Below are 55,192 nucleotides of genomic sequence, written 5' to 3' on the forward strand. Positions count from 1 at the left end.
GGTAGTGTTCAGATAAGCTGATTCCATGCGAAGGCAAACGATCTAAGCCAGTCGTCAGCTGTGTCTGCTTGTGCGTTGCTGAAACAGTTTGAAAAGCTAGTGGTTCGACGTTTTACTTCTCGAAAGACACGTTCGACGCTGTTGCGATTTCCATTGCGTTCGTATCTGAAATCGAGGCCATGTCGTGAACAGGCGTCTTTCAGTGAATGCGAGCCATCGATGAGAAACACCGCATCGTCAACGTTGTGTTTCTCGCGAAGTTCAGCAAAGAATGCATGAGCGATTACCTTGTTTGTTGTCGGTTCAAGCTCTGTATGGAGTAATTCGTTTGTTTCGGGATCGACAGCAGCGTACAGCCAGTATTGCTCGTCATTGAGTTGGATCACAGTCTCGTCAACCGCAACGTGATCCGGGTTTTGCCCATCTTCGGGCTGTAGATCTGCCTTATGAACCCAGTTATGAACAGTCGAACGCGCACGATCGACACCGAATATTTCAAGAACAGAAACAGTATTCGAAAGCGATAGTCCTGCAAGATGCAACTGAATACTGAGCTTCATCAGAAATCGCGGTGTCGCTTCTCGTTCAATAAACTCTAAGTTGATCTGGTCGATACTACCGCTGAGGCTAGCGTTTTCGGGCATGATCACTCAGAAAACGCTACGCCTCACTCTTCAATCCTTATCTGAACACCACCGTTCAGATGTCTACCCATGGATAACCGATATCCAGATGATTGGTCGTCACGTAGCCGAGAAATCAAAAAGCGAGACGACTATACTTGTCAGAACTGTGGTGCAAAAGGGGGACCAAAGGGAAATAATGAGTTACATGCCCACCACGTTGTCCCAATCAGTGACGGGGGTTCTCATAAGAAAACAAATCTAAAGACATTATGTAAAGACTGCCATGATTCAATCCATCATAATGATAAAGTAGCACCGACCGGGAAAGTTGGATCGAATAATAGCACGTCTGATATTAGTGGTGACGCCGTTGCACGTCTTTTTATCAGGTTCTTTGCTGGTTTATTTTTATTTGGTGGTGTTCTTTTGGCATATACTTGGCCATTAATAACTCTTGTCGGTCTTGGTGCCTCGTTCTATGATTTATTATATATCACTGATATTGTGTCAAACAGTAGTTTTCTATTTGTGACAGAAGATCCAGAAAGGCCTGTGATGGATTTCCTTCCAAGTATTATCGGGAAAGAGTGGACACTATTATTGGAGAATATCATTACGTCTCTATTTATAATTCTGGGGGGTCTCATCTATTCCATCATGGGAATCGGTATGTACAATCTAAGTCATATGGGAAAGTCTGATGAAGAAAAAATGAGATACTCGAAAGATAGTTTCCCGCTTAAACATTATATGTGGTGGTTCGAGAAATATTACGAAATAAAAGGCAATACGGAAAACCAGCCAACAGGTAAGATAAGACAAGATTAACTGTAATCTATGTATAATGGCATCCGTCTTTAGCAAATTGCAGAACCGCGTGACACCGATGTCTCTTCGGGGCTATTTTGCGAAGGGAGTGAGGAGGCAACGCTGTGCACACGGACGCCACCTCAGACATCACGGATGAAAAAGCGCACGACAGCACGGAGTTTGACACAGGATCGTGGCTGGAAGGCCGGTTAGCGTTGCTTGATCTTTGCTGCGTTATTGTCACTGGTGGTGAGTCTGGAGCTCCTCTCGATGATAATTGAACACGCAGACGATGCTGCTGTGTTCCCACCTGAACGCTGGGCGGCGACCCGGTCGCACGCCCAGCTCATCCTTGACCGTCTCCGTCAGTTTCTCGGCTACTCACCGCCACCCCTGTTAGATCGGCTGATCGAAGATGCCCGAAAAATCCATCAGCAGCGTCTCGTTCTTCAAGAACGACTGGCTACCAGTATCCAGCCAAGAACCGCAGAGGTGGCTTAGCTAAAGACGGATGCATGCAGATCTAGATCCAGAACGATCAGAACGCATCAGGCAGTCCATCGAAAGTGCTGATGAAGACATCCTTGCAGAGTTACCTGGGCTGACGCCGGGGCAAACAGTTGTGGCAGGCGACGCAATGAATACGCCAGTGCTCGTGCGAATCCGTGAGCGACACATTCCTCATGATACTGAGAGCCCCGCAGCGCGCAGGACTGGTGCGACACCTGGGACGATGAACGGGATGACACTGGCGAGGTTGTCGATCCCTTCGATGGTGAGAAATAAGTTGACGACACGCCGCTGTAGACTTCTAGTTATGAGACTCGGATAAAGCAGGGCAATCAGGATAGTTCATCACCGTCAATGTCAGCACGGTCGTGACAGATTCTCAGGTTTGTCCTCGCGTTCGCGTCTTTCACCTTCTTCCACGTACCACTGTCGAAGGACAGATTCTCAGGTTTGTCCTCGCGTTCGGGTTCAACCCATGTACTGGGAAGTTGGACTCTCTTAGTCACATTCTTCAGGGAATTCTGGGTAGCGGAAAGCGTCGATGAGTTCGTCGATCCAGATAGCTTGAGTAACGTTGACTTGGGTTCCACAATCTGGGCTACTCGGCGTGCGCCGTCGGGGTGCCCTCCAGTGGTACGCAATTCGTTCTCTTCAGAAATTGTTTGGTATGAAAAAGTGGGGGGTCGTGTGAAACTACGAATCATGCACTGGTAGGAAACTCCAAGACCCTGTGATGTCCCTTTCTGGGCACTGAGTCTGCCGATTTGGTATGAAAAAGTGGGGTGGTATGGACGGGATGAAACAGTGGGGTACCGTGGCATGATATCCTAGCTGTGGAGTGGTGGGTGCATTGTCGTTAAGTAGTGGTGGGGTGAATACAGTGCTCCATGTCGGAGTGAAAATCCGTATTCTAGAGATAATTCCTAAAAATTACGTGTTGGTGAGTGTGAATTCGGAGTTATGTCGATGGACGAGGATCCAGACGGGTTTGACGAGACAGTGCAAACGTATCTCCAGGGGCTTCGGGAGAATGTTGCTGATCGTGAGCGCGTGAACCGGCACGTGGGAGTTGTAGAGGAGTTCGCGGAATGGTGCAGGCCGTTCGCCTCGTCACGAAACGATATTACTGCGCAGGCGGCGGCGTTCTTTCTTGAGCGGTTTTCTCAAGATGAGGTGGATCCACACGGTGAGTTGGACGAAGAAGACTACATCAAGCCTGCTCTCGGATTCGTGAGTTATGCTCAACGGATGGATCGTGAGCTGGTTGGGGTGTATTTTTCAGAAGAGCGATTATGGAGTCAGTGGGCAGAAGCGAATGTGAATGATCCACCGATTCCACCGATTTCGCACTCGAAAATTCACGTCAGTTCCCAAGAGGACCTGCAAGCGTATCTTGATCGACTAGAAACACACGCATTTGGAACGCGCGATCATGCGTATGTGCTGTTAGTACTGGAAACGGGGGGAATGGTGTCGGTGCTTGATTTGACGCTGGAGCAGGTGGACCTCGAAGACACCGTTATTAGGATTCCAGTTTCGGATTCATTCATTGCGACCGACGCAGGACTCCTCGACGAGTACGTGTTCCGGTTGAGTGAGCGCACAGAGCCAGCGGTACAAGAATACGTCCGTGAAAATCGCGTACCAACGGATGAAGATAACGCGATGGGAGGTGATTCATCGCCGCTTCTCACATCGCAACGCGGGGACACACTTACCGTGGAGGGAGTGCGGTCATCGCTTCAGAGGAGAGCGCGGTCTATCATCGAAGAAAGCGAAGAGTTCGCTACGCCCGAAGAATCGTTGTCCACACCTGAATTACGGGAGAAAGGTGTGTATTTCACGCCGAGTAAACTGGAAAACACAGCGTCTGCCCCGCCAGCGGTCTCGTATCCACGTCAAGGATACTTCCAGCTTGATTCAGCGTGATCTGGACTAGTCCTCACCTAGTCTGAAGAAGTGGGAGGTTGTGTCAGTGTGTGGGACATACAGTGGTTCAACGCAGTAATTCTCTACTACACTGTCGGGCTCGAAGAAGCTGTCCGAGTCGTCGAGATTTTCGACGATATCGATAATACGGTAGAGGACGTCTCCTCTCCAGCCACACTCACAAACTGCGGGCGCAGTGGCGCCATTGCTGGTGTCTGGTTCGACGCGCCGCAGGCGAAGTTGCTTGTTGCATTCTGGGCATCGATCTTTAATTTGCGAATACACATCGCCACCGTGTACCTCGATTGTTTCCGGGAACGTTTGGTGTTCATTGAGTACCGATTCGAGTGCTGAAGAGATGTCGTCCATTCATTCGTTCTAGTTTAGGCGGTGAACCAGCAGACGAAGCTACGGAAATCGCTGAAGCTACGTGAGTAAGGAACCCGGTGGGAGATATGACCTACTCACCACCGGATTCGGTAGTAGTTGAGCGAATTCAAAGAGCGTTTCCCTCTGATGAATTGCGCGACCGCGGTCGCGCAATGATAGAACGTGAGCGGAAATTCGACTTTGTCGCACTGTTCTACACGCTCTCGTTTGGATTTGCTGCCGGGTCAGATCGGTCTCTTCAGGCGTTTCTTGAACGCTACGTGGAAATGGCTGACTGCGATTCCCTTTCGTATCCTTCCTTCTACGAGTGGTTCTCACCAGCGTTCGTTGCAGTTCTTCGAGAGATCCTCGATGACGCTATCGAGGATCTCGATCCCGGTAGAAACGACTTGAGAGGGCGTCTCGAACACTTTCGAGACGTTCTCATCGTTGACGCAACATTCATCTCACTCTACCAAGACGCTAAGGATGTCTACAGAGCAACTGGTGACGACCAAGCTGGGCTGAAGGTACACCTAACCGAGTCGCTTTCGACTGGCCTTCCAACGCGGTTTCGAACCACCGATGGAGCGACCCATGAACGGGGTCAACTACCCACCGGCGAGTGGGTAGCTGACGCCCTCATCCTGTTCGATCTCGGGTTCTACGATTTCTGGCTGTTCGACCGTATAGACGCCAATGACGGGTGGTTTGTCTCCCGCGTCAAGTCCAATGCTAACCCGAAGGTCGTCGACGAATTACGCACGTGGCGGGGCAACAGTATTTCGCTCGAAGGGAAGTCGCTGAAGGCCGTCCTCGACGACCGTCAGCGACAGGAGATCGACGTTCTCGTCGAATTGGAGTTCGACCGCAAACGTGGTTCTTCAGCCACTGCAACACGTCAGTTCAGATTGGTTGGGCTGCTCAACGAAGACGAAGACGAGTACCATCTCTACTTCACGAATCTGCCGCGTAGCGAGTACTCTGCGCCCGATATCGCGCAACTCTATCGGGCGCGGTGGGAAGTAGAGCTACTGTTCAAAGAGCTGAAATCGCAGTTCGGGCTTGACGAGATCAACACGACTAAACCGTTATCGAGGCATTGGTGATCATGGCGGCGATCTCGCTGATGATCAGCCGCGAGATTGTGGATGAACTCCACAAGCTGGACGCGAAACGACGTGAGAGCGCGGACGCCGACGAGTCGGCGTCGCGGCTGCCTCGCCGTCGTAGTTCACCTGCGGTTGAGCGACATTCACATCTGATCCAATTGTACCTGATGCTGGAGTTGGGCTACGAACTGCCGGATTTAGATGAGTTGCTGCTGTGGGCGTCGCAGAATCCAAATCCACACAGGGAACGGTTACGCAGAGAGGTTGAATCGGGTGAGTTCGCCTTTGACCGTGATTAAACTAGAACGAATGGTCGTCCATTAATTGCTCTCGTTTCTCATCAACTTCGGGGACGATACAGCCGTCTGCGATTACGATGAGTCTGTCACCTGGCATAGTAACACAATTTCAATCTTCGGTCACATATAAGGGTTAGTGCGTAGACAGGTGTGGTTCTGAGTTTGTTACGATAAACCAGTCAAACGGCGTGTTTTGGGGTGAAACGGTGTTGTTGAACGGAGGTTTTCGGAGATTATGATAACTGAGATTAAGTGGTAGTGAGTGGGAGTTCTGCACCGAGAGTAGATAGAAAATCATATTCTAATCATGAGTCTGTCATAGAAATCTTCGCGCGCTCTGCCCGTCTAAGTCTTGTCAAGACCCGCGTGCAAGATACAGGGCGCGAGTCTTGTACATCTGCCAGACGTGGGGTCAATGGACTTGCTGAACTCGTCTCCGAACATCGGGAGCGACGGCTGTGGTCAGTCTCGGCGACCGGTTTCTCGCTCAGAGAACCGCCCAGCGTATTTTAGATTGTGGGCAGACACGTAGTCGATATGGACTGGCGTTCACAGCTTCCGAATCGTGACGTGCTCTGGGGACTGCTACTGATTGTAGTGGTGGTACTGTTGCTCTGGTTTTTCGGGATTGTTGAGTTCGATATCGGAGGCAGAGGCAGAGGGGGTTAGCGCCTGCTCACAGACTGGCCAGTTCATCCGCGTTATTGCCAGCATATCCAGCGGGACTGCCCGCAACACTGCATACATCCTCTGTATGTTGCATAGCAGATTGAGTACAATTTGAGACTGATAGATTAGGGGCTGACGTGGGAATGCACTGTTCGGCTGTGAAAGAGTCTATGACACGCTGATCATTTTAACTGAGTGATTATTTCGGCGTCATTGCGACTAATACGTTCCCGAACTGGGCAAGAGAATTAATTCGCAGTATCTTGCGGTACACAACCAGTCACTTGAATGGTTGTAGGGGTTGTCAATGTGTCGTGTGGTTCTTTGTTTTTCGTATGGACAGCAGTGGCTTCATCGCTTACGGAATTTCGTGTATTGGGTGGCGGCGTAAGTGGGCTTGATATCTGAGGGTTCATGCAAGAATTCAGTTGAAGGAAGTGAATTCTAGGTGCAGTAGCTGGGTTGGTCTTCGAATCAACGAGTGTTTTGTTTCGGAAACTTTCAGAACAGTTCGTCAAGTGTCCGATTGCCTTCGCCGTCTTCATTCAACACGTCCGGATCAGCAGGTGCGGCGTCGGCGTACAACGTCTGTTCTCGTAGCTCGCTGAGTGAAGTTGAGTCCATTGCTTCCTCCGGTTGGGTTGGTTCATCATATTTCAGTACTGTTGCGACTGAGTCCGGTAGGACTGGTCGAGGTGCGTCTTCGTGTCGTTTCACCGTTTCTGTTTTGTGGGTTGCGTCGTGGGCAGCACGCATGATCGGCAGCCCTCGCAGGTAGTTGTACTCTTCGAGCAGAGTGACGCCGAATGCTGTGAGACCCCAGAAATCAGCCGGGATGTCTCTGACGTCGGCGTTTGGCTCGTGGTGGTATTGCGTGAGTAGTTCGTGACTGGCCAGAACTCCTCTCACCGGCAACGATTCGCGTCTGCTGGTACCTCGATGAACCCCGCCGCATCACGGCAATCGCTGACCGACTAGGAATCACACGACAAGCCGTCCACAACTCCCTGGCACCACTCAAGAACCGGGCGATGTTAGTTCCATCGGGCCCAGATTACGCCCTTGCTGACGATCTCCAGTCGTTACTCGCCTTCAGTCACGAAGTCGTGACACATGAACACCGAACACGAGTTCGAGATCTCGCTTCAAGTGCGACCATCGAGTGGTGCGACCCGAACCGTGCACTCGGCCAGGTGCAGACCGCAGAAGATACAGATGCACTCCAACACGCTTCCGAGTGGGATATGACCGGGTTGGCGCGGTTCCACGAGTATGGCCTGCAATTCTTTCTCGCAGGCGAACCGGCGTTCTGGTACGCACCAGATGATCCACTCACGCCTGCGGACGTTGTCTGCCACACACTCGTGCTTGAGGCGGGTTCACGGCGAGTGAGTTACGCGATGCTTCTCATTGAACAGGAGCAAATCAGCGCAGACGAATTGATTGAGACCGCAGAGTGGTACAGCATTGAGTCACTTATTGAACACCTCTACCAGTTCATCGCGGGTGACTTCGGTACCGCTGACGATGCTGGAATCGGTTTTCCGAGTGCCCGGGAATACGCCGCGTTGAAAGCACAGTACGGGGGCGCCTAATATGACCGTGTTCACTGGCGGGGACGCAATCAAGGAGTTTCTCGCTGCGTTTGACGGGTGGCTTTCAGAATTGGTTGACTTGTTTTGATTGTGTACTCAATCCGCCATATCTTGGCGTGGGGTATGCAAGCCTGATAAACTATTCTCGGTTATATATAAATTATATAAGTCCTGGCGAACTAGTACTCCGTATGGGTACTCCAAGTTCAACAAATGAGGCGACAGAAGATTCTTCGTCAGACGAGTCCCGGGCACTCAGTCTTCCATTGCCTGTTCGGGAAGCAGACTTATTCAAACACGAAGCCACACCGCACATTCTCAACTTTCTCAGTGATAACCCCGAAATCAACCTCTCACTCCGGCAATTAACACAGGTGACACCGGTGAGCGAACGCGCGACTCGGGAAGCCGTCAACGTCCTCGTCGCAAACGGGCTGGTCGAGTCATTTCACGAGGGAAACGCACGGCGAGTACACATCAACAGGAACCGCCTCACGGACACAACCGATCCGCTTCTTGCTGTCCCTCAACCGCAATTCCAGGTGCCTGTCCGCGTTGCACGCCGATACATCGAGGAGGAACTGGACGATGTCAAGGGGATAATTCTCTTTGGCAGTGTCGCGCAGGGGAACGCTGACCGCCGGTCGGATATCGACCTGTGGGTACTTGTTGCAGAGGATCATCTGGAACAACGACATCGGGCAAACAAGCTAGCAAAACACCTAGGGGAGCTCAAAATCCCTCGGACGGTTTCTGTTCCAGATGTAGAAGCTGCGGATTTTGAGACTGATTGGGCAGAAATCAAGGACATACTGGAAAACAAGGACTCCCCGGCAGGCACGGCAGAACGATACTCGTTCCAGATTCTCGTCGAAACACCTCAGTCGATTATTGGGCAGGCAGACCGCGTTGAGGCTGAGAAGTTGTTCGGATACGGAATAACGTTGCTATCGACGGAGTTACTCGACCGGGTCAAGATGGAGGTGTTCAATAATGAGTGATCCTACCGAGTTACGAAAAGCGATTGAGGCAGCCGAAGATGCGTTCAGTCACGCTCATGGACAACCTGTATTTGAACCTGGACTGAATGCAGCCGCGGATGCCAGCGATGGGGAAGTACAGATACAGAAAGCCTGCCGATTACTCGAACTCGCACACAGAATCGATGACCTAGGTGAGTACTATGGTGCAATCTTTGAACACTCACTGATTGCAATTGAACACACCTTTCAGGGGTATTTACTGGCGATGACCGGAGTAGACGAAGTAGAGCTTCGCAACCATTCGTCACCGTATGCGTTTGCCAAGGGACAAGTGCCACTTGATGATGAGACAGTTGATGACCTGAAAAACCTCTATGATGCCCGTCGCACCGAGCACTATTATGGGACGACAGTAACGACGAAAACTCAGGCAGAGCAAATCCGTACTGTTGCAGCGATTGTCCACGAATACATTGTAACGTTCGACCAGCAAACCGAGCAGTTCTGTCAGTGTGACTAATATGTAACCCCTTCGCTATAGAGTGGTTTACAACAGCCGCGTGTGTCCTCACAAGAACTCGTCGTGTTCCGTCTGGAAGTCCCGAACGATACGTCCAAGACTTGACTGAAGTGTGTGCGTTGCGTGTTCTTTCACTTCGAGGAGATGCTCGCGTTTCTTCCCGGACGCGTCTGCAGCCATGCGTTCCAGTTCCTGTGCGAGTGCCTGAATGGTCTCCTCGTCTTCGAGTGAGTCGTACGTCCGAAACACGTCTTGGAGTGCACGGATTGCTGACTGTCGCACACGCCCGTCGTCGTCTGTCATGGTTTCAAGCAGAAATCCACAAAGCGTGTCAGTCTGCGTTCGAACCTCGTCAACGTTCGCGTCCAGCGAAGGTTCCCCAGCGTCGAGTGCAACGACAGCAGGAATGCCGGGCACGAGTTGTTCAGTGACACGGACGACTGCCTGCCGAACGTAGCCGTCATCGTGTTCGCGATAAATAGCGACGAGGTCGTCGAAGTGGGTATTGAACAACACCATCCGCTCGTTCAGGTCCATGTCTTTGATGTCGTCGATTACGCCGTTTACCTGATCGGAGTCACTCGATTGAAGTGCGTCAGCGAACTCTTCCCACTGCTGGTCCAGAGGAGGGTTTTGGTCAGTCATTGTCCTGATGTAGTACTGGAGCGATATCATCAATAAGGTACGTATCGAGGGACTGGCGGACAGTTTCAAGTGGCGGTACATCCGCGACGAGTTCAGGTAGTGTTGTGTTCCAGTCTTCAGAGATAGCGGTGTCATTTAGCATGTGTTGCTGGCAACTCCTCGTCAGAGACATTAATATACAACCGATACCTGCCGTCGTAACTTCCGTCTCCAGAGCGAGTCGGATCCAGTGGAGAGGCTCCCGACGTGAACTTCGCTGTCACCTCCTCTCGCTCCGGGACAGTAACTCCGTAATGATCCATGAGGTAGACAAGTCGTTTGAGCGCGGCACCGTTTTCGATTCGCAGCGCGTGCTCGATGAGTGTCGAAGGATCGTATCCGTCGGTTCCTTCCTGTATCCCCTTGGCGAGTTCGCGGATCCCGCCGCAGTGATTTGGTTGGTCTGCACAATCTGCAAGTGTCTTTTCCGGCGTAGCGATGGGGACGGCCTGTCCGGCGACGGCATGATTTTGATGACCGAAGAGTTTCCGTTCTGCGAGCGTGACGAAGTGATATTCGACATCATGGACCGTTCGGTCAGGGAGGCGTTTGGTCGTTGCAACGTAGACTGACCGGGGGACCTGCTCGGTGAAGCCGTGGAAATTTAGTGCGCTCCAGTATCCGATGTACATCGGTTCGACGAGGTGGCTGGCGATGTGGTACTCGTGGGCAGTGTACTGTGAATCCTCACCGGCAGCTAATGGGACGACAAGGTAGAGCCCTGGCTTCAGTCGCGTGAGCCACCCGTTGTTGGCGAGTCGGGAGGCTGTCGTTTTCGCGGATTCGTACGTTGTGTCCAGGGCCTCGGCCAAGTCGTCTATTGTGAATATCTCGTTATTCTGGCTCGCCAGTAGCGAAAGCGCGCGACTCTCTCGTTCCGAGAGTCCACGTCGTATATTTTGATTGCTATCTGTCGGAGTCACGTTTACACACAATGAATGAAGTGTAGACGGAGCATATGCGTTGTGCCGATAGATAATTCATTGGGTGTAGCCTTACTGTTTACACTTATTGAATGAAGTAGATAGTTATGGAGATATCAATTCCACAGCTGGGATGGACCCCGAACTGAACGTCTGTACTATCCACTCCCGCCACCTCCTTCTAGAGAAAGGATTGTAATATAGGGTGATAGGTGTGTCAAGGTGAGAGTGCTGTCGCATCGTGGGGGTGGCGAAGGCTGTGCGGACAGAGCGGTGGTCTCTCATATGATTTCCTGGTCTTCTGACTCTCTTCGACGATAGAGTCGGTAGAGGGTTTAAATACCCTGGGGCGACTACTTTCTTTCAATGGCTACACAGGAGTATCGTATCGTCTCTGGAGAGGAATCGGAGATACACAAAGAACCACATATCGAGGGAAGTCGAGTGACGGTACGAGACGTGTATGTCCGGGTGGAGCACCGAGGACTTAGTCCCGACCGAGTGGCAGAGCGGTACAATCTAGATATCGCTGACGTCTACGAGGCACTCGCGTACTATCACAACAATCCCGAAGAGATGCAACAGGTCGAGAAACGACACGAACGTGCTGGTGAGGAAGCGAAGCGGCGATCATCGCTAACGCCTCCTGAAAACTGACCGATGGTGTATCGGCTTATTTTAGACGAGAACGTGGAGCATGAGGTCTTTCATCGGCTCGAAAACTACGGGCACGATGTCGAACACGTAGACTTCGTCCCCGAACTCGGGAAAGGAACGGACGATTATCCGATTGCCCAGTATTCCCTGGACACCGACCGAGTGATCGTCACGTACGACGATGACTTCGTACTGGAGGTTGACGAAGCGGACTATCGCGCAGTATTGTATCTTCACGACGCTAGACTTCCCGTCAAGGAGGTTGCGGATATTGTCCACGCAGTCTCCCAACACTATCCACAAGAGGAGATACAGGGGCTCGAATATATCGGCGACGAGTGGCTCTGAGCAGTTATTCGGCCAGTAAGCGTTGTGCTGATAGCCAGTTTTGCGTCTGCAACAACCCCCGTAATCAAATAATTGAATATTGCGAAATTATTTGCATCGACAGCCCGTAGCCGTTAATACAGATGACAGACAGCCCTCCGCAACCGTGGACGGACGACATGAGTGGGCGCGAGCGTGTTCGTGCTGTCGTTGAGACGCTGGAGGGGCCAGCCACAGTTCAGGAAATCGCTGAGCAGGCGGACACCTCTCGGAACACTGCCGCCGACGAGTTGGAACGCCTCGAACGGGACAAATGGGTGCAGGAAACAACGGTTGACGGGAAACAAGCCTACGATTTGTATCCGGTGCGGCTGTTCATGGACGAAGTCATCACGATGGCTGAAGACCACGACAAAGATGAATTGGAACGGCAACTCATCGAGTTGACCGAAGAACAAGAGACGTTGTGCGATGAATGGGACGTTGACGGATTGGACGAGTTTCGGGAGGAGCTGGCGGAGGAAGACTTCACCGCAGCGGAATTGCGTGAGCGACGAAACGTGATTGACACGTGGAAGGCCACCGACACCGAGATTGATCTTGTTCGCCAGGCGCTCCAGTTGTATGACAAGGTCGAGGAGTTGCAGCCGACCGGTGACGGGACGCTTCCCCAGCACGCTTGAGGTATCTATGGTTATCTTTTTCGCCAATCGGTCAAATCTGCAGGTCAGACGGCTTCACGCAGGGATCAAGAAGCGATGGAGAAAACATCTCTCGGAAGTACGTGTCACACGGGCCTCCGCTCGCGACCCGGGAATGTATCGAGTGATTGGTGAAGTCGATCCACGGTCGTTTCTCGACGACGAGTCGTATCCAGCCAGCGAGACACGAATCGAAATCGGGTTCAAATTGCAAACACCCGACCCGTACGAGTATTACTGGTTCAACTGGATCGACCCAGAACGGGAACTGATGGTCGGATGGCATCAAGACGATGACCATAACGATCTCGGCCCGGTTCACCTCCAAGTGAACGATGGTACATCGGCAGTCGATCACCAACCAGCACATTTCCTTGATGCCCACCCGTACAGCGTTGTCGAACAACGGTTCGGGGAATTGTCAGCAGCCATTGCTGCTATCGAATGGGATGACTCGGGACGACCGAGCGGGTTCGATGTGTCGTCACCAGTAATCGACACGACGTGATACCGATTGTTCTCACCATCTCAAGTAGATGACAATCATAATGGAGAGTAGAGTCTAGTTTTCAATTGGTACTGTCTGTAATTATACCACTGATATAACCCCTCATTTCTTTATATAGCTTGCCTGTGATTCCGAAACTCAAACGAACGATTTCCCCGAATCACCCCGGATCTGTAATAAATGATCGCTATATCGGCACCCCCAATTCGATGCCTCAGAAATCGCCGGTGGGCAATCATCCGGGAGAACCCCCGACAGTTATATAGAACCCTTGCTGAGTCGGATTGTCGGCTTGGGCAATTAAGTGCTGTCCTTAAGTTTCTCGAGTCCCAACAACCGCTCACATGGTCGAAAACGGCCGTTTCAGGATCACGGGTGAAAACTCCTATAAAGAGTTTTCCCCGAGGGTGGGGGGCGCCCTCTCGAGGCAATGACCGGGGTTCAAATCCCCGCCGGAGCACTCTTTTCGACGGTGACGTACTGTTCTAGACGGTATCTCATCAGATGTCGCCCACAGCCTTATCGACACAGAAACCTAAGTCGGGATACGATGACACTCACGCCGACTGTTCTCCGAGAGTACGACAATCGGGCACCCACAGCGACCGAGACAGCTACGTTCGGGCTCGGTTGTTTCTGGGGACCGGACGCGCGCTTCGGTGCAATCGAGGGTGTCATTCGGACGCGGGCCGGTTACGCGGGCGGAACGAAGCCGGACCCGTCGTATCGGACCCTCGGTGACCACACCGAAGTGGTCCAGGTCGATTACGACCCCGAGACGGTGTCGTTCCAAAAGCTGCTTACGGTGGCCTTCGAAGAACACAGTCCACGCAATCAGACAGAGAAACGCCAGTACCAGAATATCGTCTTCACCGAGAGTGAGACACAGCGTGAGGCAGTTGGGACGTTTCTCGACACAAGCAATTACAGGGCCGACGAACTCGGCACCCGTTTTGAATCCCTGGAGACCTTTCATATCGCCGAACCGTACCACCAGAAGTTCAACCTCAGCGACAAGCACTGGATTACCGGCCCGTTCGAGAAGGCGGGCTACGCCGAGGCCGACATCAGAGAGTCACCCGCAGCCGCGAAGCTGAACGCCCACGTCGCCGGCCACGATGTCTCTGTGCCCTTTCTCTCTGACCGTGGTCCGCTGGCGTCTCGCTCCGAGTGAGCGGCCGCTTGAGGGTGCTGTGGCTACCAAGTGTCGACTCCGAAAATCAAGTGCCGGTGCAAGTACAGACGAGACAGCGGGTAGCAGGGCGTCCGCTCTTACATCATGCCGCCCATGCCGCCGCCCATACCGCCCATGCCGCCGCCCATACCGCCGGCAGGGCCGCCGTCTTCGTCAGAGTCGCCAGCCTGGATGATATCGTCGATTTTGAGGACGAGGTTGGCTGCCTCGCTGGCAGAGGTCAGCGCCTGCTTTTTGGCGCTTGGCGTCTCGACGACGCCAGCCTCGAAGGTGTCTTCGATGTCGCCCGTGAAGACGTTCAGTCCAGCGTACTCGTCACCGTCGCTGTGGGCAGCGCGCAGACCAACGAGCGTGTCGATGCTGTCGAGACCAGCGTTCTCGGCGAGGACGCGGGGCACGACATCGAGTGCATCGGCGAACGCCTCGACGGCGAGCTGTTCGCGGCCGCTGACACTGTCAGCGTACTCGCGAAGGCGTGCAGCGACCTCGACCTCGGGTGCGCCGCCACCGGGCAGCGCCTCGCCGCGGCTCATCGCGGTGCCGACCACGTCGAGCGCGTCTTCGACGCCGCGTTCGAGTTCGTCGACGACGTGCTCGGTCGAGCCGCGGAGAAGCAGCGTCACACCGTGGGAGGTCTCGTCGGTGCCCTCGATGTAGAACAGCTCTTCACTCTCGTCACGGCGGACGTTGCCGGTGCCGAGGAACTCTGCGGTCGCGGTGTCGAGATTGGAGACGACATCTGCACCGATAATCTCGCGGAGGAACTCCACGTCAGAGCGCTTGACGCGTTTGAGTGCGAGGATGCCCTCTTTGGCGAGGTAGTGCTGGACCATGTCGTCGATGCCCTTCTGACAGACCACGACGTCTGCACCGAGGTCGACAATCTGGTCGACCTTCTCGCGGAGTGCCTGTTCTTCCTGCTCGATGAAGTCCTGAAGCTGGCTCGGGTCGGTGATGCTTGCTTGCGTGTCAGCTTCGGCCTCGTCGAGTTCGAGTGGCTCGTCGATGACGAGGATGTTCGCGTCCTCTGCCTCGGACGGCATCTCCTCGTGAACAGGGTCCTTGTCGATGACAGCCCCTTCGAGCAGTTCCGACTCGCCGGCACCGCGGCCGGTCTGGGTCTCGACTTTCAGGAAGGCGAGGTCGACGATCGTCGAGCCGTCGTCGGCTTCGACGGTGACGGCCTCGGCACCGTCGACGATGAGGTCCGAGAGGTTCTCCTTGTACTGCTCGGCGCCTTTGCCCGTCATCGAGGTCTGGGCGATTTTCCGGAACGTCTCGCGGTCGTCACGGTCGACATCGATGGTGACGTCGTCGAGTTCTTCGCGGGCTTGGTCGGCGGCCATGTTGAAGCCCTTGATGATGGCCGTGGGGTGGATGTCCTGGTCGAGGAGTTCCTCGGCGTTTTTGAGGAGCTCGCCCGCGATGGCGACCGCCGTCGTCGTCCCGTCGCCGGCCTCGTCTTCCTGGGTTTCGGCGACTTCGACAATCATCTCGGCAGTCGGGTTGTCGATGTCCATCTCCTCGAGGATGGTGACGCCGTCGTTCGTGACGACGATGTCACCCAGCGAGGTGACGAGCATCTTGTCCATCCCCTTCGGCCCGAGTGTCGACCGTACCGACTCGGCGACGGCCCGTGCGGCCGCGATGTTGTGTTCCTGCGCGCTCTTGTCTTTCATTCTCTCCGCGTCGTCACCCATAATAATCATGGGCTGACCCTGCATCTGCTGACTCATAATCAATTGAAAGTTTGCATGTGGTTCTATATAAATGTATGTGTTCGCGGCCGAGCTCAAAATAGGTTTGAAAACGGTTATTCGTCGGAATCGCAGTACGTGAGGCTATGAGAAAGACAGTCATGATGGTATATAGCATACGCCAATCCACGCGTCTGTCTCGTTTTTATAATATAGATATCGCGGGAATCGGGCGACGCTGCGGTCGGAATAAAAGCAGTTGCTGTGGGGCGCAGGAATCAGTTGTTCGAAGTCCACTCCGAGCAGGCGTCCATATCGTCCATCACGTCTTCGTGGAGCCCGCAGTAGGGAACGTACTCGTCGTCGACACTGACGTATCTGAAGTGGTCGCAGTTACCGCAGTAGGTGTCTGGTCGCCGGCGGGTCTTTGCCGATTCGAGGACGTCGTCTTCGATAGCGGGGTCGCCGGTGGTCGCAGCGCCGCCGTCGCTCGTCGGTTCGGCCATGACGACCGAGTCGTCTGTCGCGGCCGGGGCGGCCTGTGAGCCGTCGTTTGTCTGTGTCGGAACCGCCCCGTCGGGGTCGTTGCCGAACAGTCCGACGCTCCCAAAGCCAGGGATTCCGGGTGTCCCCGACTCGGTCGGCCTGATGACACGGACTTTTCCTTCTTCGGTGATTTCGACACGCGCGGTCCCGCCAGGGTCGTCGCGTGTCTTGAACGTCGCGACCGCGACGAACAGACACCAGAACGTGACGAGCGTGCCCGCCAGATAGAGCGCGATGGTGCCGAGGGCAAACTGCGGGTCGTTCGAGAGCCACTGGTCGGGATAGGCATAGCTGAACAACGCGACGCCGAAGACAGTGAGGCTCGCACCGATGGCGGCAGCAGCACGCGTCGTGTCACTCGCCGGGAGAACAACGAAGATGCCGACAAAGACCGCCGGGACACCAAGCCCCGCTAACACGCCGGCAGCCTGGCGCGCCTCGTAGAGGTCGAGCCCAAGCCACGACGACAGGTCTGTCGTCGCTATCGGAATCGCCCCCACGACGAGCACCGCACCGACAGCGAATACAGCCATCCCCAGCAGCCGCTGTTGCGGGTCCACGACCGTCCGTCCACCCTCGTACACGTCGGACAGGTCAGTCATGCATCTACGTTGGACGACAACTCACAAAACTACCCGTCAGACGGCCGTCAGACGGTCGCGCTCCGGCGAGAGTTACTCGTTGGTCTTCGAGCCGTGTCACAACAGTCAAATTGGCGGCGGGTAAACGTCCAGCTATGTCAGACGAGGACGACTCCGGTATCGAGCTTGGCGAAGGAGAGCCAGTCGAGGGTGCGCCACTTGCCCGTGTCTCGGCACGGCTGATGTGGGGTATCGAGAAGAGTACTATCGTGGACAGAGAGGGTGAGACACAGATTCGGACGCCAGACGGCCCTCGGCCGCTCGCGGATATCCTCGACGAGGTCGACCGGACCTACTTCGACACACAGCAGACGTTCCACGACGCTGTCGAACCAGTCATCGGACACGGTGCGGTGCCAACAGCAGACAGCGACGAGACCGAACCGAGCGAGTAGTCTGTCACTCGAGGTCGGGAAGCAGAATGTTTACCCGCGTCCCGTCTCCGGACTGGTCGAAAGACAACTCACCGTCAAGACGAGTGAGACACCACTTGACAATCCAGAGCCCGATGCCGTTTCCGTGCAGGAGTTTTGTCTCACTGTTTTCGGTAATCGGTTTGAGTACCTCGCTGGGAATCTCGGAACCGTTGTCCTCGACAGAGAGTGCGCAGGCGTGTCGAGACTGTTCTGGCGTCTGAACGGCGACGGTGACCTCCGGCTCGGCGCCGTCGGTGTAGACAACCGCATTCTCGAGCAACTCGTTGAGTGCGTTCCAGAGGAGTTTCTTGTCGGTCGTGACGGTCGGAATCTCGTCGGGATAACTGGCCGAACATGACACATCCGTTCGCTCGTTGTACGCCTCAAGGATTGGCTCGACAAGCGAGTCAAGCGAGAACGTCGTCGGCTCCAGTGGCGTATCGATAGCGAGCTGTTCGAGCGCGCGCGCTTTGTCGGTCGTCTGTAGCAGTTCGTCGACGACAGACCGAATCTTCACGCCCGCCACCTCCGAGTCCTCGACATCGCCGTCGGCAAGCGAGTCAGCCGTCAGCCGTATCACGTTGAGTCTGTTCCGCAGGTCGTGTCGGAGTACCCGATTTAACACCTGATAGTACTGGTCTTGGAGTTGCTCTTTTGTCGGGTCTTCCGAAAGCAAGCCGAGCTGGCGAAACTTCGAGATTTCGTCAACCACGATAGCCAACTCGACAATCTCTCCGTCGACGATGCGATGAAACACTGCATACGGCTGTTCAATCGCGTCATCTGTCGGTTCGACACCGTATGCCGAGTCAATCTGGTCGAGGGTTGCGGTGGCACGAATAGCAACCTGGTCGCCTTGGACGACAGTCTGTTCGACTGTCATCTGTTCGGGGACGAACGTGCGGTCACTCTCCTCGATGAGCGCGATATATTCAGACCGTGACAGCCGCTCGCCGTTGATGATGACCGTTGCGTCCTCGGACAGGAACTGCGTTGCTGCGGCTACCCGTGACGACTCGTTTGCCACGTTGATATACTCGTGAACGATTCGAACTTTCTCAGACACCACCATCGTTAATACAGCCGATTCCCGTCTGACCCCTCACCGACTCAGTCAACGTTTGACACAGGCAATCTTAACTGTTTTGCCTGTCGTCCCGTCGGTAGGCCGGCATGAGCGAACATACGCGTTTAGCAGTGGTTTATGACGGAGCGGAATCAATAGCCAGTATGTCACTCCCAATCGACCCGACAGAGCTGAGCGAAGAAGACATCGGCGAACACCGTGTCACGCTGGCGATGGACCACGAGGAGGCAGTCGAGTTCGTCCGCAAGTGCTGTGAAGAGACCGGCTTTGGCATCCCCGTCGAGTTCTCGCCCGCCGAGTTGCTCAACGAGAAAGTCGCCGCCGACCGAGACCCATACTACGTACTGGGTGCGTGCAATCCAAACGTTGCCGACAAGGCACTCGACGCCTCGGAGAAACAGATTGGTGGGCTATTCCCGTGTAACATGATCATCTGGGAACAAGAGCCGGGCCGCCAGCAGGTCTATCACGTCTCGATAATGCGGATTGCTCGACTCGTTGGGATGGCCCCCGACGACGAGGAGTGGGAGGATATCGTCGCGGAGACCGGGGAACTCGTCGGGGAGTGTTTCGAGCGCCTGCGCGCGAAAGCAGTCTGACACGGGCCAGCGAAGACAGGTTTTTATCACTCCCCTGCGAGTCCACTAGCAATGGCGCGCTGGAAGTGTGCAATCGAGGGCGACGACGCCACGTTCGACCGCGTCGAGGACCTGATGGTCCATCAGGCGGCCGAACACGAACGCATCAAATGCAACGTCTGCGGTGCGGTCATCCCGGACGGCTATTTCGCTATCCGACACGCGTTCGACGAGCACTCGCGCGCGGAGTACGTTCGCGCTTACGATGCCTCTGCGGCCGAGGTCCGACGGCGAGAGAAGGTCAAAGAAGCCATCGAGGAGGTGGCCGACCTCCGTGAAGTCGTCGACCGACTCGACGAGTAACGACGCGATGCACTTTTGCTGGCACGGTGACTACACTCGCGCGATGACGACTGCGCCGAGTCGATTCCATATCGGGCTGTACCTCGTCAGCGTCACCGGGCTCTCGGGACTCGCTATCGGCCTCTCGTATGCCGTGTTTGCCGCCGGCCTCACCGATGGCGTCGAGTCGTTCCTCACGGACCCGTCTGGCACCGTGCTGGGCAACCCTGTCGGCGTTCTCGGTATTGCTGGTGTGTTTGGTACCCTGTTTTGTCTGTTTGTGGCCGTCATCGTCGGCGGTGCGCGATACGCTGACCAAAATCGGCAGCGGAAGTAATGAACTCAGGCTCCTGTCGCTACGGACGCCACGTATCTCATCGCGCTGTCGGGGCGACACTGTCCAGTTTCTGACAGAACGAGAGGCGGTGATTTGGGATAGGTATTTCCGAAATCAGGTAATATCAGCGTTTGATGAGCCAGGATGGACTCGTATTTAACAAGCTGTCGGACACGGTTTTAGAGGTTCGAGACACCATCTCGAATCAACAATACCGTATCGAGAGTCCCGAGCCGATGGAGATAGGGCCGACCGAGTACGATGATTTCCCGGGACCAGTCACAGATACTATCGTGATTGATGCTGCTGAGCTTACAATACGCGGGGCGAGTGGGCCAACAATCCGAGACGAAGACGGTCGTATGGAAGCACACATTGGAACGGATGAGCGAACATACACTTCCAGTGATGACAGTACATTTCTCGAACTCCATACCGTGGTAAAGACATATCTTCGGATTGACGGGCTGTTCGAATTTACGACTACAACTAATCAGGGTACTCTCAAAGCTCCAGAGGACACACGTGTAATCCTCGGGAGTCGTGCCTGGTGGTGTTATCCAACTGAGACAATCACTGTTTCTGAGTCAGTGACCGATCTTATAGATGCGGTTTCTCATTTCGGAGACTCAATCTTAGACACATCTCCTGAACGGTCTTTTTCGACCATACGTGGCCATCCGCCACGACTACGTGTCGGAGAGTCACTGGATATCCCCGATTCAATTACAAAGCCTGACTCTGGTATAACAATAACTGTACCCTCAACTATATCGGCAGTTCTCAGTGTCGCTCCACTCGCTTACTATTTGTCCGCAACGGTCGAACCCGGAGAAGAATTTATTATTAGAACAGACTCTGGCTTCGCCTATCAACCTGAGTATGACTCACTTCATACTGCGGTGCAGTCTGTGCTAACCCAATGTTTTTATCTCGACTGTTTAATCAGGACCGAGGGCCTCTACCAGGTTGATTTACAAGAGCGACACGATTTTGAAGAGCGTGCCGAGACGGAGCTTGATTTTAAACATCTGTACGAACAGACCCTCGCTAATCGGACTAAGGAATACTTGCAGATTGACTCAGATATCATTGAGAATATTACAACAGAGTGGCCGATAACAGCCGTTGTAGAACCGGGCACAAGTGCAATCGAGTCTCTGCCGTATCTAGCCTACGAACTTGCAAAAATTCGGCCGGAAAAACCACCTCGTTACACCGGTGATAAAGCCAAACGATATGCAATCAAATCATTCTCTAGAAGTCAGTCAGACACCCGTAGTACTACGCTCGTGTTTCAAAATGAGGCAGAATTTGTTGACGTTCCCGAGACAGAGAGCCACCAAACGATATGGGTTGGGGATGGCGTTCCACTGAATGCTATGAAGTTCGTTCGTGAGGGGTACAATCACGAGACAATTGGTAAGAAAACAGAGACAATATTAGATGACGAAGGGGCGTCTTCATCTGAACTCGAAGTATCTGTAGTTTGCAACGGGGACACCATGGGACGAGAGCTACACGAGATTCAGAGTAGTTTGGCGCCGCGTGATGACTATTCCATTGACCTATCAATGTATTCCCAGACGTCGGCAGACGAACTCAAGCAGATCCTCGAACAAGGTGCTAGCTATTTACACTTCATTGGCCACGCTACCCCTACTGGTTTAGAATGTACTGACGGGATGTTAGATGTCGCAACGATACATGAGAGTAACGTAACGACGTTTTTCTTGAACGCGTGTCAGTCATATCAACAGGGCAAAGAACTCGTTAGACAGGGCAGTAGTGGCGGTATTGTTACATATAGCGATATCTCAGATAGGTTCGCGCTGGAAACTAGTAGTTTGGTCATACAGTTGTTGAACTCAGGGTTTACCATTGGGTCCTGTCTCAATATCGTGAAAGGTACGACACCAATTGGAAGACAGTATACTACTGTTGGCTCTCATAAGGCAAAGATAGTGCGAGCAGGAAGTATGATTCCGCACATTCGGCGTGTTTCGAAGAATGAGGAAGGATACAGTCTTAATATAATCACAGATGGAATCTGTGGTCCCGAAGATACAGTTGGTGGACTGGTTACCCACTATATTGAGGATATGGACCGATATCGGGTCATACCTTCATCAACGACGGTCAATATCGAGACTGATGAGCTGAGGGAATTTCTGTCGGTAGATGATATCCCAGTGATTTATCAGGGGAAACTTCAGTCGAGAGCCGAGTTCTTCGAGACGATTGAACAGGAGCCCTCCGGTAGCAATTCAAGCACTCGCTGACTCTGCCGGAGCTTAGCTTTCGACGGGTACACAATCCTGGAGCGGAAACCGGCGGCTATGGAAATAGATGTCGAGCCTGTCGAGACGCTTGACGACATCGACACCGACAGCCTCGCTACCGGCGTCGATGCCGCCGAGTACGTCCTCTACGGCGGGAAAGGCGGCGTCGGAAAGACGACGATGGCCGCCGCGACGGCGCTTGCAAGCGCCAGCGACGGCACCGAGACACTCGTCGTCTCGACGGACCCCGCACACTCGCTGTCGGACACTCTGGAGACGGACGTTCCCGAGGAGCCGACACGGGTCCACGACGAGGTGCCGCTCTACGGCGCGGAAATCGACCCTGAGGCCGCGCTCGCGGACAGTCCGCTGGGAATGGAGGGCGGGAATCCGCTTGCCGGCATGCTCGGCGAGGACGTGGCCGACCCGCTGGCAGGGTCGATGCCCGGTGCCGACGAGGCCGCGGCCGTTCGCCTCTTGCTGGAATACCTCGACGACCCGCGGTTCGAGCGCGTCGTCGTCGACACCGCACCGACCGGTCACACGCTTCGCCTGCTGGAGTTACCCGAAATGCTCGACTCGATGGTCGGCAAGCTGATGACCGTCCGCGAGCGGATGAGCGGGATGTTCGACGTGTTCGGCGACGAGCCCGACGACGAGGATATCGACAGCCTCAACGAGTTCTCGGCGCGCATCGAGCGGCTTCGCGACCTGCTCCGGGACCCCGCGCTGACGGATTTCCGTCTCGTGATGGTGCCCGAAGAGCTGAGCATCATGGAGTCAGAGCGGATGCTCGACCGCCTCGACGCCTTCGGCGTCCCCGTTGGGACTGTCGTCGTCAACCGCGTCATGCAGGACCCCACGGAGGTGACCGACCTCGGTTCGGACTGGTTCGTCGCGCCCAATCACACCGACTGCGAGTTCTGTGCCCAGCGCTGGGAGGTCCAACAGCGCGCGCTCGCCCGGTCTCAGGATATCTTCCGCGGCCACGATGTCCGCCGGGTACCGCTACTGGCCGAAGAGGTCAGAGGCGAGAAACTGCTTCGTGTCGTCGCGGCCTGTCTGGCCGAGTGAGTGCAGAGCGGTCACATGAAATCGGCGATGCCTGACTGTTTGTTGGTGTCGTCTTCGAAGATACGCTCGATACGTGTTTCGAGGATTTCGAGGCGCTGTTTCGTGTACGGCCGACAGCCGAACTCCTCGGCGACGTGAATCGCGGTGTCCATGTACTTGTTGACCGACCCCTCGTGGACGGTCAGGTTGATATCGCCACCACACTCCGGGCAGTTCCCCGACAGCGGCGCACGCCTGTACTTCTCGCCACAGCCCAGACACCGGAACTCCTGGCTGGAGAAGGCCTTGAGATTCCCCAGCAGGTCTGGCAGGAAGTGGAACTCGATGATGCGCTCGGCCACGTCCGTCTGGTCGACCGCCCGGAGCTTGCGCGAGAGCGCGAGCTGGGCGTCCATCTTCTCTTGCATCGAGCCGAGCGTCTTGTATGCCGACAGGTCCGGTCCCGCCGCGAGGTCGGTCGTGTCGTGTGTATGGTCGAACCCGCTGTACTCGCGGTCGGTCCCCAGCGTCTCCTCTGCGATGGTCATCACGTCTTCGACCTCACCCGTCTCGGCGAGTTCCCGCGTCGCCTCGTAAAACGCCAGTGGATACTCGCGCATGATGTCGACGTTGTGTGCCTCGTCGTCTATCTCGGTCGGGTCGATACGCGAGGACATCACGAGCGGTGCGTCCATCTGGCCGCCTCGCTGGTCGGGCAGGAACGTCTTGCTGAAGTTCAGTAGCCCGTCGAGTAAGAGCATCACACAGTCCTCGTCACCGTCGCACTGACCGGCAAACACATCATCTGCAACGAGGGTGTTGGTCTCCTCAACTGTGACACAGTACGTGTGGTCGATAGACGCTTCGATAATTTCCACGTCGACAACCTCGTCGAGCCATACACCGCCTCCGTCACCGAAGAGACGCTGTGTCCGTGTCTCGATACTCTCCCGCGAATCCGAGAGCGTCTCAGATTTTCTCTCAGGATTGAGTCCCACGCGGTCCGCGAACCGAATCGCGTTCTGCGAGGTGACTTTCAGCACCCACCCCTCAGACGACTTGGGGCCGTCATAGAACTCCGCGACGGCGCCGGATTTTATCGTTTGTTCCTCTCGGTACACTTTCGTGGCGATACCGAACCGCTTGAGCGCAGCGACGAGGTCTGACTTGAGGTCGTTGCTGGCAGTGTGTGCCCGCACCCCGACGCGGTCGCTCGCAGTGTTGCCGTCGCCCGAGAAGTACGCCGCGAGGAACGAACGCAACACGGAGTCGGGTCCAGAGAGCACACAGTCCGGGATACGCTTCGTTTCGGGTCGGCTCCCCGTGTCGAGGACATCTGTGAACAGGGTCGTCACGAGACGGCTGGAGACCGTAATTTTCCACTCGTTCTCCTCGAATGCCTCGACGTTCAACGTCTCCGCGAGTATCTCAGTTAGCCTCGCCCGGGGTGTCTCGTCGGGGGGACAGACGGTCGTTTGGTAGAACGAGCCGTTTTCTCTCCGTGTAAATCCCTCCGCAGCGTAGTACCCGAGCAACGTGCCGACAGAGTTGTCTATTTCAAGGAAGCGGGAGACTTCCGCAGTGTCCCGTCTAACACCGAGAGTAACCGTATCTGGAACACGGTCGAGAACGGTCTTTCGGTCGAACAGGTCGAGGAGAACGTTCGCGGGGACGCTATCACGGGATACCCAACTGTACACCGTCGAGTCACTCAGGCCAAGGCGGTCCGCGACTGGTTGGAGATAGCCATCCGCGTCGGTTGCCTCGTCGAGCAGTTCCTTCAGGAGTGTCTCACCAATCCCCCGAATCATCAGGTCCTCGTCCGGGATAGAACCGGCGTCGAGGAACTCGGCAAGTAGATCAAACGTCTCGACCGAACCGTCGACGGAAATCTGCTTCGGAGCTGGTATCTCATCTCCCTCAGCGAGGGTGTTAGCTGTGACGTGCGCAACGTGGCCATCTTCCCAGCGTCGCATCGAGTGGTCCGGTGTTACGGTTAGTTCGCGGCCGCTCTTTGTCTGGACGCGCACCAGGTGGGCCGGCGACAGATGTTTCGAGACCGCTTCGACGCGCTGGAGCGTTTGGTCGCCGGTTTCTGTGACGGACGGGACAAACACGTCGCCATCGAGATGTTGAACTAGTGCGCCGAAGTCATCCTCGTCCGCAATCTCGGGGTCAAGCCGCTCCTCGACGAGCGTCTCGATAGAGTCGTAGTGCCAGTCGCCGCCCTCGTCCTCAAACCACACATTTGTCTCGGGATGGAAGCAGTTCCGGCGTTTCGCCGCGTGGAAGTACGGATGCGCGTAGCCAACGGCGGCGCTGGTAAATCCGACGACGCGTCCGACGACTGCCGCGCTCGTGTGAGGGGCCATCCCGAAGACGAGTTCGCCGACGAGGTCGTCACGCTCCTCGAACTCGTAGTAGGAGTCGAGTCCGTAATACTGAGAGAGGAGGTCGTCGACGAAATCGGCTGTCTTGAGCATGTGTTCGGCCGCCCCGTCCGAGAGGACGATATCCTGGACGTTGAGCTCGACGAGCTGGTCGGGATGGCGAAGCTGGTCACCGTTGATGTCCTCGTGATATCCCAGTTCTCGGAACTGGTCGACGGTCACGTCCAGTTCTGCCGGCCGGACCGCCGTGACGGGCAGGTCGGTCATGTCGTAGCGAATCGTGCCGTCTTTGAACGCCGATACGTCGTGTTTCGCCCGGAGAATCCCTTTCTCCAGTGGTTCCGGTGTCTTCTCCTCGGAGGTGAGTCCCTTGACGGCTTTCAGCTTCTCGAAGACGGCAGGCCGTTCGCCGACGTTGTCCAGTGCCTGTTTGTACTCTTGCCGGAGGTGGATTGTCTCGGTCCGGGTTGGGTCGGCGAGAATTTCGCAGTCGGGACACTCCGCCCGCCCGGATTCGTCAGGTTCGACCTCGCGGTCACAGTCCGGACAGACGTAGACCGCCTCGGCGATGTCGCCGCAGTCGGGACACCGCGCGCGGTAGGTTTGCTCCCCGCAGGCCCGACACTCGCGGCGGCCGACCTGTACGTCTATCTGGCCACGCGTTCCCTCGACCTCGTCGCCGTAATCGACGGCGTCGCCGACCGAGCGCTGGCTCCCGCCGGCCTCACCGATAGGGAAAAGCGTGTGAACCGCCGGCGAGAGTTCGCGTTCCTCGGATTTCTCGGGGCGGCCCATCCGGTTGCCGATACGGGTCGGGGCGCGTTCCCGGACCTGGAACGGCGCAATCTCGTTGATTGCCTCGATTGCGTTCTCGCCGTCGTCGTAGGTGCAAGCGCGCTCGCTTAACTCCGCGAGCGTCCAGGACCGCTCCAGGTCGGTATCGAACCCGAGCGTTCGGACTAACGGCTCCCACTCCGGAATCTCGATTGTGTCGTCGTGTTGGGTGTGTTCGACGAGCAGCGTCTCCAGAGTTTGTCGGACGGTTTCCGTACGTGCGACGACCAGCGACTCGGCACGCGAGCGGGCATCCCTCTCCATCGCGCCGTCGGTCGCAACCAGTTCTCCCGCTTCAATTGCCGTCGTGAGAGCGTCGACAGCCTCGACACTCACGTCGTGCCAGACGTAGGTGTATGCCGGATGCAAGGGCGCGTCGTACTCGCGTGCCCACTCTAGGGCCTCTTCCGGTGTCGGTGATTCGAGGTCGACCTCGGTGCTGTCACGCATCGCCTGAACCGGCGCGCCCGCCTCGTCGAACTCCTGTATCCACCACTCGAAGACGTAGGAGGCGGGCGCGAGCGGATGGTTGTTCTCGACGAACTCCCCGTAGTTGACGAGATACTCGCCCAAATCGAGGATACGCTCGACGCCGTTGCAAATCTCTAGAGCCTCCTCGGCGTCGTCGATACGGCGGACTTCGCCGTTTGCGAGTCTGACCGTCGGTCCCTCGATGGTGTCGACCGGGACGACACCGGCGGCCTTCCCGGGTCGTTCGGTTTTTATCTGGGTGCCAGCGGCGAGGAAGTCATCGACCAGATGCATCGTCGCGGGGTGGACCCCGGCGGTGGCGTGGCCGTGGTTGCGCGCCCGGCCGTATCGCAGTCGGAAGCCGCCGGACTCGCTCGGGTGTGAGAAGACCGGGCGGCCCGCAATGAGGTCCTGAAGGAACTTCTTCGAGGGGTCTGACCGTGGCGGCCCGGCAGGTTCCGGGCCCTCGTCTCCCTCGTCGTCCTCGTCGTCTTCCTCGGCCCCGTCCTCGTCGGCGCTTTCGTCTGTGGTGTCGTCGCTGTAGTTACCGTCGATGAGGTCTTGGAGCCAGGGCCAATCGATTTCGTCGAGGTTTCGGGTATAGCGCTGAATCTTGGGCGCCTTGAGCGCGATTCCCTCGCCGAAGACGAGACACATCCCACCCCGGGCCGAGTTCGTGTCGACCCGGTCGAGGTCTCGGAAGCCAGAGACTTCCTCGTCACCGGTCGCCTCGCCGTCGAGCATGATAGGCATGTGCTCGGCAATGAACTTGGCTTCCTTCTCCTTGGGAGCGTACTGGAGGCCGGTCTCCTCGTCGTACAGCGCCACTTCCTCCGCGTAGCGGTTGATTTCGTCGTCGCGGGGTTTGTACTGGTCGATATCGAGCAGGGCGCGGGCGTAATCTGCCACCAGCACCGACAGCGCCTGTGCGGTCCCGCCCGCCGAGCGGATTGGGCCGGCGTAGTAGATGTTGATGAACTCGGTGCCGTCGTCGTTTTCGAGTAACTCGACGCGGTCGATACCCTCGATGGGTGCGGCCACGACACCTTCGGTGAGGAGAGCGACCGCTGTCCGGACTGCCCCTTCGATTTTGCCGGCGCGGGTCTCGTAGTCGCCGACGCTACCGTCGACGAAGTCGTCGACGAGTTCGAGCGCGGCTTCCTCGCGGGACATCTCCCCTTCGAGTTCGCGGACCCGCTCGGCGACTCCGTCGATGCCGAGGATGTTCTCGACCCGGTCAGCCATGTCCTTGGCGACCGGAATCTCGACCTCGGTCGTGGGGTCGCCGCCCCGCTCTCGGGCTGCGTTTGCGACATCGAACGCCGCATCGAGTTCGCGTTCGAGGCGCTCGAAGTAGCGTTCGTCGTCGGCGTTCATCTACAGCGGCCAGAGGTCGAGGTCAGTGGTTTCGTCGTGTTCGCGTTCGAGGGTCGTCTCGAACTCGCGGACGTACAGTTCCCCGGCGAAGGTCGTCGCCGTATCGAGGTGGCCGGCCACGGTCGACCCGTCCTCACGCGAGAGGACGGCGTGCGTGTGCGCGAAGGGTTCGCCGTCGAGCATCGAGATGTTCCCGATAGCGGGCGTCATCTCGAAGTGCTCGTCGAACATGATATCGTCGTATTCCTGGTCGTGCTGGTCGTAAAACAGCAGCGTCGCGTCAGAAACAGCCCCGATACCCATGAAAAATCCGGCCTCGATACCTTCTGTGGCCGCGAACGCCTCGATTTGGCCGCGCCAGTCACGCCCGTGTTCGAGTCGGGCGACGTACTCGCGTGCGCCGTCGACTTCCTGATAATCCATGTTCGAGCAAGACGAGCGGTGCGTAAAAAACTGTTTTGTCCACCGGGCAAACACCGCAGTTAAGACCCACCCAATCGACCTGGCGGATATGGAGCTGTTTGGAGTCGTAGTGACGGCCTTCTGGGCGATGTTGCCCGCTTACATCCCGAACAACGCGGCGGTACTCGCCGGCGGCGGCCGACCGATAGACGGCGGGCGAACGATGGGTGACAGTCGCCTGCTCGGTGACGGCAAGACCTGGCGGGGAACCCTCGTCGGGTGGCTCGCTGGCGCGGCACTCGCTGTTGGACTGAACGCGCTCGAACCGGGCGTGAGTGACGCCGTCGGCATCGCCCTCCCGACGTTCCCGCTCGCGATTGCGCTCGCGCTCCCGCTTGGTGCGATGCTCGGCGACATCGGTGCCTCTTTCCTGAAACGCCGAAGCGGCCGCGAGCGGGGTGCGCCGTTCCCGGGCGTCGACCAGCTCGATTTCGTCGTCGGTTCGCTGTTGCTCGCCTCGATAGCCGATTTCGCCGCGTCACTCTCGTGGTTTGCCGACACGTTCACCGCCCCCGTTCTCGCCGTCGTGTTGCTAATGACGCCGATGTTACACGTCTCGACGAACGCACTGGCGTATGCCGTGGGTCTGAAAGACGAGCCGTGGTGACAGGCAAAGAGTACAGCGGATATTGAAAACCAGAGTTATCGACGGGCTAGTGTCACGGCCCGCGTGAACGGGTGTCTCGCTTCCGCTGTGTGCGTTTCGTCTGGCTCGAACCACTCACGAACGACCTTATACCTCCTAAAACGGTCGATGCAAGATGAGTGGGTTCGGGCGGTTTCGAACCGCGAGGACTTCGCTTCGCTCGTCCTCTGGGCCCGAAGCCACAAACCCATTTGCCGCTCACGGGTTGTTCGCGGCAGAAATGGGTTCGGGCGGTTTCGAACCGCCGACCTCGGCCTTGTAAGGGCCGCGTCATAACCGGCTAGACCACGAACCCTATCTGAACGAAGTCAACGCTGACGAATAACGCTTACTTTCTTCGCCGACATTCCCCGCGCCGAGAGCAGTGGGATGTAAACGATTATTACCGGTGAGTGGATAGAGATGGGCAACATGAACTTTCAGAACGGTCGAGTGTTGACTGGTGGGCTCGGACTCGTCGCAGTGCTGGCGACTGCTCTCGTCGTCACAGTCGTCGGCGGCAGCGTCGAAGAGCTGGCTTACGCGTTCGCGGGCGGCATCGGCGTTTCGGTCGTCGTTATCGGCTCGTATGCCTACGGCGACCGCAAGGGGCTACCACATTCCCACAGCGTGGCCGTCGCGGGTATCGCACTGGGTGTGCTCACGACTGCCGCTATCGTCGGTCGTCTGCTGACAGAATACGGCGCGTAGATGGCACTCTCGTGGCTGAACAGTCTGTCTGGTCGGCGTGATATTCCTCTCCTGGCAGGTGTCACCGTCGTCGAGCTGTGTCTCTTGGCTGGCTATTTCCTTGTCCGTCCGGAGCGACCCACCGTGTTACGGTACACGCTGTACCCGTTCATCTGGATAAATGTCGCCCTGCTGGCCGCACTCCACGTCGACGTGCCCGAGGCCTCCCGGCCGTACTCGCTGGCGGCAGCAGCCATCGCGACGCTCTATTTCGGCGTGTTACTGTACCTGAGCGGTCTGCTCGGCGTTCCGAGCGACGACCTGTTACAGCTCTCCGGGCTGGTCGACATACAGGCGGGAACCCCAGGGACCGAGCGCCTCCATCTGGTCACCGAGGTCGGTTATGTCTCTATCATCCCCTACCGGACGGTCGGCTATCTGGTCCTCTCGTATCTCGTTTATGTCACCATTCTCGACCTGTCGGGCAGTCTTCTCGCGGGTGCGCTCGGCCTCTTTAGTTGCGTTGGCTGTGCGTTCCCCATTCTGGTCTCGCTGTCGGCCGGCCTGTTCGGCGGAACCGCAGTCGCCACCGCGGTCTACAGCGCGCAGTTCGACATCTCGACAGTCGTATTTGCCGTCGCCGTCGGGCTGTTGTACCTGCGGCCTGGCGTCGACGGGACGCTCGGGGCTGTCGGGGACACGCCGTAGCCGACCCGATACCGTCGGTTACTTTCACTTTCACCGCGCCCATGGCTCGGCTTGATGTGTGCAGGGGCCGTCTCTACGAGTATGCTAGACCAACTGGCCGCCACCTGTGAGAACGAGCGCTGTAACCGGCCGCTTACCGAAGAGGAGTGTATGCTCGTCTACCAGACGGAGTACGGCCAACGCCGCGCCTACGAGTGTCACTGTGGGACAGTCACCGTCACCGTCGGCCGGCGGGAGTGACGACCGATAGTCGTTTACTCCCCGCCAAGCAACATAGCCCATGACCGACGACGCGTGGGTAAGCCTCTTTTCGGGCGGAAAAGACTCCTCGTGGGCGCTGTATCAGGCACTGAACCGCGACCTGCCGGTCGAGCGACTGGTGACCGTTCACCCTCCCGAGGACTCGTATATGTATCACGTGCCAGCGACAGAGCTAGCCTCACTCGCAGCAGAGAGCATCGGCATCCCGCTGTTCGAGGTCGAGTCGTCGTTCGACGCGGCAGATGTGACAGACGCCGGCGAACAGGGCGACACAGAGATAGAGCCGCTCGAAACCGCGCTCGCGGAACTCGATGAAACCGTCGGCGGGCTGGCAGGCCTCACCGTCGGGGCAGTCGAGAGCGAGTACCAGAACTCTCGGGTCGGCGAGATGGCAGAGCGGCTCGGCGCCGACGTGTTTGCGCCGCTGTGGCAGCGCGACCCACGCGACCTCGGCGAGGCGATGCTCGACGCTGGCTTCGAAATCAGGATTATCAGAGCCGCCGCCGGCGGCCTCGACGAGGGCTGGCTCGGACGAACACTCGACCGCGAGGCGCTTGACGACCTCGAAGGACTCAACGAACGGTACGGTGTCCACCTGCTCGGAGAGGGCGGCGAGTTCGAGACACTGGTCACGGATGGCCCACACATGGACCGACCGATTCGGCTCGAGTACGACACGGAGTGGGACGGCACGCGTGGTCAGTTACAAATTACAGACGCCTGGCTCGATTAGACAATCGAGTCGATGCGGTCGACTGGCATCACCGAGTAATCGATAGAGAGCGTGTCCTCAGTCGCGCGAATCTTCCCGACGAACGTCGAAATGTCGTCGAGAGAGCCCTCCAGAATGAACAGCTCCATGCAGTAGTGGTTTCCGACGTGGTTGTGGACGTGGGAGGTGACGAGGGGTTCGTAGTTGTGCCGTAGCGTCATCATCTTGTGCTCTACGTCGGTCGACTCGTAGTTGAACAACACAGTCACCACCCCCATGAGCTCCCGGTCTTCGAGTTGCTTGTCGTCGAACTCGTTGAGCAGGTTCCGGGAAGCCTCACGCACGACCTCGCTCCGCCCGGTGTAGCCGTGCTCGTCGGCGAACGAATCGAGACGCTCCAATAACTCGTCTGGCATCGAGACGCTGACCACGGTCATATATTAAGATAATCCGATTTGGTTAATAAGATTTAGCATCTGCCGAGTGACAGGCTGGGTTGCCCGCACCAATAGAACTATATAGTGATGTGACAAAGGATACCATGTATGGCGTCCGCACAGACTGATGACGACATGTTCGACGAGTTCCTCGCCCAGCGCGGTCACGAGACCGGTGCAGCCGGATGGGAAGAAAGCTACAACAAAAAGCAGTGTCCCGACTGTGGAGGGCTCCACGCGTCGGACGCAACAGAGTGTTCGGTCTGTGGCTGGTCCCCGGTATAGTTCTCAGTAGTTAATCGGCTGTTCGTCGTCGGTATCCGTAGCCGACGGAGTGACGACGCTGACGGCGTCTGTGACCGCTTCGACGAGTTCGAGTACCTCGGAAGTGCAGTCCTCTGCGGTCAGTGATTGGCCTTCGAGCAGTACCTCACAACACACCGTCTCGTCGGGAACCGGCTCGTCGGTTCCGTATCTATGCGACGACCGCATCATGAAATGGGCTTCTCGTCCGCGCCCGACAAAGACCCACATCCTGAAATCGAGCGGCGACGGGTCACGAGCGACGACGTAGGTGTCCTGGACGGTGTCTGAGTGGTCGGCATCGAACTGCCAGATTTTGTACTTGCCGTGGACTTCCGTCGGCTGCCCCCGCGGTTCCCGTGGCGCGGGGTCGTCGGGCGGAAGGTCGTGGCTGTCGCCGTAGCTGTCGAGGTCGGTCATCGAATTGTGGTTACCAATCGACGTGAATATAGTTTGTGTCCTGTCGGATTCGGGCAGATGGACCGGCAGTCTCGGCCGCACTAGTCGCAACGTGCAAGACCCTCCAGTGCGTCACCCCTCAGTAATGAACGTCGACGCAGTGGTACTCGATGTCGACGGCGTCCTCGTCGACGTCGCCGACTCCTACCGCCGGGCAATCATCGAGTCGCTCGACCGCGTTCTCGGGGAGACTATCGACCGGACGAGCGTCCAGCAGTTCAAAGACGCTGGCGGGTTCAACAACGACTGGGAGCTGACCGACGCGGCGGCGCTGTTCCTGCTCGCGCGCAAGGAGGGGTGTGACCTCTCGCTCGACCAGTTCACGACCGATATCGAGGCGATGGGTGGCGGTCTGGGTGCCGCCCGGAGCATCGTCTCTGAGGAGCTGACGCCGGCGACACGCGAGCGTGTCTTCAGCAGATGGGACAGCGAACAGCTACAGGACGTGTTCCAGCAGCTGTATCTCGGAAGTTCTCTCTACCGTGACCTCGAAGGCAAAGAGCCGACCCTCGAAACACCGGGGTACATCCACGACGAACCAGTGTTGGCGACCGAGGAGACACTCGACAGGCTCCAGGCAGAGTACAACGTCGGCGTCCTCACTGGTCGTCCCGCCGCGGAGGCAGACATCGCACTGGAGCGGGCCGGCCTAGACATCCCGTCTGCACACCGGTTCACGATGGACGACTGGGAGGGCGGCAAGCCGGACCCGGATGCACTTCTTACGCTTGCAGAGCGGTTCGAGGCGGACGAACTCCTGTTCGCCGGCGACACGCTCGACGACGTGAAGACGGCGCTCAACGCACAGCGGGCCGACAGTCGTACGTACTACGGCGTGGGTGTGCTAACCGGCGGACTGAGCGGCGAGAGCGGCCGTAGCGCCTTCGAGCAGGTCGGCGCGACGACGGTCGTCGAGTCGGTCAACGACCTGCCGTCGCTGCTTGGCGGCTGAGCGCTGGGGCTGTCGGGATACGCCGTCCCAACCACCTCACTCCGCGTTTCGTTCCCACTCCTCGCGAGCGATGCTGTACCTGATAGAATCGCGGGGTTCGCCATCGATGACCAGGTCGTTCCGGATATGACCCTCCTTGCGACCGCCGAATCGTTCGACGTACTTCTCGATAGCACGCCGTGACTGGTCGTTTTCGGGGTCGTGTCTGACTGTCACAATCTCGAGGTCGAGGCGCTCGAAGGCCAGTTCGAGTATCCGCCCCGCGCGTTCTCCTGAGTAGCCCTTTCCCCAGAACGGCTTGCGTAGCCAGGTGCCGAGCTTTGCACTCCGCCGGTCCCAGTCGGGATGGAGGCTCGCGAGGCCCGCGAACTCGCCAGCGCGTTCACCCGCGGACGGACGAATCACGTACGTCACAGCGTCGCCGTCCTCGAACTGCGCGCCGCAGTGGTCTACCCAGTCGACGGCTTGCTTGGGGTGGTCGTACGGGTCCCAGGTGACGTATTCGGTAATCGCGTCGATACCCGGGGCATCCCGTTTGACGTGGCGATACAGCTCGAAGGGGTCGATATCGTCGGGATGGAGTCGCTCGTATCGGAGACGGTCGCTCTCCATCTCCGCCGGAAACAGTGTCATGACTGGTGCAACGATGTGGCCCTCAAAAGGTTTTGCTGGCGTGTGCCATCGAGACACATTCTCGGTCGACAGGTACAGGACGCCGCCATCCCAGAGACCAGGTATGTACCGCTGTGTTGCCTGTGACCGGCGCTACGAGGAGCGCGCCGGGCCGTGGCGCTGTGAGTGTGGCCGTCCGCTGGATTTCGACCGTGACCCGCTGCCTGCGCGCGGGCCACCAGAGACCCTCGACCGCGACCGTGGCCTCTGGGCGTTCGACTCGTTCCTGCCGGTCGACTGTCACGTGAGCCTCGGAGAGGGGTGGACGCCGCTGGTCGACGCCCCCGACTGGGAGTGTGCGTTCAAGCTGGAGTACTGTTTTCCGACGGGCAGTTTCAAAGACCGCGGCGCGGCGACGACGCTCTCTCACGCTGTCGAGTTGGGTGTCGACCACGTCGTTGAGGACTCATCTGGCAACGCCGGCGCAGCCATCGCGACCTACGCCGCCCGCGCAGGCGTCGACGCCGACATCTACGTCCCTGCTGACGCGAAGGCGAACAAAATCCGCCCAATCGAGCGAGCCGGTGCGACGGTTCGGCGTATCGAAGGCGACCGCCAGGCCGTCACCGACGCCTGTATCGAGGCCGTCGAGGCCGGCGACGGCTGGTACGCGAGTCACGCCTACCAGCCCGCCTTTTTCGCCGGCACCGCGACCTTTGCGTTCGAACTCTGCGCTCAACGCGAGTGGAAAGACACATCGGGGTGGAGTGCCCCCGACGTGGTCGTGACGCCGTTGGGTCACGGGACACTCTTTCTGGGTGCGTATCGCGGCTTCCGAGCTCTCGACGCCGCGGGCTGGATAGACGACCTGCCACGGCTCTACGGCGTGCAGGCCGCCGGTGTCGCACCGATTGCCACCGCACGGGGGGGCGACTCCGCCGAGAACGCCAACACCGCGGCAGACGGTATCCAGATAACTGAACCGCCCCGGCGAGGGCAAATTCTCGACGCTATCGAGACGACCGGCGGGGACGCCATCGCCGTCGACGCCGAGGAGACGAACGCAACACTCGACCGGCTCCACCGAGACGGCTTCTACACGGAGCCGACCTGTGCGGTCGCACCAGCCGGGCTCGAACTGCTCAGAGAACGCGGTGAGGTCGATGCTGGCGAGAGCGTCGCCGTTGCGCTCACCGGAACCGGGCTCAAGAAGTAGTCGCGTTACGCCTCCCGTTCGATGACAAAGCGGGTGAACTCCCGGAGGTCTGACTCTGCCTCGGGTTCAAGCTCGAGGTCGTCGAGATGGCCTCGCGCGCTGGCCGCGAGCTCTCTGGCCCGCTCCCGGGCGTACTCCAGTGCATCTACCGACTGCATGATGTCGATAGCTTCGATGATTTCCTCGTCGGTGTTGTCCTCGGCCCAGAGAATCTCTTCGAGCCGGGCAACCTGTTCGGCCGGTGCGTGTTGCGCGGTGTAGATGACCATCAGCGTTTTCTTGCCTTCGCGGATGTCGTTGCCGAACTCCTTGCCGAACTCGCCGGCCTGGTCGAGCGTGTGCTCGATATCGAGGATGTCGTCGCCAATCTGGAAGGCAATGGACATCTCCTCGGCGTAGGCAGCCAGGTCGTGTTCGACCTCGTCGGGTTGGTCGGTGACAATCGCGGCAAGTCGGGCGACGATGCGCGCGAGACAGCCCGTCTTGCAGGCACACATCTCGTAGTAGCGCTGTTCGTTGACGGTCACGGCCTTCTGGTTGTGCCAGTAGATATCCATCCCCTGGCCGAGATGAGTGCGATTGAGTTCGTGGGTGAGCATTTCGTAGGCCTGCAGTCGCTGGCTGTCACTCAGCACATCGGCGTTGCGGTCGATGACCTTCAGCGGGATGAAGTACATCGCGTTGCCGGCGTTGAGCGCGATATCGGTGCCAAAGACCTGATGGAGTGCCTCCCGACCCCGGCGTTTCCGTGCGCCGTCCTCGACGTCGTCGACGATTATCGTCCCGTTGTGGAGAATCTCGGGGATACAGGCAAAAGACAGGTGTTCCTCCGGGTCTTCACCCAGCGCCTCGACGATGACGAGCAAGAGGATGGCACGCCAGCGCTTTCCCCCGCGGTCGAGCAGGTCCCACAGCGGGTCAGCCAGCGCCGCCTGAATCGCCTCGGCCTGGTACTGGTAGGTCGCCTCGCCGAAGAACTCACCCAGATAGGTCTCCTCGACGACGCGGGGGACCAGGTCTTCGATAGCGTCGTCTATCCGCGGTCGCCACTCCACGAACCGTTCACGCATACATCTGCCTCCAGTCTGAGTTCGACATCACTCACTTGCCTCAGTTCCGCAGTAGTACACGGATATTCAAAGCACCTGAATAAAAACCCACCGGGACGGCGAGTTCGGTCTCGGGGCCAACAAAGCCTATGTGTACACGGCACAGACGACGACCATGCGCGAAGCAAGCCGGACGACACGAAAGCGGATGACCGACCGCTTGCGCGAGGAGGCGCTCTCCGCGAGCGCGCTCGCCCGTGAGTTCGAACTGCAGACGGCGACCGCGCTCACACACGTCGAACACATCGCTCAGACGCTGGACGGGACCGACGAAGAACTCTTGGTTGCGCCGCCAGCGTGTCGGGACTGTGGCTTCGACGGGTTCGACGACCTCATCAACCGCCCGAGCCGGTGTCCCGACTGCAAGAGCGAAGCCATCGAAGAGCCCGCGTTTCGGGTCGAGTGAGTGTCGCATTTCGCTGTCCGAGACGGTGAGAGCCACGGATTCACTACCGGGCCGTCGCTGCTGGGAATCGAAGGGCTTAATCCCGGGACACTCATCTGAGCAAGATGCGGGACCGTGGGGTAGCGGTATCCTCGGCGCATGGGGTGCGTCGGACCTGAGTTCGAATCTCGGCGGTCCCACTTTCCGTTTTGCCTCGTCGGTTTCCTCGCGAGCCTGCGGCTCACTGTGGGACCACCCCTCACGTGAGGAAAACTGCCGTGAGCCGCGTCTTCGGCGCGTCGCGGTGAAACACCTCGCGGCGTTCGGCGTATCAGGGGTGTCTGGTCGGAACGCAACTGAGCGACAGCGTATATGCCGACAGCTACCGATGCGACAGGCTCGCCGTGCTGGCATGGGCGTTCGTACTCCCGTCGAATCAGTGTCACTCCTCAGGTCTCGTTGCGGGGGTCTCGACACGCTCCTCGGGCACAGAGTCCCGTACCCGAAAGCCACCCGTCTCGGCGCGCCCAGTGAGTTCGCGCTGTGGGTAGGGAATTTTGATATCAGCCTCTTCGAAGGCCGTTTTGACGCCGTGGACGACAGACTCGACGGCGTACCAGCGATGCTGTGGCGTCGGTCGGTCGATCCAGAATCGCAATTCGAGGACGATAGCTGAGTCGCCGAACGCCTTCGAGACGACCTGTGGCGGTGGTGCGTCCGCGACCGCGTCGAGGCCCTTCATCGTCTCCAGCGCAGTCTCCTGTGCGTACTCGGGGTCAGCCTCGTAGTCGATACCAACCTCGAGGCGAGTCCGCAAGTGTCCCTGGCTGGTGCGGTTGGTTATCGCGCTGTTGCTGACAAGGTCGTTAGGGATGACGATGGCCTCGCCGTCGAAGTTCTTCAGCCGCGTGTTCATGATGGTGATGTTCGTCACGATACCCTCGTCGTCGCCGACTTCGACCCAGTCGCCAACGGTGAAGGGCCGAGAGAACATCAACACGAAGCCGGCAATCATCGACCCCAGCGTCTCCCTGGCAGCCATGCCGACAACGATACCGAGGAATCCCGCACCGACCAGCAGTCCCGAGAGGTTGATACCCCACAGGGTGAGTACGCCTGTCACCGCAAAAGCCAACACACCGAGATGGCTGAGCCGGAGCAGAATCTCCTGTTGGTGGTCGGTGACGCGGTCAGCCTCCTTGCCGAACTGGTCTATCAGGTCGTTAAAGAGGTCCATCGCAATGTAGGCCCCCAGGAAGATGCCAGCCGAGATGGTAGCACTCACCAGAAACGGCAACGAGAGACCGGTAAATCGGACGACCGTCACTGCCGCGTCGACTAACCCCCAGACGATAAGCAGCGAGACAAGCGCCGCGAACAGGAGTCCAGCTTGGACGAGACGTAACACAAGCCCACCGAGCGACGTCGGGATGTACGCGGCCACGGTGTCGACAGCGCCGACCATCCGGTCGTTCAGCAGTCTGTTACGAATCGCGTAGCCGAGAGTATGGACGACGTACGGGGCCAGAAAGAGCGCAACAACAGTTACAGCTACCAGCACTGCGGCGCTGACAGCCAGTCGGCCCTCTGTCGTGCCTAACTCTTCGAGAAACGTCTGGGCCTCTGACAGCGAAGCTGGAACCATACCGGTCACTGTCAGTGCCATACCGCTACGAGCCACGCGACAAACTTGGATGTTGCTTCTCGGCCCGCGTGCGGTGGTCTGCAGTCGGTAGCCGTATCTCGACCCGCGTCCCGCCCAACTCGGTGTCGCAATCGAACGAGAGCGTCCCGCCAGATTTGTCGACCAACAACCGGACCATCCAGAGTCCGAGACCGGAGCCGTGTTGCAGTGCAGTCTCCTCGCCCGCTTCGAGGGTCGCTACCTCGGTCTCGCTGATTCCTGGGCCGTTGTCCTCGACTGTGAGCACGCCCTGTGAGTCTGTCTCTGTGACAGAGACGCGAAGCCGCGTGTCCTCCCGCGCAGTGTGCATTACGGCGTTGTGCAGGAGCTCTCGAATCGCTCGGTGGATGTCCGGGTGAGCGCGAACGTGGACCGCGTCGTCTATCTGGCACGCCACGTCGACGGAGGGGTGTTCTGTGCGAAGCGTCGACAGCTCCTGTCGGGTCGCCGCTGTTAGCGTGCCAGGAACAGTCTCCGCGTCGGAGTCGATAATATCTCGGAGGTCAGTCGCCTTCTCGCTGTACTCCAGAAGCGTCTCTGCAGTCTCTCTGATTCGCTGTGTCTGTTCGTCGAAGGTGCCGTCGTCGCGGTCGGCAATGTCGAACGTCTGGCCTTTGAGGACTGTCAGCTGGTTGCGAATGTTGTGCCGGAGTACGCGAGAGTGAATCTGTTTGAGCAAATCGAGTTCTCGCTCGCGTTCACGAAGCTGTGTGACCTCTCGAAACACCAGCACCGAGCCAAACGTCGACCCGCTCTGCTCGATTGGACAGACATCGAGCGAAAAATGCCGTGGACCCGCATCGTCGAGCGTGATGTCTTCGCTGTGGCTCTCACCCGGCCGGACCATCGACACCAGCTCGGGGTAGCCCTGACAGAACGACGCCAGCGACACACCTGCTACGTCGTCCGAATCGACATCGAACAGCCGACAGGCCGCGGGGTTGGCGTCGACTACAGTCTGGTTGGCATCGACGGCGATGACGGGGTCAGCCATCGTCTCGACAGTCGTTCGCCGACTGACCGGGACCAGTCCAAACAGGTGATATCGAAACAGCGCCACCCCCCATAGCGTCGCACTCACGGAGAAGGCAAGCGGCGTCAGGTCGACGTAGGTAGGGATTGCTTCGAAGTTGCGAAACAGGTAAGTCTGGAGCGCACCCGGGAAACCGATGAGCCAGCCTGCCAGAAGCAAGAGGAGTTGGTTACGGTGTGCACCGTGGGCTGAAGCCACTTCGTCGACCAGAATACCGACTGGCGGGACGACGACGGCCACCGCATACGCGATAGAGACGAAATACCACGGTCCCGTATCGAGTTGGCTGATGCTGACAGGGTTCGCGGGCATATCTGGCCCGAGAACCAGTTCGTGTGCCGGATTCGTGACCGCGAGTACGAGCGTGACGAGTGGGACGACAAGCAGCGCAGCCACGAGCGAACGCGAGACAGTGACGCGCTCGCGGTTGCTGTACCCCCAGACCAACAGGAGCCAGCCAAACGCGACACAGAACTGAAACAGCTGACGGAGCCCCGTGTTCAGGTGAATCGGGAGCAGTTTGCCCGGCCAGGCCAGCAACGCGAGTTGAATCGACCAGCCGATAGCACCGACCTGACAGAGCAAGAATCCGCGAGCGCCCGGCTTCTCGAGGTTCCGGTAGCCGTAGGCGGCAAGGCCCAGCATCGGAGTGGCACAGACGAGCATCAGAATCGACATCGACTGCGCCGCCGTGCTCATTGTCTTGATATGTGTTAACAACCAGTTAAGTCTATTCGTCTGTGACCGACAGTGTTCAGAGAAGACCCACTCAAACAGCCGGTCGCTGCCGGTTGAACGACCGAGTGCTAAGAGACTCGAAAGTCAAGAGGTTCGGCATCGTTACTGCGGGTAGCAGTGTACGTCTGAACACTCCCCGGTGACCCCCCACCAGGGTCGCCGTGCGGGGAAAAGCGTCGGCTGCGCTAGCTGTGGATACCCATCGCTTCGATTTGCTCTTGATACCGGTTACGAATGGTCACTTCGGTGACCTGCGCGACGTCGGCGACTTCGCGCTGTGTCTTTTTCTCGTTACACAGCAGCGACGCGGCATAGATGGCAGCAGCCGCGTATCCAGTTGGCGACTTGCCAGAAAGCAGTCCTTTCTCTGCGGTGGTTTCGATGATTTCGTTTGCTTTGGTCTGTACCTCTTCGGACAGGCTCAGTTCGGAACAGAAGCGTGGGACGTACTTTTTCGGGTCGACTGGTTCCATCTCCAGGCCGAGTTCCTGAGAGATGTATCGATAGGTACGTCCAATCTCCTTTCGCTCGACGCGCGATACGTCGGAAATCTCTTCGAGACTCCGCGGAATCCCTTCTTTCCGACAGGCGGCGTACAGTGCGCTCGTGGCGACCCCCTCGATAGAGCGCCCCCGGATGAGGTCGTCTTTGAGCGCCCGCCGATAGATGACTGAAGCGACCTCCCGGACCGACCGGGGGACACCGAGTGCAGAGGCCATCCGGTCGATCTCTGACAGTGCGAACTGGAGGTTTCGCTCGCCCGCGTCTTTCGTACGGATGCGCTCTTGCCACTTGCGCAGACGGTGCATCTGGCTTCGTTTCTTCGAGGAGATAGAGCGGCCGTAGGCGTCTTTATCCTTCCAGTCGATGGTCGTCGTCAGCCCCTTGTCGTGCATCGTCTGGGTCGTCGGCGCGCCGACGCGAGACTTCTCCTGTCGCTCCTGATGGTTGAACGCCCGCCACTCCGGTCCTGGGTCGATATTGCCTTCCTCGACGACGAGGCCACAGTCGTCACAGATGAGCTCCCCCCGGTCCGAGCTCTTGATGAGGTTCTCGGACCCGCACTCTGGACAGTCTCGCACGTCCTCGGATTCCTCTTGTTCAGTTGTAGACTCACGCTCGCGCTCCCGCTGGCGGCTGGACCGTGTCATCGCATTTTTATAGTAGTAAGATAGAGAAACTTAAACCCTTGGCAAGTATTTTGTGGTTTTTACTAAGACAAGATTGGGGCAGAACGCGCGAATCGCCCGACAGCGCAGTGTCGGAATTCTGTCGATGCAGAGAGAACCGAAACACATACAAGTGATTCGACGGTGAAGTAAGGGTCAATGCCGGTTATCGAGTGCGACCCTACGCTGGCGCGCGAGCGACTGGAGACAGCGGGTATCGAGCCCGAATCGGGCAACACCGAACACGAGCGCTGGCGTGCTGAACGCGGGAACGCGACTGCCGTAGCCTACGACGACAAGGTCGTCGTGCAGGGCGGCGATACCGCTCGTCTCGAGGGGCTTCTCAGAGACGGCGGCGGCCGCGCACACGTCTACTTTGACGGTGCATCACGCGGCAATCCCGGCCCGGCAGCGATTGGCTGGGTCATCGTCACCGGCGACGGTATCGCCACCGAGGGCAACAAACCCATTGCAGACACCACGAACAACCGGGCCGAATACGAGGGGCTCATCCACGCCCTCGAAGTGGCTGATGGGTACGGCTTCGAGGAGGTCGAAGTCCGTAGCGACTCGGAGCTTGTCGTCAAGCAGATTCGCGGCGAGTACGACGTGAACAGCCCAGAACTCCGAGAGAAACGCGTTCGGGCGATGGAGCTGTTCGCGGAATTTGATTCGTGGTCGCTCAAACACGTTCCGCGCGAACTAAACGAACGCGCCGACAACCTAGCAAACGAGGCGTTCGAGGATGGCTGAGAACCACAGCGACAGTGTCGACGAGGCGACCGACGAACAGCCGCTTCCGGCAGAGGTCGTCGACCAGGCAGAACAGCTCACCCGCCGGGCGCGCGAGGCGGTCGACGACAACGAAGCCACGGCCTACCGCGAGAGGCGAGCCGAGTTACTCACAGAGTACGACTACCGAGCACGAATCCGCAACGATGACGACGACGTGCTGGTGTTGTATCCCGACGAGTGGCTCACGGACGGCGTCGCACAGCTCGAGGCAATCGAGGACCTCGACCGCGGTATCGAACGGCCACTGGAGGGTGCCGGCGATGCCGAGCAGTGGCGCGCAATCGAGGAACACAACCGCGACCTCGCAGACCGCGTCGAAGCCGCTCACGGCGAGGTCCACGGCGAGAACGCACACGCGCTTGCGGACTTCATGAGTAACCACTACGCCAAGGAAATCGAGCGGGCGACCGGCGAGGAAGTCGCCGAGTTCCGCGAGGAGTACTTCCCACGTAACGCCTGGCCAAGCGACGAGCAGCAGGCGGCGATTGATGCCTCTCTCGAATACGTCTTCGAGTGTGCACAGACGGAACCGCCGGCCTGGCGGGAGAACTAGTTTGCCTGTTCGACGAGCGTCTCGATGTCGTCTGCGCGCTCGGTGTCGACGACGAGGCGGTCGAACGTCCACTCAAGCTGGTCGAGCAGCGCGTCGTAGCCGTCCTCGGTCAGCGCGTACTGGTTCGTCCGCTTGTCGAGTTCGCTTTTCTCGACGAGCCCCATCTCGACGAGGTCGTCGAGGTTCGGGTAGAGACGGCCGTGGTTTACTTCGGTGCCGTAGTACGACTCAAGTTCCCGCTTGATAGCGAGACCGTACCGTGGCTCCTCTGCGAGAATCGTCAATATGTTCTGTTGAAATGCGGTCAACTCGCTAGCGATACCGGGGCTGTCAGCAACTGCTTGTGCCTCTGACATTACACGAAAGTATACCAGGAATACACTTAACCGTTGGTAAACTAACTCTACGTTGTCAGTAGTTAACCGCAATACGTGAAGCCGGTACAGATGTATCTATCGCGGTGAGTGAAATGTTCACCGCCGCAGTACGAACCCTGGACCGTGTGCCTATGGCCGGTTACGGCTCAGACCGAAAGTAGTTTTTGACCGACGGTCGGAGCGGAAGACGATGGTAAACCTCTGGGAAGACCTCGAAACCGGACCGAACCCGCCCGAGGAGATATACGCAGTCGTCGAGTGCCTGAAAGGCGAGCGAAACAAATACGAGTACGACAAGGACGTGCCCGGCGTAGTGCTCGACCGTGTCCTGCACAGCAACGTCCATTATCCCTCGGACTACGGGTTCATCCCGCAGTCGTACTACGACGACGAGGACCCCTTCGACGTACTCGTGCTCGTCGAAGACCAGACGTTCCCCGGCTGTGTCATCGAAGCCCGCCCCGTCGCCCTGATGAAGATGGACGACGACGGCGAGCAAGACGACAAGGTCATCGCTGTCCCCAGCGAGGACCCACGGTACGACCACGTCGAGGACGTCGACGACCTCTCCCAGCAGACCCGCGACGAAATCAGCGAGTTCTTCGAGACCTACAAGAACCTCGAAGAAGGCAAAGAGACCGAAACGCTGGGCTGGGAGGACCGTCAGGCTGCGTTCGACGCTATCGAACACGCCCAGGACCTTTACGAAGAACACTTCGGCTGAGGCGGCGTCTGTGGCCGGTCAGCGACACACGTGTCGACCGGCACCCGTTCAGCCACACGCCGTGAGTTGTGTTGTTCTACAGTTCGCCTTTCGTGCTCGGTGTAGCGCTGCGACGCTCGTCGAGACGCGTGGCGTCGTCGAGCGTTCGCGCCAGCGCCTTGAACAGCGCCTCTATCTCGTGGTGAGCGTTCGCGCCGTCGACGCTCACCTGTAGCGTTAGCCCGGCGTTCATCGCGAGTGAGCGACAGAAGTGGCGGGCCATATGGCTGGTCATCTCGCCGACGGTCTCCTGAGAGAAGTTCCCGTCGAACGAAAAGTGCGGACGGCCGCTGATATCGACGACGACGCCCGCCTGTGACTCGTCCATGGGGACGCGTCGGTCGGCGAATCGACGGATGCCACGCTTGTCTCCGAGTGCCTCTGCGAACGCCTGTCCGAGTGTGATAGCGACATCCTCGACAGTGTGGTGGTCGTCGATGTCCAGGTCGCCGTCACACGAGACTGTGAGGTCGAACAACCCGTGTGTTGTGAACGATTCGAGCATATGGTCGAAAAAGCCGATACCGGTGTCGACGGTCGCGTCGCCGTCGCCGTCGAGTGCGAGGACGACCTCGATGTCGGTCTCGGCTGTCTCGCGCGTGACGGCTGCACTGCGGTCTGTCATACTGTCTGAGAGGGCGGCCGAGTACTTGGCGGTTGTGTCCTCACTCGACCCGCGTCACCAGTTCCGTCACGCGCCCCCCTTCGTACTCGACTGCCTCGATTGCCTTCTCGACCTCGTCGCCCTCGACTCCCGCGACGTTTCCCATCGGGACGACTCTAGTTCGGTCGTCGGCGGATTCGGCGAGGAGCACGTCGCCGACCAGTTTCACCGACTCACAGTCGAGTGTCTCGCTACCGTCCAGTGGCGTGTCGAGGTGCACGGTCACGCTCATACTGTGCAGTAATACGACGTACGACGTGATAAGCGTAGGCCTTCAACTGGTCAATTCGCCAGCGTATGCATCAGCCAGCCGTGTCGGCTCGGGCAGTTTGTACTCAGCGGCCTGGCGCGCCACCACATCAGCGGCAGTTTCGGCACTCACCCGGTGACCCGGGCTGACATACAGCGGATTGATGTGGCGCGAATCGGAGTCGTACTGTCGCGTCTGAACCGCGTAGCCGATGACGGTCCCGTCGGGAGCGGTCACGTCCTCGTCTGCCTCGATTGCGACGCGCTCGCCCGCCCCAAGCGGTTCGTCGAGCGACTCTCGGGGCTGGCCACAGAGCAGGCTCTTTGCGACACCGATTGTCGGCACGTCGAGTGTCACGCCGATATGTGTCGCCAGTCCGGCCTCACGGAAGTGAATTCGACCGCTGCCGTCGACGAGCACGACATCGGGCTCGCGTTCGAGGCCTACGAAGGCGTCGAGAATCGCGCCACCTTCTCGAAAGCTCAGCAAGCCCGGAATGTACGGAATCGCTGTCGGCGCTGTCGCGTGGGTGCGCTTGATTACCTCGCCGCCCTGAATGAGCACGAGTGCGCTGGTCGCCGTGTCGCCGTCGAAAGCCTGGTCGACGCCGGCGACGACTGGTTGCTCGCCGAGCGCCGTCGGCTCGACAGCCAAGTCGTCGGTGAACGCTGCGGCGTCGGCGATGTCTGTCTGGCGTGTCTCCATCTCGGCACGCGAGAGCGACGGGTCGGGGACAAATTCGGGGCGTACAGGCTCCATAGCTACGGTCGTCGGCCGGGACCACCCGGGCCAGGTGGACCGCGCCCCGGGCCGCCAGGGCCGCCGCCGAACCGATACTGTCCTGGCAGGCGAACGCGGTCTTTGACGCGCTGGCCGTAGGCGAGACCGAGGAGTACACCGACGAGGTGGGCCACGTGTGCGATACCGCCCGCCCCAGGTCCACCGGTGGCAATGAGCAACAGGCTAATCGCGATAGTGCCGCCGGTGATAATCCAGATCTGTAGCGGGATGATGAAGTAGAGATAGACAGTAAGGTCGGGTTTCAACACGGTGAGGACACCCATGAGCGCGAGGGCCGCCCCGCTCGCACCAACGACGCCGGGGCCACCGGACCCGAGCGCCATCTGGTAGAGGACCTGACCGGCTCCCGCGAGAACCCCGCTGACGAGGAACAGGATTGCGAACTCCTTCGAGCCGATGTACTGTTCGACCAGGCGGCCGAAAAAGTAGATGACGATACCGTTGAACAGGATATGGAGGAAGCTGCCCGGCGAGTGGGCGAAAATCGACGTAATCCACGTCCACACGAACAGCGGATTCTCCGGCGAGAAGACAAACAGCGTCTGGTGGGCGTCTTGGCCGAACGTAAATAGGACCACGAGCTGGACTAGATACGTTACTGCCATCAACAGAAGCACGAGGTAGGTCATGTTCCCCCGGAAGTACGCGAGCGGCCCGCCGGGGCCGGTATCGACACCGAGACTCGCCAGCAGCCCATCGTCGTTTGTCTCGTCGATAACCGTATCGTCGAATCCACTGTCGAAGACGGGGCCGGAGTTGTCCCAGTTCTGGAGGCCAGTGCAGTCGTGGTTCTCCGGTAACCGGTGTTCCGCACAATAGGTCCCGTCACAGTGGCGACAGTGATACGGCATACTCTCTTCTTGGCCGCAAATGTCACACTCCGCCATTATTCGACCATTGCACCGGCCGCGGGAAAGATATTGTGCTTGACACGGTCCCGATATTTATACCCGAAGACGACACCACTTTCCCTGTGACCTGAACGGAAGGCACGGAGCGCCTTACGGGAGTCCGGCACATCGCTCCGTGACTGCTGTCGTGCCGGCTGTTTGCCCCAAACGCCGAGAATCGTGCCCCTTTTGCGGGTTGCTGCCGTCGTCACCGTATGAACGTCCGGGAAGGCTCCGTCGAACTCGTCGTTCCAGAGCAAGGAGAGGGTGCCGGGGACGAGGTGTTCTTCAACCCGGTTCAGGAACTCAACCGCGACCTCACCGTCGCCGTTCTTCGGGCGTACCGCGACCGAGAGCCGCGCGCGGAGATGTATCTCGACGCCATGGCCGCGAGTGGCGCACGTGGGGTTCGTGCCGCGGCCGACGGCTGGGATGTCACCTGTTGTGACGTTGACAATGATGCCGTCGACCTCTGTCGGGAGAACTTCGCGCGCAACGACCTCAACGGTGATGTGCGTAACCGAAATGTCAACGCACTGTTGCACGACGATTACTTCGATGTTGTCGACATCGACCCGTTCGGGACGCCGATGCCGTTTGCCGACGCTGCATTCCAGGGGACACGAAATCTCCTGTGTGTGACCGCAACAGATACCGCACCCCTGTGTGGCGCACACTTCGAGAGCGGCGTCCGAAGTTACAGCGCCGTCCCACGGAACACGGAGTACCACGCCGAGATGGGCGTCCGGATTCTGCTGTCGGCCTTGGTCCGAACGGGCGCGCGATACGATATCGCGCCGCGTCCGGTGCTGACACACGCCACGAAGCATTATGTCCGAACCTACCTCGAACTCGATCGCGGCGCGACCGTTGCGAACAACATGGTCGACAGACTGGGGTACGTCCATCACTGCGAACACTGCCTGTACCGCGAGAGCGAAGCCGGGCTGATTGCGGACCCGCCGTCGTCGTGTCCGCTCTGTGACCACGGCATTCAGACGGCTGGCCCGGTCTGGCTCGACGGAACCTGTGACCCCGAGTTCGTCGCGGCTGTCCGTGACAGCGTGAGCGACGAGATGGGGACGGCAGCGAAAATCGACGAGTTGCTCGCGACGCTTACAGGCGAGCTGTCGGTCCCGACTCACTACGACCAGCACCGACTCTGCAAGCGCTGGGGTCGACCTGCCACCTCGATGGACGGCTTTCTCGAACAGCTTCGGGAGGCAGGCCACGAGGTCTCGCGGACACATTACGGCGGGACGACATTCAAAACGACCGCGGCAGTCGACGAAATCCAGGCTGTAACCGGTGAATGACTCACCCGCCAGAGAGACTCTGGCCGATGCGACCAACAAGCGCGTGAACGACGCCGTAGGCTGGCGTCAGAAAGTAGTTCACCATCGCCACGAAGCCAGCAGCCCCGCCGAGTGACTGGAGTTCGACGCCCGTCGCATCGGGAAATGCGACGACGACACCAGCGCCGAGTGCAACCGCAATCCAGAGGTCCGGCGCATACTGACTGAGGTCGTAGTCAAGAACCGTCGGTGCCGTTGCGAGCGTCTCGCGCACGGCTGCAAACGCAAGAGCAGCGAGCGCAAGCACGACTGCAAACGGAACAGATGCACCGATACCGGCCAGCCCTGGCAGAATGAGGACGACACTGGTCACGAGCAGGACAGCCGTGACCCGTCGTATTGCCACACGATACTCCTCCATATGGGGACGTGGCCGTCGACTCTCTAATGGCTTTCGAGGAGAGACAGACAACCGAACAGTCGGACCGCGTCGCCACCGCCAGCCAGTCTATATACACGAGTCGGTCGTCGGTGACAGTGTGCCCCAAACCCGACACGTACCGTCGAACCATCTTCCGTCAGCGAGGGAATCCCCCCTTTCTGTGAGTGACGAGTGTTCCGACCAGTCGGAACCGAGGAGCGAACAGGGGCATGGCAAGACCGGAGGTCTTGCTGTAAGCGAAAATCTTCGCTTTTCGAGGACGGGAGGGAATCGCGTAAGCTCTGTGTCGCAACCCACCGGCTACACCACTGTTGACTCCCCAATAATTTCTCACCATATGAATACCTTCTATACTCGCTCAAATTCATATGGCAACTGTGGAGCTTCGACGTACTGCCGTCGTGAAACTCGACGTGGACGACGATGCTCACGCCTTCTCCAAGAGACGATAGACCGCTTCAAACAGGCCGCTCAGATGGTTGCAGACGACGGGTGGAACGGCACGGAAGACGGCTACATCGTCACGTCGAAAACTGAGCTACACGACCGGACATACAGCGAAGTACGCGAAGCGACCAACGAACTCAACGCTGACCGCGTATGCGCCGCTCGGAATCGAGCCGCCGACGCACTCGATTCCTGTGCCGAGAAACGCAAAGACGGCGAGAACCCCTCGAAACCATAATTCACGTCGGATTCGGTCGTCTACAACCTCAACGCGATTACCTACTACGACGCCTACGCCGCGCTTGCAACCGTAGACGGACGTATCGAAGCCGAGTACGTCCTGCCAGACGAGGACGTACCCGACAACCTACTTCTCTGAAGACTGGGAGAAGCGCGAAGCGACACTGCATCACCATGACGGCGACTACTACCTCCACATTGCTGTTGTCAAAGAGACGGACACAGAGCCGGAAGATGCCGAGTACGGAACGGTACTCGGCGTAGAGTTGAACGTGGACGGGCACCTTGCGGTCACTTCGACTGGCGGGGTCATCGGCAACGCCGACTACCTCAACCACAAGCGACGAGAATACGAGAAGCGGCGTGGACAGATGCAACAGACCGGAACGCGGTCGGCACATCTCACGATGAAATCACTCGGTGGGCGATTCGCCAACTGGAGCGAAGACTACCTGCATCGTGTCTCGAAGGCACTGGTGCAAGAAGCTCTCGCCCACGACTGTACCCACATAGCGTTCGAGAAGCTGAAACATATCCGCAACCGCATCTCGAACGCGAGCAAATTCCAGCAGTGGGCGTTCCGTCGCATCCAAGAGTACACCGAGTACAAAGCCGCGGAGTAGGCATTGCCGTCGAGAAAATCGCGCCACAGTACACTAGTCAACGGTGTAGTCACGTTGACTGTAGCTTTACCCACAAGGATAACCGCGACGGCGACGAGTTCTGTTGTCTCAAATGCGCCCGTGAATACCACGCTGACTACAACGCCGCCAAAAATATCGCTCGGAAACTACTCCAGAACTGGCACAGGTCTGGTTCTGGAGGGGCAACCGGTCACCTTGTCCTCAAGTCAGGGAGCTTGAACGTGAACGGCATCTTCACGCCTACCACTGTCTAGTGGTCAGAACGGGAGTCCACCGACAAGCTCCGCCTTTTACGGCGGAGAAGGTGACTCGTGTTCTTTCCGTTGTACTACGTGTTCCCCGATAGCGAGGTCACGGTCCGCGAAGCCGTCCCGGGAACGCTCGTCGCGGCGGCAGGGTGGACGGTACTCGCCCTGCTGTTTGGCGTATACACCACCTACGCTGGTGGATTCCAGCTGTACGGTGTATTGGGTGGGATGCTTCTCTTGTTGCTGTGGTTCTATTTCGGCGCCGCTGTGTTGCTGGTCGGTGTCGCAGTCAACGTGGTGTTGGCCGACGGGCACGGAGACCGGCAACTACAACAGGTATCGGGTCGACAGCCTACACAACGAGCGACTATGGGCGAAGCTGATGGGCCGACAGACGACGACACGACCGAGTCAGCCGACGACGGGAGCGCGTCGGACCGTCGCGAACAGACGAGCAGGGCACAGCACGAGCGTCAGACCGTTACACGCGACGAACTGCGCGACCTCCAGGACCAACTCGAGGAGTTCGAGGCCGAAATCGAGGACCGGACAGTCCATCGTGAAGAACTCGAACAGGACCTGAAGCAATACGTGCGTGGGCGAGTTCGGCGCGGTCACGCCACGGGCTGGGGGCCGTATCTCGTCTTGCTGTATGGAACCGCGATGACTCTTGGGGCATTTTATTTCCTGGGTGGAGGGTGGGCAATCCTCGCGATGCTCATCGTCTGGCTATCGACACTCGGGCTGTACACGCTGATGGTGCTCGTCGGCGTAACAGTAAAGACAGTGAGAGCGCCCGGGCGAGTGCTTGACAAGCTGCGAAGCCTGCGGTAGCTCGTACGGCCGTTCGTGATTATGTTCGTGACCGTATCACGTCTCTCACTGCTTCAGGCAGCGAGGCGCGAGTGTTGCCCCCTCGATGGCGGTAATTAGCCACGGCCGACCGTATCAGAACGTTTCGAGGTAGCGGTCGATTTCCCACTGGGAGACATCGACGAGGTAGTCCTGGAACTCCTGGCGCTTTGCCTCGAGGAACTTCTTGGACGTGTGTGGGCCGAGCGCGTCCATGACAACCTCGTCGGCTTCAAGCGCGTCGACGGCCTCGCCGAGGTTGGCCGGAAGCGTCTCGATGCCGTACTCCTCGCGTTTCTGTTCGTCGAAGTCGTAGATGTTCTCGCGGACGGGGTCGGGACAGTCCAGGTCGTTCTCGATGCCGTCGAGGCCGGCCTGAATCATCGCCGCCAGCGCGAGGTATGGGTTACACGAGGGGTCCGGCGAGCGGAGTTCGATACGCGAGGCAGCGGGGACGCGTGCTGCGGGCTTGCGGATGAGCGCCGAGCGGTTGACATCGCTCCAGGCGATGTAGACGGGGGCCTCGTAGCCGGGGACGAGGCGTTTGTATGAATTGACTGTCGGGTTACAGACCGCGGTCAGGGCCGGTGCGTGCTCGAGGATACCAGCCAGGAACTGTTTGGCAGTCTCGCTCAGGTCGAACTCGTCGTCGGCGTCGTGGAACGCGTTCTCGCCGTCCTCGGTGAACAGCGAGAGGTGCGTGTGCATCCCGGAGCCGTTGATGCGCGGAATCGGCTTCGGCATGAACGTGGCATGCAGGTCGTGCTGTGCAGCCAGCGCGCGGACCGCGACGCGGAACGTGGCGATGTTGTCGGCAGTGGTCAGCGCGTCCTCGTACTTGAAGTCGATTTCGTGCTGGCCCTCAGCGACCTCGTGATGGCTGGCCTCGACCTCGAAACCCATCTCGTCGAGTCCGTAGACGATGTCACTCCGAACGTCCTGAGCGAGGTCTTTGGGCGCCATGTCGAAGTAGCCGCCGCTGTCGTGGGTCTCGGTCGTCGCGGTCCCGTCCTCGTCTTCCTCGAAAAGGAAGAACTCGGGTTCGGGGCCAGCGTTGATGGTGTACCCCATCTCGTGGGCGCGGTCGATGGCGTTTTTCAGAACGCGCCGCGGGTCACCGGAGAACGGTTCGCCGGTCGTGGTGTCGATAACGTCACAGATGAGCCGCGCGCTCGTCACCCGACCGTTGTTCCGCCACGGCAACACAGCGAACGTCCTGGGGTCCGGTTCGAGGCGCATGTCCGACTCCTGAATCCGGACGAACCCGTCTATCGAGGAGCCGTCGAAGTAGATACCTTCCGTGAACGCCTTCTCGGCCTGGTCGGCCGGAACGGAAACGTTCTTTACCGTCCCCAGAATGTCCGTGAACTGCAACCGGAGAAAGTCGACACCCTCTTCGTCGATGCGCTCGAGCACTGCCTCCGCCTCGCTCGATATATTTTTACTTGTCATCTTTCGACACGAGAATCAGTGTTCTACACCTACTAAAACCCATCTATTCTGAGCAATCCTTGCACGACGACGATAAAATTGTATATTCGTAAAATTATAATGGGCCGCGCTCGTTTTTCGGGTTGATGACGTACGAAAATTTAGACGAGAAATTGGTGAATGCACTTCTGGGAGACGGGCGGGCAAGTCTGCGGAGTCTCGCAGAAGACCTCGACGTATCGGTGACGACTATCTCGAATCACCTCTCGGCGCTCGAAGACGAGGGAATCATTCAGGGTTACACACCCAAAATCGACTACGACGCGGTCGGGTACGACGTGACTGCTATTCTCCAGCTAAAAGTCGAGGGGAGCGCGCTGGTCGAGGTGACCGAGACGCTGAGTGACCACCCACAGATGGTGAGTGTCTACGAGACTACCGGCGACCACGATATCATCGCCATCGGGAAGTTCCGGAACACCGACGACATGAACGACACCATCAAGAGTCTGCTCACCGACCCCGAAATCAAGGAATCGAACACGAGCGTCGTCCTCAACCCCGCCAAAGAACACGAGCAGTTCGAACTCAAAGGAAAATAGTACACGAACGACACAGACGCCGTTCGACTGTGCTACGGCGACTTCGTGATGAAGATTTCGTACTCTACGGCCTGCTCGCCGACGCGGTTGATGTAGATATCGATGCCGCGCTGCCAGTACGCGTCGGTGATAGGGTCCGGCGGCATCTGCTGGTCGCTCACGAGTGGGCTGTCGTCCAGCCCGCCCAGCGCGGGCGAGGTGATTCGGAGCGTAAACCCCTGTTCAGTCGTCTGACACCGCACTGTACACTCTTCGCGGAGGTTGCCGAGTGTCGTGCGGAAGATTTGCTCGACGAGCGTGACGACCGAGTCGTATCGCGCGTTGACGAGCGTATCGTCGCCGATTTCGAGCTGTGACGACTCTGAACGGGCAGTCCGTCTCCAGGCCTCACGGACGGCGTCTTCGACGGAGGCGCTGGCGGGTGTCTCTGAACTGTGGCCCGCAGAGAGCGTAGCCAGCCGCTCACGTGCCTGCGTCGCAAGAGCATACGCCTCGGCCACCGACTCGTCGCCGTGTGATTCGAGCTGGTCCCGGACAGAGTCGAGTTGTTCCAAGACCGCGTCGAACCGGGAGCTGTTGTGTGGGCCGACCCTATCGGCTGGCAAAATCAGGCCGAGAATTGCTGGCTCACCCCCGTACTCGACACGACTCCCGATGACCTCGACTGTCCGGTTGTCACCGTTCCGGCAGTGGATGTCGACGATATACCTGACGCGGTCGGCTTTCCCGCCCTCGCGGCGGTCGAGAGCCCGCCGGACGCGCTCGTGGTCGTATGAGGCGACCGTCTCCATCACTGGAGTCCCGACAAGTTCCTCGCGGCTGTACCCGAGCATGTCGGCAAATAGCCCGTTTGCCTCCTGATAGACCTGATTCTGTGAGAGGCCGACGCCGATGAGCCGCTGTTCGAACAGCTGGTAGTACCACTGCTCCGCGCGGAGACGGCGATAGTGCTCTCGACGGCGCGCGACGGCGTTTTCGATTCGGTTACAGAGGATATCGTACCGTTCTGCCCCCGAGCCTTTGCGGAGGTAGTCGGTTACGCCGGCCGAGATGGCGTCACTCGCAACTTTCTCGCTTCCCTTGCTCGTGAAGAGAATAAATGGCAGGTCAGGGAACTGTTCGCGGACCGATTCGAGCAGCACCAGCCCATTCATCTCCGGCATATCGTAGTCGCTGACAACGCAGTCGACGCGTTCACGATCGAGAAATGAGAGGACTTCTGAAGGGTCGGACAGCCCCGTCACGGTCATGTCGCTCCTCTCGCGTTCCAGCATCTCCACGTTGAGTTCGAGGGTCAGTTCGTCGTCGTCAACACAGAGTACGTGGATTTCTCCCTCGTGTGCGCCACGTGCGTGTGCAGTGGTCTCCCCCGAGCCCATCTGCTGTGCCATTACTAGTGTGCTTGTTACTCTCTATCTATTATTCTTTCTGAAACAGGTTTTTGTGAGTGGCACGGAAACATAGAGACCCGACGGCACACCGACATGAGAGGGCCAGGTATCGCCGACCGCCTCCGGTCGCTGTACGCGGGTGACGCCGAGTCTTTTTATACCGCAGACCGCCGTGTCGGCCTCCTGTTTGGGGCGATGAGTCTCACTGCGACACAGGTGAGCGCGGGGACACTCATCGGAACTATCGGCATCCACTACACCGTCGGTATCGGATTTGGACTCATCTGGCTCGGTATCTGGGCCGGGTGGCTGACCTCAATGCTGTTCGTCGGACCACAGCTCCGGGCCGAGGGCGGCTACACCGTCGCAAACTACCTCGCAAGTCGGTTTGGAACTGGAGACGGTCACGTCCGTGCAGTCGCCGCAGCCTTTATCGCCAGCATCTATCTCGTCTACACGACCGCACAGTACGTCGCCGGCGGTA

Annotated in this window: 57 protein-coding genes, 2 tRNA genes and 4 pseudogenes (1 of these 63 cut by a window edge); 37 read left to right on the plus strand and 26 right to left on the minus strand. The window is 58.4% G+C overall.

Annotation, left to right across the window (positions count from 1 at the left end):
* Positions 1 to 8: 8 nt before the first annotated feature.
* Positions 9 to 644 (minus strand): IS6 family transposase, encoded by a 636-nt coding sequence (locus BLR34_RS06045; RefSeq protein ID WP_092700659.1) that lies wholly within the window; start codon positions 642 to 644, stop codon positions 9 to 11.
* Between the two features lie 69 nt (positions 645 to 713).
* Here BLR34_RS06045 and BLR34_RS06050 point away from each other — a divergent pair, with 69 nt between their 5' ends.
* The 5 genes and pseudogenes from BLR34_RS06050 to BLR34_RS06070 all read left to right on the plus strand — a co-directional run bounded on the left by BLR34_RS06050 (position 714) and on the right by BLR34_RS06070 (position 5,655).
* On the plus strand, positions 714 to 1,454 hold the full coding sequence (locus BLR34_RS06050) for an HNH endonuclease (protein ID WP_092700662.1): 741 nt from the start codon (positions 714 to 716) through the stop codon (positions 1,452 to 1,454).
* Between the two features lie 195 nt (positions 1,455 to 1,649).
* Positions 1,650 to 1,937 (plus strand): annotated as a pseudogene (locus tag BLR34_RS06055) (IS4 family transposase); the annotation flags it as partial.
* A gap of 969 nt (positions 1,938 to 2,906) precedes the next feature.
* Positions 2,907 to 3,875, plus strand: coding sequence for a site-specific integrase (locus tag BLR34_RS06060; protein WP_176765246.1), 969 nt, complete (start codon positions 2,907 to 2,909; stop codon positions 3,873 to 3,875).
* Between the two features lie 48 nt (positions 3,876 to 3,923).
* Positions 3,924 to 4,229: a hypothetical protein gene (locus tag BLR34_RS06065; protein ID WP_092700669.1), complete on the plus strand. Its 306-nt coding sequence runs from the start codon at positions 3,924 to 3,926 to the stop codon at positions 4,227 to 4,229.
* 101 nt (positions 4,230 to 4,330) lie between these two features.
* Positions 4,331 to 5,655 (plus strand): annotated as a pseudogene (locus tag BLR34_RS06070) (IS4 family transposase).
* 585 nt (positions 5,656 to 6,240) lie between these two features.
* On the opposite strand, the gene BLR34_RS17500 reads toward BLR34_RS06070, so the two are convergent.
* Positions 6,241 to 6,369, minus strand: a complete 129-nt coding sequence (locus BLR34_RS17500) for a hypothetical protein (RefSeq protein WP_281240902.1) — start codon at positions 6,367 to 6,369, stop codon at positions 6,241 to 6,243.
* Positions 6,370 to 6,825: 456 nt separating this feature from the next.
* Positions 6,826 to 7,233, minus strand: coding sequence for a hypothetical protein (locus tag BLR34_RS06075; protein ID WP_176765247.1), 408 nt, complete (start codon positions 7,231 to 7,233; stop codon positions 6,826 to 6,828).
* On the opposite strand from BLR34_RS06075, the pseudogene BLR34_RS17355 reads away from it, so the two are divergent.
* From BLR34_RS17355 to BLR34_RS06090, 3 genes and pseudogenes are all read left to right on the plus strand, one after another.
* Positions 7,212 to 7,919: pseudogene (locus BLR34_RS17355) on the plus strand (MarR family transcriptional regulator); the annotation flags it as partial. The gene BLR34_RS06075 and the pseudogene BLR34_RS17355 overlap by 22 nt on opposite strands.
* Positions 7,920 to 8,110: 191 nt before the next feature.
* Positions 8,111 to 8,920, plus strand: a complete 810-nt coding sequence (locus BLR34_RS06085; RefSeq protein ID WP_092700672.1) for a nucleotidyltransferase domain-containing protein — start codon at positions 8,111 to 8,113, stop codon at positions 8,918 to 8,920.
* Positions 8,913 to 9,422, plus strand: a complete 510-nt coding sequence (locus BLR34_RS06090; RefSeq protein WP_092700676.1) for a DUF8154 family protein — start codon at positions 8,913 to 8,915, stop codon at positions 9,420 to 9,422. The genes BLR34_RS06085 and BLR34_RS06090 overlap by 8 nt, the downstream gene beginning before the upstream one ends.
* A 48-nt stretch (positions 9,423 to 9,470) precedes the next feature.
* On the opposite strand, the gene BLR34_RS06095 is transcribed toward BLR34_RS06090, so the two are convergent.
* Both BLR34_RS06095 and BLR34_RS06100 read right to left on the minus strand, forming a co-directional pair.
* On the minus strand, positions 9,471 to 10,067 hold the full coding sequence (locus tag BLR34_RS06095) for a hypothetical protein (protein WP_245683184.1): 597 nt from the start codon (positions 10,065 to 10,067) through the stop codon (positions 9,471 to 9,473).
* 131 nt (positions 10,068 to 10,198) lie between these two features.
* Positions 10,199 to 11,029: a type IV toxin-antitoxin system AbiEi family antitoxin domain-containing protein gene (locus tag BLR34_RS06100; RefSeq protein ID WP_092700679.1), complete on the minus strand. Its 831-nt coding sequence runs from the start codon at positions 11,027 to 11,029 to the stop codon at positions 10,199 to 10,201.
* A gap of 366 nt (positions 11,030 to 11,395) precedes the next feature.
* Here BLR34_RS06100 and BLR34_RS06105 point away from each other — a divergent pair, with 366 nt between their 5' ends.
* The 5 genes from BLR34_RS06105 (at position 11,396) to BLR34_RS06130 (ending at position 14,396) form a co-directional block, all read left to right on the plus strand.
* Positions 11,396 to 11,686 carry a DUF433 domain-containing protein gene (locus tag BLR34_RS06105; protein WP_092700682.1) on the plus strand — a complete coding sequence of 97 codons (291 nt, stop codon included), beginning with the start codon at positions 11,396 to 11,398 and terminating at the stop codon, positions 11,684 to 11,686.
* A 3-nt stretch (positions 11,687 to 11,689) separates the two neighbouring features.
* A complete protein-coding gene (locus BLR34_RS06110) occupies positions 11,690 to 12,034 on the plus strand; it encodes a DUF5615 family PIN-like protein (RefSeq protein ID WP_092700686.1) in 345 nt (114 codons plus the stop codon).
* A gap of 158 nt (positions 12,035 to 12,192) precedes the next feature.
* Complete coding sequence (locus BLR34_RS06115; RefSeq protein ID WP_092701241.1) at positions 12,193 to 12,696, plus strand: winged helix-turn-helix domain-containing protein; 504 nt, start codon at positions 12,193 to 12,195, stop codon at positions 12,694 to 12,696.
* Positions 12,668 to 13,222: a hypothetical protein gene (locus tag BLR34_RS06120; protein WP_245683185.1), complete on the plus strand. Its 555-nt coding sequence runs from the start codon at positions 12,668 to 12,670 to the stop codon at positions 13,220 to 13,222. The genes BLR34_RS06115 and BLR34_RS06120 overlap by 29 nt, the downstream gene beginning before the upstream one ends.
* Before the next feature lie 550 nt (positions 13,223 to 13,772).
* Positions 13,773 to 14,396 carry a peptide-methionine (S)-S-oxide reductase gene (locus BLR34_RS06130; protein ID WP_092700692.1) on the plus strand — a complete coding sequence of 208 codons (624 nt, stop codon included), beginning with the start codon at positions 13,773 to 13,775 and terminating at the stop codon, positions 14,394 to 14,396.
* 98 nt (positions 14,397 to 14,494) lie between these two features.
* Here BLR34_RS06130 and thsB read toward each other — a convergent pair whose 3' ends face one another.
* Together thsB and BLR34_RS06140 are read right to left on the minus strand one after the other, a co-directional pair.
* Entirely contained in the window at positions 14,495 to 16,153 is a 1,659-nt protein-coding gene (gene thsB / locus BLR34_RS06135) for a thermosome subunit beta (RefSeq protein ID WP_092700695.1), read from the minus strand.
* A gap of 239 nt (positions 16,154 to 16,392) precedes the next feature.
* Positions 16,393 to 17,262 (minus strand): cell division protein CdpA domain-containing protein, encoded by an 870-nt coding sequence (locus BLR34_RS06140; protein WP_092700698.1) that lies wholly within the window; start codon positions 17,260 to 17,262, stop codon positions 16,393 to 16,395.
* A 134-nt stretch (positions 17,263 to 17,396) separates the two neighbouring features.
* Here BLR34_RS06140 and BLR34_RS06145 point away from each other — a divergent pair, with 134 nt between their 5' ends.
* Positions 17,397 to 17,696 carry a DUF5789 family protein gene (locus tag BLR34_RS06145; RefSeq protein ID WP_092700701.1) on the plus strand — a complete coding sequence of 100 codons (300 nt, stop codon included), beginning with the start codon at positions 17,397 to 17,399 and terminating at the stop codon, positions 17,694 to 17,696.
* Positions 17,697 to 17,700: 4 nt separating this feature from the next.
* On the opposite strand, the gene BLR34_RS06150 is transcribed toward BLR34_RS06145, so the two are convergent.
* A complete protein-coding gene (locus tag BLR34_RS06150) occupies positions 17,701 to 18,783 on the minus strand; it encodes an ATP-binding protein (RefSeq protein WP_176765250.1) in 1,083 nt (360 codons plus the stop codon).
* A 164-nt stretch (positions 18,784 to 18,947) separates the two neighbouring features.
* On the opposite strand from BLR34_RS06150, the gene BLR34_RS06155 reads away from it, so the two are divergent.
* From BLR34_RS06155 to BLR34_RS06175, 5 genes are all read left to right on the plus strand, one after another.
* On the plus strand, positions 18,948 to 19,403 hold the full coding sequence (locus BLR34_RS06155) for a DUF302 domain-containing protein (protein WP_092700707.1): 456 nt from the start codon (positions 18,948 to 18,950) through the stop codon (positions 19,401 to 19,403).
* Between the two features lie 51 nt (positions 19,404 to 19,454).
* Entirely contained in the window at positions 19,455 to 19,745 is a 291-nt protein-coding gene (locus BLR34_RS06160; RefSeq protein WP_092700710.1) for a DUF7565 family protein, read from the plus strand.
* Entirely contained in the window at positions 19,717 to 20,061 is a 345-nt protein-coding gene (locus BLR34_RS06165) for a hypothetical protein (protein WP_176765251.1), read from the plus strand. Before BLR34_RS06160 ends, BLR34_RS06165 begins: the two co-directional genes overlap by 29 nt.
* Positions 20,062 to 20,195: 134 nt before the next feature.
* Positions 20,196 to 22,343, plus strand: coding sequence for a hypothetical protein (locus tag BLR34_RS06170; protein ID WP_092700717.1), 2,148 nt, complete (start codon positions 20,196 to 20,198; stop codon positions 22,341 to 22,343).
* A 57-nt stretch (positions 22,344 to 22,400) separates the two neighbouring features.
* On the plus strand, positions 22,401 to 23,417 hold the full coding sequence (locus BLR34_RS06175) for an ArsA family ATPase (RefSeq protein ID WP_092700721.1): 1,017 nt from the start codon (positions 22,401 to 22,403) through the stop codon (positions 23,415 to 23,417).
* Positions 23,418 to 23,428: 11 nt separating this feature from the next.
* Here BLR34_RS06175 and BLR34_RS06180 read toward each other — a convergent pair whose 3' ends face one another.
* Positions 23,429 to 28,468 (minus strand): DNA polymerase II large subunit, encoded by a 5,040-nt coding sequence (locus BLR34_RS06180; protein ID WP_092700724.1) that lies wholly within the window; start codon positions 28,466 to 28,468, stop codon positions 23,429 to 23,431.
* A complete protein-coding gene (locus BLR34_RS06185) occupies positions 28,469 to 28,891 on the minus strand; it encodes a PPC domain-containing DNA-binding protein (RefSeq protein ID WP_092700727.1) in 423 nt (140 codons plus the stop codon). It abuts the gene before it with no gap.
* Positions 28,892 to 28,979: 88 nt separating this feature from the next.
* Here BLR34_RS06185 and BLR34_RS06190 point away from each other — a divergent pair, with 88 nt between their 5' ends.
* Entirely contained in the window at positions 28,980 to 29,537 is a 558-nt protein-coding gene (locus BLR34_RS06190) for a CDP-2,3-bis-(O-geranylgeranyl)-sn-glycerol synthase (protein WP_092700730.1), read from the plus strand.
* Between the two features lie 260 nt (positions 29,538 to 29,797).
* Here the strand turns inward: BLR34_RS06190 and BLR34_RS06195 are convergent.
* Positions 29,798 to 29,871: transfer RNA gene (locus BLR34_RS06195), tRNA-Val, on the minus strand.
* 116 nt (positions 29,872 to 29,987) lie between these two features.
* Here BLR34_RS06195 and BLR34_RS06200 point away from each other — a divergent pair.
* The 4 genes from BLR34_RS06200 to BLR34_RS06210 all read left to right on the plus strand — a co-directional run bounded on the left by BLR34_RS06200 (position 29,988) and on the right by BLR34_RS06210 (position 31,947).
* Positions 29,988 to 30,266 (plus strand): hypothetical protein, encoded by a 279-nt coding sequence (locus BLR34_RS06200; protein ID WP_143414134.1) that lies wholly within the window; start codon positions 29,988 to 29,990, stop codon positions 30,264 to 30,266.
* Positions 30,267 to 30,953, plus strand: a complete 687-nt coding sequence (locus tag BLR34_RS06205) for a DUF7546 family protein (RefSeq protein ID WP_092700737.1) — start codon at positions 30,267 to 30,269, stop codon at positions 30,951 to 30,953. It begins immediately after the preceding gene.
* Positions 30,954 to 31,034: 81 nt separating this feature from the next.
* Positions 31,035 to 31,193 carry a hypothetical protein gene (locus tag BLR34_RS16895; RefSeq protein WP_176765252.1) on the plus strand — a complete coding sequence of 53 codons (159 nt, stop codon included), beginning with the start codon at positions 31,035 to 31,037 and terminating at the stop codon, positions 31,191 to 31,193.
* A gap of 40 nt (positions 31,194 to 31,233) precedes the next feature.
* On the plus strand, positions 31,234 to 31,947 hold the full coding sequence (locus BLR34_RS06210; RefSeq protein WP_092700740.1) for a diphthine--ammonia ligase: 714 nt from the start codon (positions 31,234 to 31,236) through the stop codon (positions 31,945 to 31,947).
* On the opposite strand, the gene BLR34_RS06215 is transcribed toward BLR34_RS06210, so the two are convergent.
* Complete coding sequence (locus tag BLR34_RS06215) at positions 31,944 to 32,363, minus strand: CopG family ribbon-helix-helix protein (protein WP_092700743.1); 420 nt, start codon at positions 32,361 to 32,363, stop codon at positions 31,944 to 31,946. The two genes, BLR34_RS06210 and BLR34_RS06215, sit on opposite strands and share 4 nt — an antisense overlap.
* A 108-nt stretch (positions 32,364 to 32,471) precedes the next feature.
* Here BLR34_RS06215 and BLR34_RS16900 point away from each other — a divergent pair, with 108 nt between their 5' ends.
* A complete protein-coding gene (locus BLR34_RS16900) occupies positions 32,472 to 32,648 on the plus strand; it encodes an HVO_0416 family zinc finger protein (RefSeq protein WP_176765253.1) in 177 nt (58 codons plus the stop codon).
* Positions 32,649 to 32,651: 3 nt separating this feature from the next.
* On the opposite strand, the gene BLR34_RS06220 is transcribed toward BLR34_RS16900, so the two are convergent.
* Entirely contained in the window at positions 32,652 to 33,086 is a 435-nt protein-coding gene (locus BLR34_RS06220; protein WP_092700746.1) for a hypothetical protein, read from the minus strand.
* 124 nt (positions 33,087 to 33,210) lie between these two features.
* Between BLR34_RS06220 and BLR34_RS06225 the strand changes: the two genes are divergently transcribed.
* Positions 33,211 to 34,077 carry a TIGR01548 family HAD-type hydrolase gene (locus BLR34_RS06225; RefSeq protein WP_092700749.1) on the plus strand — a complete coding sequence of 289 codons (867 nt, stop codon included), beginning with the start codon at positions 33,211 to 33,213 and terminating at the stop codon, positions 34,075 to 34,077.
* A gap of 36 nt (positions 34,078 to 34,113) precedes the next feature.
* Here the strand turns inward: BLR34_RS06225 and BLR34_RS06230 are convergent, their stop codons facing one another.
* Positions 34,114 to 34,710: a GNAT family N-acetyltransferase gene (locus BLR34_RS06230; RefSeq protein ID WP_092700751.1), complete on the minus strand. Its 597-nt coding sequence runs from the start codon at positions 34,708 to 34,710 to the stop codon at positions 34,114 to 34,116.
* 103 nt (positions 34,711 to 34,813) lie between these two features.
* Between BLR34_RS06230 and BLR34_RS06235 the strand changes: the two genes are divergently transcribed.
* Complete coding sequence (locus tag BLR34_RS06235) at positions 34,814 to 35,905, plus strand: pyridoxal-phosphate dependent enzyme (RefSeq protein ID WP_092700754.1); 1,092 nt, start codon at positions 34,814 to 34,816, stop codon at positions 35,903 to 35,905.
* Between the two features lie 5 nt (positions 35,906 to 35,910).
* Here the strand turns inward: BLR34_RS06235 and BLR34_RS06240 are convergent, their stop codons facing one another.
* A complete protein-coding gene (locus BLR34_RS06240) occupies positions 35,911 to 36,975 on the minus strand; it encodes a polyprenyl synthetase family protein (RefSeq protein WP_092700757.1) in 1,065 nt (354 codons plus the stop codon).
* Between the two features lie 154 nt (positions 36,976 to 37,129).
* Here BLR34_RS06240 and BLR34_RS06245 point away from each other — a divergent pair, with 154 nt between their 5' ends.
* Both BLR34_RS06245 and BLR34_RS06250 read left to right on the plus strand, forming a co-directional pair.
* Positions 37,130 to 37,420, plus strand: coding sequence for a transcriptional regulator (locus tag BLR34_RS06245; protein ID WP_092701244.1), 291 nt, complete (start codon positions 37,130 to 37,132; stop codon positions 37,418 to 37,420).
* A 108-nt stretch (positions 37,421 to 37,528) separates the two neighbouring features.
* Positions 37,529 to 37,599: transfer RNA gene (locus BLR34_RS06250), tRNA-Pro, on the plus strand.
* 242 nt (positions 37,600 to 37,841) lie between these two features.
* On the opposite strand, the gene BLR34_RS06255 is transcribed toward BLR34_RS06250, so the two are convergent.
* From BLR34_RS06255 to BLR34_RS06265, 3 genes are all read right to left on the minus strand, one after another.
* Entirely contained in the window at positions 37,842 to 39,065 is a 1,224-nt protein-coding gene (locus tag BLR34_RS06255; RefSeq protein ID WP_092700760.1) for a mechanosensitive ion channel family protein, read from the minus strand.
* A 4-nt stretch (positions 39,066 to 39,069) separates the two neighbouring features.
* Positions 39,070 to 40,815 carry a histidine kinase N-terminal 7TM domain-containing protein gene (locus BLR34_RS06260; RefSeq protein ID WP_092700763.1) on the minus strand — a complete coding sequence of 582 codons (1,746 nt, stop codon included), beginning with the start codon at positions 40,813 to 40,815 and terminating at the stop codon, positions 39,070 to 39,072.
* A 224-nt stretch (positions 40,816 to 41,039) separates the two neighbouring features.
* A complete protein-coding gene (locus BLR34_RS06265) occupies positions 41,040 to 42,005 on the minus strand; it encodes a transcription initiation factor IIB (protein WP_092700765.1) in 966 nt (321 codons plus the stop codon).
* A 177-nt stretch (positions 42,006 to 42,182) separates the two neighbouring features.
* Between BLR34_RS06265 and rnhA the strand changes: the two genes are divergently transcribed.
* Both rnhA and BLR34_RS06275 read left to right on the plus strand, forming a co-directional pair.
* Positions 42,183 to 42,776: a ribonuclease HI gene (gene rnhA / locus BLR34_RS06270; protein ID WP_092700768.1), complete on the plus strand. Its 594-nt coding sequence runs from the start codon at positions 42,183 to 42,185 to the stop codon at positions 42,774 to 42,776.
* Positions 42,769 to 43,371 (plus strand): DUF7108 family protein, encoded by a 603-nt coding sequence (locus BLR34_RS06275; RefSeq protein WP_092700771.1) that lies wholly within the window; start codon positions 42,769 to 42,771, stop codon positions 43,369 to 43,371. The genes rnhA and BLR34_RS06275 overlap by 8 nt, the downstream gene beginning before the upstream one ends.
* Here BLR34_RS06275 and BLR34_RS06280 read toward each other — a convergent pair.
* Complete coding sequence (locus tag BLR34_RS06280) at positions 43,368 to 43,727, minus strand: PadR family transcriptional regulator (RefSeq protein ID WP_092700774.1); 360 nt, start codon at positions 43,725 to 43,727, stop codon at positions 43,368 to 43,370. The two genes, BLR34_RS06275 and BLR34_RS06280, sit on opposite strands and share 4 nt — an antisense overlap.
* Positions 43,728 to 43,938: 211 nt before the next feature.
* Between BLR34_RS06280 and BLR34_RS06285 the strand changes: the two genes are divergently transcribed.
* Positions 43,939 to 44,472 (plus strand): inorganic diphosphatase, encoded by a 534-nt coding sequence (locus BLR34_RS06285; RefSeq protein ID WP_092700777.1) that lies wholly within the window; start codon positions 43,939 to 43,941, stop codon positions 44,470 to 44,472.
* Positions 44,473 to 44,548: 76 nt separating this feature from the next.
* On the opposite strand, the gene hisB is transcribed toward BLR34_RS06285, so the two are convergent.
* The 4 genes from hisB to BLR34_RS06305 are packed head-to-tail and all read right to left on the minus strand — an operon-like array spanning position 44,549 to position 47,113.
* Complete coding sequence (gene hisB / locus BLR34_RS06290; RefSeq protein ID WP_092700780.1) at positions 44,549 to 45,136, minus strand: imidazoleglycerol-phosphate dehydratase HisB; 588 nt, start codon at positions 45,134 to 45,136, stop codon at positions 44,549 to 44,551.
* Positions 45,137 to 45,176: 40 nt separating this feature from the next.
* Entirely contained in the window at positions 45,177 to 45,407 is a 231-nt protein-coding gene (locus BLR34_RS06295) for a hypothetical protein (RefSeq protein WP_092700783.1), read from the minus strand.
* A gap of 42 nt (positions 45,408 to 45,449) precedes the next feature.
* Positions 45,450 to 46,184, minus strand: a complete 735-nt coding sequence (locus tag BLR34_RS06300; protein WP_092700786.1) for an endonuclease V — start codon at positions 46,182 to 46,184, stop codon at positions 45,450 to 45,452.
* 2 nt (positions 46,185 to 46,186) lie between these two features.
* The gene (locus tag BLR34_RS06305; RefSeq protein ID WP_092700789.1) at positions 46,187 to 47,113 is read right to left on the minus strand and encodes a rhomboid family intramembrane serine protease; all 927 of its coding nucleotides are present in this window, start codon (positions 47,111 to 47,113) and stop codon (positions 46,187 to 46,189) included.
* Positions 47,114 to 47,331: 218 nt separating this feature from the next.
* On the opposite strand from BLR34_RS06305, the gene BLR34_RS06310 reads away from it, so the two are divergent.
* Complete coding sequence (locus BLR34_RS06310; RefSeq protein ID WP_092700792.1) at positions 47,332 to 48,432, plus strand: tRNA (guanine(26)-N(2))-dimethyltransferase; 1,101 nt, start codon at positions 47,332 to 47,334, stop codon at positions 48,430 to 48,432.
* Between the two features lies 1 nt (position 48,433).
* Here the strand turns inward: BLR34_RS06310 and BLR34_RS06315 are convergent, their stop codons facing one another.
* Entirely contained in the window at positions 48,434 to 48,817 is a 384-nt protein-coding gene (locus BLR34_RS06315; protein ID WP_176765254.1) for a hypothetical protein, read from the minus strand.
* Positions 48,818 to 49,221: 404 nt separating this feature from the next.
* Here BLR34_RS06315 and BLR34_RS06320 point away from each other — a divergent pair.
* Both BLR34_RS06320 and BLR34_RS06325 read left to right on the plus strand, forming a co-directional pair.
* Positions 49,222 to 50,438: pseudogene (locus tag BLR34_RS06320) on the plus strand (RNA-guided endonuclease InsQ/TnpB family protein).
* 57 nt (positions 50,439 to 50,495) lie between these two features.
* Positions 50,496 to 51,266, plus strand: coding sequence for a YhjD/YihY/BrkB family envelope integrity protein (locus BLR34_RS06325; RefSeq protein WP_092700798.1), 771 nt, complete (start codon positions 50,496 to 50,498; stop codon positions 51,264 to 51,266).
* A gap of 114 nt (positions 51,267 to 51,380) precedes the next feature.
* Here the strand turns inward: BLR34_RS06325 and glnA are convergent, their stop codons facing one another.
* The gene (gene glnA / locus BLR34_RS06330; RefSeq protein ID WP_092700801.1) at positions 51,381 to 52,736 is read right to left on the minus strand and encodes a type I glutamate--ammonia ligase; all 1,356 of its coding nucleotides are present in this window, start codon (positions 52,734 to 52,736) and stop codon (positions 51,381 to 51,383) included.
* Between the two features lie 125 nt (positions 52,737 to 52,861).
* On the opposite strand from glnA, the gene lrp reads away from it, so the two are divergent.
* Positions 52,862 to 53,317, plus strand: coding sequence for an HTH-type transcriptional regulator Lrp (gene lrp / locus BLR34_RS06335; protein WP_092700804.1), 456 nt, complete (start codon positions 52,862 to 52,864; stop codon positions 53,315 to 53,317).
* 32 nt (positions 53,318 to 53,349) lie between these two features.
* Here the strand turns inward: lrp and BLR34_RS06340 are convergent, their stop codons facing one another.
* Positions 53,350 to 54,708 (minus strand): response regulator, encoded by a 1,359-nt coding sequence (locus tag BLR34_RS06340; protein ID WP_176765255.1) that lies wholly within the window; start codon positions 54,706 to 54,708, stop codon positions 53,350 to 53,352.
* A 93-nt stretch (positions 54,709 to 54,801) separates the two neighbouring features.
* On the opposite strand from BLR34_RS06340, the gene BLR34_RS06345 reads away from it, so the two are divergent.
* A protein-coding gene (locus tag BLR34_RS06345) for a sodium:solute symporter family protein (RefSeq protein ID WP_092700807.1) crosses the window boundary here: on the plus strand, positions 54,802 to 55,192 show its start. It continues 1,004 nt past the right edge of the window; the window shows 391 of its 1,395 coding nt (coding positions 1-391); the start codon lies at positions 54,802 to 54,804; its stop codon lies beyond the right edge, outside the window.

It is taken from the genome of Halovenus aranensis, from assembly GCF_900100385.1.
GTDB lineage: Archaea > Halobacteriota > Halobacteria > Halobacteriales > Haloarculaceae > Halovenus > Halovenus aranensis.

Excerpts from the sequence above, each read along its gene's own strand:
- BLR34_RS06140 (WP_092700698.1), bottom strand. The coding sequence starts at position 17,262 with ATGACTGACCTGTCCGACGTGTACGAGGGTGGACGGACGGTCGTGGAC.
- BLR34_RS16900 (WP_176765253.1), top strand. The coding sequence starts at position 32,472 with ATGGCGTCCGCACAGACTGATGACGACATGTTCGACGAGTTCCTCGCC.
- rnhA (WP_092700768.1), top strand. The coding sequence starts at position 42,183 with ATGCCGGTTATCGAGTGCGACCCTACGCTGGCGCGCGAGCGACTGGAG.
- BLR34_RS06060 (WP_176765246.1), top strand. The coding sequence starts at position 2,907 with ATGTCGATGGACGAGGATCCAGACGGGTTTGACGAGACAGTGCAAACG.
- BLR34_RS06205 (WP_092700737.1), top strand. The coding sequence starts at position 30,267 with ATGGCACTCTCGTGGCTGAACAGTCTGTCTGGTCGGCGTGATATTCCT.
- BLR34_RS06130 (WP_092700692.1), top strand. The coding sequence starts at position 13,773 with ATGACACTCACGCCGACTGTTCTCCGAGAGTACGACAATCGGGCACCC.
- BLR34_RS06260 (WP_092700763.1), bottom strand. The coding sequence starts at position 40,815 with ATGAGCACGGCGGCGCAGTCGATGTCGATTCTGATGCTCGTCTGTGCC.
- BLR34_RS06115 (WP_092701241.1), top strand. The coding sequence starts at position 12,193 with ATGAGTGGGCGCGAGCGTGTTCGTGCTGTCGTTGAGACGCTGGAGGGG.
- BLR34_RS06235 (WP_092700754.1), top strand. The coding sequence starts at position 34,814 with ATGTACCGCTGTGTTGCCTGTGACCGGCGCTACGAGGAGCGCGCCGGG.
- BLR34_RS17500 (WP_281240902.1), bottom strand. The coding sequence starts at position 6,369 with ATGCTGGCAATAACGCGGATGAACTGGCCAGTCTGTGAGCAGGCGCTA.
- BLR34_RS06180 (WP_092700724.1), bottom strand. The coding sequence starts at position 28,468 with ATGAACGCCGACGACGAACGCTACTTCGAGCGCCTCGAACGCGAACTC.
- BLR34_RS06265 (WP_092700765.1), bottom strand. The coding sequence starts at position 42,005 with ATGACACGGTCCAGCCGCCAGCGGGAGCGCGAGCGTGAGTCTACAACT.
- glnA (WP_092700801.1), bottom strand. The coding sequence starts at position 52,736 with ATGACAAGTAAAAATATATCGAGCGAGGCGGAGGCAGTGCTCGAGCGC.
- BLR34_RS06285 (WP_092700777.1), top strand. The coding sequence starts at position 43,939 with ATGGTAAACCTCTGGGAAGACCTCGAAACCGGACCGAACCCGCCCGAG.
- BLR34_RS06300 (WP_092700786.1), bottom strand. The coding sequence starts at position 46,184 with ATGGAGCCTGTACGCCCCGAATTTGTCCCCGACCCGTCGCTCTCGCGT.
- hisB (WP_092700780.1), bottom strand. The coding sequence starts at position 45,136 with ATGACAGACCGCAGTGCAGCCGTCACGCGCGAGACAGCCGAGACCGAC.
- BLR34_RS06200 (WP_143414134.1), top strand. The coding sequence starts at position 29,988 with ATGAACTTTCAGAACGGTCGAGTGTTGACTGGTGGGCTCGGACTCGTC.
- BLR34_RS06255 (WP_092700760.1), bottom strand. The coding sequence starts at position 39,065 with ATGGCACTGACAGTGACCGGTATGGTTCCAGCTTCGCTGTCAGAGGCC.
- BLR34_RS06045 (WP_092700659.1), bottom strand. The coding sequence starts at position 644 with ATGCCCGAAAACGCTAGCCTCAGCGGTAGTATCGACCAGATCAACTTA.
- BLR34_RS06095 (WP_245683184.1), bottom strand. The coding sequence starts at position 10,067 with ATGACTGACCAAAACCCTCCTCTGGACCAGCAGTGGGAAGAGTTCGCT.
- BLR34_RS06145 (WP_092700701.1), top strand. The coding sequence starts at position 17,397 with ATGTCAGACGAGGACGACTCCGGTATCGAGCTTGGCGAAGGAGAGCCA.
- BLR34_RS06170 (WP_092700717.1), top strand. The coding sequence starts at position 20,196 with ATGAGCCAGGATGGACTCGTATTTAACAAGCTGTCGGACACGGTTTTA.
- BLR34_RS06215 (WP_092700743.1), bottom strand. The coding sequence starts at position 32,363 with ATGACCGTGGTCAGCGTCTCGATGCCAGACGAGTTATTGGAGCGTCTC.
- BLR34_RS06110 (WP_092700686.1), top strand. The coding sequence starts at position 11,690 with ATGGTGTATCGGCTTATTTTAGACGAGAACGTGGAGCATGAGGTCTTT.
- BLR34_RS06220 (WP_092700746.1), bottom strand. The coding sequence starts at position 33,086 with ATGACCGACCTCGACAGCTACGGCGACAGCCACGACCTTCCGCCCGAC.
- BLR34_RS06305 (WP_092700789.1), bottom strand. The coding sequence starts at position 47,113 with ATGGCGGAGTGTGACATTTGCGGCCAAGAAGAGAGTATGCCGTATCAC.
- BLR34_RS06230 (WP_092700751.1), bottom strand. The coding sequence starts at position 34,710 with ATGACACTGTTTCCGGCGGAGATGGAGAGCGACCGTCTCCGATACGAG.
- BLR34_RS16895 (WP_176765252.1), top strand. The coding sequence starts at position 31,035 with ATGCTAGACCAACTGGCCGCCACCTGTGAGAACGAGCGCTGTAACCGG.
- thsB (WP_092700695.1), bottom strand. The coding sequence starts at position 16,153 with ATGAGTCAGCAGATGCAGGGTCAGCCCATGATTATTATGGGTGACGAC.
- BLR34_RS06190 (WP_092700730.1), top strand. The coding sequence starts at position 28,980 with ATGGAGCTGTTTGGAGTCGTAGTGACGGCCTTCTGGGCGATGTTGCCC.
- BLR34_RS06295 (WP_092700783.1), bottom strand. The coding sequence starts at position 45,407 with ATGAGCGTGACCGTGCACCTCGACACGCCACTGGACGGTAGCGAGACA.
- BLR34_RS06310 (WP_092700792.1), top strand. The coding sequence starts at position 47,332 with ATGAACGTCCGGGAAGGCTCCGTCGAACTCGTCGTTCCAGAGCAAGGA.
- BLR34_RS06245 (WP_092701244.1), top strand. The coding sequence starts at position 37,130 with ATGCGCGAAGCAAGCCGGACGACACGAAAGCGGATGACCGACCGCTTG.
- BLR34_RS06085 (WP_092700672.1), top strand. The coding sequence starts at position 8,111 with ATGGGTACTCCAAGTTCAACAAATGAGGCGACAGAAGATTCTTCGTCA.
- BLR34_RS06210 (WP_092700740.1), top strand. The coding sequence starts at position 31,234 with ATGACCGACGACGCGTGGGTAAGCCTCTTTTCGGGCGGAAAAGACTCC.
- BLR34_RS06225 (WP_092700749.1), top strand. The coding sequence starts at position 33,211 with ATGAACGTCGACGCAGTGGTACTCGATGTCGACGGCGTCCTCGTCGAC.
- BLR34_RS06105 (WP_092700682.1), top strand. The coding sequence starts at position 11,396 with ATGGCTACACAGGAGTATCGTATCGTCTCTGGAGAGGAATCGGAGATA.
- BLR34_RS06240 (WP_092700757.1), bottom strand. The coding sequence starts at position 36,975 with ATGCGTGAACGGTTCGTGGAGTGGCGACCGCGGATAGACGACGCTATC.
- BLR34_RS06275 (WP_092700771.1), top strand. The coding sequence starts at position 42,769 with ATGGCTGAGAACCACAGCGACAGTGTCGACGAGGCGACCGACGAACAG.
- BLR34_RS06280 (WP_092700774.1), bottom strand. The coding sequence starts at position 43,727 with ATGTCAGAGGCACAAGCAGTTGCTGACAGCCCCGGTATCGCTAGCGAG.
- lrp (WP_092700804.1), top strand. The coding sequence starts at position 52,862 with ATGACGTACGAAAATTTAGACGAGAAATTGGTGAATGCACTTCTGGGA.
- BLR34_RS06155 (WP_092700707.1), top strand. The coding sequence starts at position 18,948 with ATGTCACTCCCAATCGACCCGACAGAGCTGAGCGAAGAAGACATCGGC.
- BLR34_RS06090 (WP_092700676.1), top strand. The coding sequence starts at position 8,913 with ATGAGTGATCCTACCGAGTTACGAAAAGCGATTGAGGCAGCCGAAGAT.
- BLR34_RS06340 (WP_176765255.1), bottom strand. The coding sequence starts at position 54,708 with ATGGCACAGCAGATGGGCTCGGGGGAGACCACTGCACACGCACGTGGC.
- BLR34_RS06185 (WP_092700727.1), bottom strand. The coding sequence starts at position 28,891 with ATGGATTATCAGGAAGTCGACGGCGCACGCGAGTACGTCGCCCGACTC.
- BLR34_RS06160 (WP_092700710.1), top strand. The coding sequence starts at position 19,455 with ATGGCGCGCTGGAAGTGTGCAATCGAGGGCGACGACGCCACGTTCGAC.
- BLR34_RS06050 (WP_092700662.1), top strand. The coding sequence starts at position 714 with ATGGATAACCGATATCCAGATGATTGGTCGTCACGTAGCCGAGAAATC.
- BLR34_RS06175 (WP_092700721.1), top strand. The coding sequence starts at position 22,401 with ATGGAAATAGATGTCGAGCCTGTCGAGACGCTTGACGACATCGACACC.